Raw genomic sequence first — 51,260 nt, 5'->3', positions numbered from 1 at the left:
CGGCCAGCGCATCATCGATGGTGGCAATGTTGAAGGTCGCACTGCTCGCCGGACCGGTGATGGTCACATCGGCCACTTCAGTGATGTCCGTACCGGAGGCCGTGGTGTAGCTGTACGTCAGCGCCACGGTAACCGATTTACCCGCCGGCACCGCTTCGCTCAGGCTGACGGTGTAGTCAGTGGTGGTTTCACCTTCGACCACATCGCTCGGCCCGGTCAGGGAGACGATGACCTCATCCTTGGGATTATCAGGATTATTACCATCCTCATCCTGAAACTCACCGGATGCTGAAGCGCTACCCAAAGTAACATTATTACCGGCAACCAAACCGGCATTAAATACTTCAGCTCCCTCGAATAAACTATCGTCAGCCGGAATAAAAGTGACCGTAGCTGCGGCGTTTCCTCCTAACGTGAGAGTCTGTCCAGCACTCAAAAAGCTGGAAATTTCCTGCTGTGTACTTATTACAGTCGTGCCGGTTGCATCAGCAAATACGATCTGACTTATATCTTGAGAAGTAAAAGCATCTCCACCACTCACAGTAAAAATAACAGTGCTGTTTGCACCGTTATCAAAATCACGACTAACAGTGAAAATAACACTATCACCGACTTCACCTTCTATAGCAGAAGGATCTGTAGCAACAATATTTACAACTGGAGTAACTAATGGAACAACCAGTTCGGCAGGCGCTGGCTGCTGGTCATCGCCGCCATCCCGGCCATCATCGTCGGTACCTGTATCGTAACCAGCTTCAGCAATTACTGACTCGCCTGTACGCAATACTTCTCCGAGGCCGGTAAAACCATCATTCGCAGGGGCAGTACCGCCCCCCTCACCACCGGCAGCGGTTTCTTCCAACAACTCAGTAGGGTCGGCACCCGCCAGAATTAACTGTTCAATCTCCGACAGTTCAGATTCTTCATCCTGGCTCTGCTCTAACAGGGTTTGGATATTCAGATAGACTTCACCGGTTTCCGGATCAATCACAACCAGCGCAACGCTGTCCGATGGTAATTGCTCTACAGTCTCACCACCAAGGCTAACGACAGCTTCACTGTCCCCTGAAGTAATAAGCTTTTCACCTGGCTGTAGCTGATCATTAATCTGAACGGCCCGCATACTACCTGCCGTATCCAATACAACTACATCACCTTCAACACTAACAACATTTACAACTGCGTTATTGGTCTTATCCATAAGCCCCCCCCGGGCCAATCAGAGCAATCATAACTAGGTTTTTTGCCATTCATCCTTAAACGCAAACCAAGTCCATTGGCTTCACTACCCTGAAGCACAAAAAAATTATTTTTCAGTCATTACCGTTTAAACAAATCTAACCCGCATATAGCAGGCTACAACAAACATCTTTCTTACTTTCGGCTGCAAGAGAATGCGCCGCCGCGTTTAAAATCAAACAATTACTTGATCATACTGTTCATTCCAAAGAGCAAATTTGCTTGAATAAATCTAATAAGCTCTTGTTTTATTATGCGATATTAACAAAGTAAGCCGTTTAAAAAAACACCTGCACACACCGCAGTACCAATCATTCACAGTGGCCCAACGCATGAACATGTCAAAACTACGGTAAAAAGCCCGCCCATTAATTCTGGATTCAGCTCGAACTGCAGTTTTCAAACAAATTTCTAACAAAAAGATGACATTCTAATGCCAGAAAGATGATTTCAAGCTTAACTGAAAGCCTACCTAATCAATTAGTCGCAGATAATAATCAGCTACCCATTTTGCAGATAAAAAGGCCAATTAAGTCCCTCATACTTTGCTTACTATCGGCAGAACCAGAAAAGTATTTAACAGCTTATACACTGAAATTATTACGTTTTTTTATTGATGAGATACAACAAGCAGAGAAAAGACAGTTTGCAGAGATACGCAAACCGGGAAGGAAGTATACCGGCCACCAACATCCCGGAGCCGGTATACACGTCATGATTTAACTGAGGAAGTCAGCTTCGAAAGGAAAGTTAGTCAGGTTTTCATAGCCATCTTCAGTGATGATCACCTGATCTTCCAGCTTAACGCCTTCGCCACCACCAACAGCTCCAACATAAGCTTCTACACACAAAGCCATACCCGGTTCAAGAACACCGTCGTAGCCGTGCCCTTCTATATCTTCCGGATAGCGAATCGATGGATACTCATCACACAAGCCCACGCCATGCATCATCACGCCATAACGCAGATCCCGGTACTCAGGCGGCAAACGTAAACCCGCTTCGGTGACTTCGCGGAAACTCATTCCCGGTTTCAGTAACTGCATGTTGTACTGAATATGTTCGTAAGCAACCTGATAAAGATGTTTCTGCTGATCGGTAGGTTTTGCATCACCAATCATCCAGGTCCGTGACAGGTCCGCACAGATGCCATAGGGCCCGATAAGATCAGTATCAAAAGCCAGCAGCTCGCCATTTTGCACTACCCGGGGACCACACTCCTGAAACCATGGGTTGGTGCGTGGCCCGGAAGCAAGCAACCTGCATTCGATCCACTCACCACCACGGCGAATATTCTCCGCATGTAACACCGACCAGATATCATTTTCAGTTACACCCGGAACCGTCGCTTCCTTCATTAACTGCATTGAAATTTCAGTGGATGCAATCGAGCAGCGCATTGCATTGATTTCATCTTCGCCCTTAATAACACGGGCATGCTCCATCAATGCCTGACCATCACTGATTTCAATCCCGCACTTATCCAGCTCACGCAGCCCGGCAATTTCAATTTTATCAACGGCCAGCCGGCGATTTTCGCCACCATGCTCACGTAAGATGGAGTCAATTTCCTTTGCGAAGTGAGCCGCGTGCTCCCGAGTCCGGTCGCCGGTTTCAAAATAAAAGAACGAGGCGCCGCCACGGACTTCTTTCACCAACGGCAAGTACGAAGACAAATGTTCGCAATTATGGAAATCCCACAAAATCATATGCCCACTGGCCGCCACAAAGCATGCCCGTGCATGGTTATGCGTAATCCACAACTGCATATTAGTAGTATCGGTGGCGTAACGGATGTTGAGCGGGTCAAATAGCAGAACACCGGCCAGATCCTGTTTATTCAGCGCATCAACAATCCGCTGTAAACGAAATTCACGCATGCGGGTCAGATTAGGTGTTGTCAGCCCCAGCTCATCCCATTCATTAAATGCCAGGTCTGTTGGGCCAATTTCTACACGATCATTCTCATTTGGCGATCCATCCGGTTTAAATTGCCCGACTCTGCGCCGTGTCGGGTCTATCTTCCGGTTAGATGAACTGAATACAAAATCTGTCATTAGGCTTTCCTCACCTGTGCAATTACCCACGCAAACAGGGTCTGCGCGGGTAATCGATTTTATTGTTATTAAGACTAGATATCTTTCACCAGACGCAGCGCATCGTAGATCGCCGCGTGAGTATTTCTGGATGACACAGCATCACCAATTCTGAACAACTGGAATGCTCCGTCAGGATTATTAACTTTGGTTTGCGGTGTTCCGACGATCAGATCTTCATAAACCACTTCACCGGCGTTACTGGAAGTACCTTTCAGATCAAAGTAGATGTCATCCAGCGGTCGGGTACCATGGTTAATGACCACCTGATCCACATGCCGGTACTTTTCAACACCGCCATAATCACTGCCTACGCGCGCCACCAGCCCATCGCCTTCTTTCTGCACACTCTCCAACCGGAAAGTCACCGTAAATGTCACATCCTTCTGCTGCATTGCCCGCATATACGGCACCAGATTCATGGCCATCACTTCCGGCGCAAAGGCCCGGTCAGGTGTCATCACTTCAAGTTCTGCACCGCTGTCAGCGATCACTTCCGCCGCCTGCATAGCGGCGTGATCACCTGCATCATCAAATAACAGCACCTTTCCTTTTGGCTTCACATCGCCAGATAAAATATCCCAGGCAGATACTACCAGCTCATTTCCTGCCTCAAGAATTTCTGTATGTGGGTAGCCTCCGGTGGCAATAATCACAGCATCCGGTTTTAAAGTGGTCACATCAGCGGCTTCAGCCCAGGTATTGAAACGAAACTCAACCCCAAGCCTTTCACATTCAGCCATTCGCCAGTCAATGATCGATATCATTTCCTGCCGACGGGGGCTTTGTGACGTCAGTAGCAGCTGCCCTCCGGCCTGTGCTGCCGCTTCTAATACAATAACTTCATGGCCACGCTCACCTGCCACCCGGGCAGCCTCCATGCCAGCAGGCCCCGCACCTACAATCACCACTTTTTTCTTAACATCTGCCTTAGGAATATCGTGAGGCATTGTCAGTTCACGGCCTGTCGCCGCATTATGAATACAGAAGGCATCCCCGGCCTGATAGATACGGTCAAGGCAATAAGTCGCTCCAACACAGGGCCGGATCTGCTCTTCTCTTCCTTCAATGATCTTTCTGACAATGTGCGGATCAGCGAGATGTGCACGGGTCATTCCCACCATGTCCAGCTTGCCTTCCGCTATCGCATGACGAGCCGTCGCTACATCAGGAATCTTCGCAGCATGGAATACCGGCATATCCACTGATGAACGGAATTCGCCGGCAAAATCCAAATGCGGAGAATTACGCATACCCATCACCGGAATCACATCCGTCAGCCCGGGATCAGTATCGATATGCCCTCTGATAACATTCAGAAAATCAATATGGCCGGATGCCTTCAGTAACTTGGCTATTTCAACACCTTCTTCAAAACCAAAGCCACCTTTCTGAGCCTGATCTGCAGTGAAACGCACGCCGACAATAAACTCAGTACCTACCCTGGCACGGATGGCTTCAAGCACATCCAGCGTGAAGCGCACGCGATTCTGTAAACTGCCGCCATAAGGGCCTTCCAGCGTATTCGTCAGAGGCGACCAGAACTGATCATGTAAATGGCCATAAGCTTCGATCTCAATGCCATCCATCCCCGCGGCCTGCATTCTTTCTGCAGCATCGGCAAAGTCTTTGATGATGCGCTCGATATCCCAATCTTCCATCTGTTTAGGAAATGCACGGTGGGATGCCTCTCGTTCATGGGATGGTGACACCACCGGTAGCCAGTCACCTTTCGACCAGCCGGTCCGTCGCCCTAGGTGTGTGAGCTGAATCATGACTGCAGTGCCATGCTCATGACACTCATCTACCAGATCTTTCAGATAAGGAACCACCTCATCTTTATAGGCAAGAATGTTGTTAAACACTGGCGGACTGTCTTTAGATACCGTCGCAGAACCGGCGGTCATGGTCAGCGCTACACCTGCCTTTGCACGTTCAACATGATAAGCCCGGTAACGGTCTTTCGGCATGCCTGCTTCCGGGTAAGCAGGTTCATGAGCGGTAGTAATAATACGGTTACGTAATGTGAGGTGTTTCAGCTGAAACGGTTGGAGCAATGGATCTTTATGACTCATATCATCATGCCTGGTATATGTAACCCCGGTCAGACATCACCTCAATAACCGGCATTACTTATTGTTGTTATATTTGCTCGTAAGTCGCCCGTTCATTGTGGCAGCAGAACAAAGATTCCAGCCAATGATATTTTTTTCAAAACTGCATAAATTAATTTTATACCCTTTCTTATCTCCCAATCAGTATGGATTATCCCGGGGCTCACCCCGGTCACATTTTTTACAGGCCAGTAAATGCCCGATAAACTGGTCCCGCCCGGCAACGGTCAGCACCCACGGACGGTTAACCCATGGAGGATTGTGGCGTACATGCTGATTATGCCCACACGCCAGCTCAGCCACCCAGTGCAGCTCTTCATCTGTATGGAAAGCAATTATCGCCCGATGCATCATTCACATGTCTGCTATATAAAGCTGACTTATAACAGCTGTCAGCATTTACCCTTCGCTTAACAGGCCTTCCAGACGAACTAAAAGCTCACCGGCACCCGGCAATTCAGCATCAGGAAGTGCTTTAAGCGCCTGGCTGATTATCTGATCCCGACAAAACATCAGAATCCATTCCGGGCGGGTAATACCACCGGACTGCAGTGCTTCCAGACAACGCTGATGAAGCCCCTGATCAAATGACAGAACCTGATTGCGGGTAAGCTCATCCAACTTATAGTGCTCACCACATAAAATCCGGTAGATCATCAGATATTCCGGCTGCGTTGCGATGTTCAGATAAACCCTGATAACCGCTTCAGATGTATCAAGATCACTGGTCAATAGCTCTGAGCCGGTCATTTCCAGCTCGGCAGTTAACTGTTCCAGCAAAGCGATTAACAACGCCTGTTTAGTCGGAAAGTTGTTATACACAGTTGGCTTGGAAACCCCTGCCTCCTGAACAATCAGGTCAATCGATGTCCCCTGATAACCGTTTTCAGCAAACACCCTGCGGGCGGTATCCAGCAATTGCTGTTTTTTGGACGGACGACCTCGGGCCATAAACACTCCACATATCAGCCGGTCAACAAACGTCCACAGGCTATTGACGGGTGTAAAAATATTTATTATTTTTACCATACCGTTTAGTTAAATAATTAATTTCTGTATGCCGTAGCTTATCACCCTCCGGCACACCAGCCACAAAAGAGCGACAAAATGATGAATCAGGACGGGCAATTCGGTCAATACGGGGGAAGTTATATTCCCGAGATTCTTTTTAACAGCCAGCAGGAACTGCTGAAAGCCTACCAGGATGCAATGGCTGATCCGGCCTTCATTGCAGAAGTCAAAGATCAGCTCCAGCACTATTCAGGCAGGCCAACACCGCTGACACACTGCAGCCGCTTATCGGCAGCCATCGGCGGCGCCCAGATATACCTTAAGCGGGAAGATCTGAACCACAGTGGCGCTCACAAGATGAATAATGTTATTGGCCAGGGTCTATTGGCCAAACGCATGGGCAAGCGCAGGGTTATCGCAGAAACCGGTGCCGGACAACACGGCATCGCCAGTGCATTAGTTTCCGCACGCCTGGGGCTGGACTGCACAATCTATATGGGTGCCCATGACATCGAACGTCAGTATCCGAATGTATTCTGGATGAAGCAGCTGGGCGCCACCGTCGTACCTGTTAAAGAAGGCTCTGCCACTCTGAAGGATGCACTCGACGAAGCCCTGCGAGACTGGTCTTCAAATTACGCTGATACCTACTACCTGATCGGCACCAGCTGTGGCTGCACCCCTTACCCGGAAATGGTCAGCGGCTTTCAGTCAGTCATCGGTGAGGAAGTAAAAGAACAGGCCATAAACCAGTTCGGCACACTGCCGGATAAAATCTATGCCTGTGTCGGCGGTGGCAGCAATGCCTGTGGTATTTTCCTACCCTTCCTGAATGAAGACGTTGAGCTGGTCGGTGTTGAAGCCGGCGGGCGAAGCGATGCGCCGGGAGATCACGCCATGCGGTTTAATACCGATCAGGCCCGTTTTGGCATCGCCCAGGGATTCGCAACCAAGTTCCTGCAGGATGAACAGGGACAGCTACAACCAACGCACTCTATTTCTGCCGGGCTCGATTACGTTGGCGTATCACCGATTCTCGCCGATCTGGAAGAACAGGGAAAAGTCCGTATGACTCAGGCAAGAGACACTGAAGTAATGCAGGCCTTCCAGCAACTGGCCAGTAATGAAGGCATCATCGCCGCGCTGGAATCATCTCACGCTATCGCAGCTGGTTTGCGGGAAGCGGCTGAGATGGATCCGTCACAAAAAATCGTTATCAACGTTTCCGGCCGGGGTGACAAAGACATTTTTAACATCGCCAAAGCCCTGCAGGACGAACCTTTCAATGATTTTATCCAGTCTTATCTGACGCAGGAGAACAGCTGATGAGCGACCTGACCCAATACATTCGTCAGCAACGGACGGACAAACAGCTGCTACTGATGACCCACGTTATATATGGTTACCCAACCATTCCTGACAGCCTGGCAATGATGCGTCTGTTACTTGAAAACGGCGTTGAAATTCTCGAAGTACAGTTTCCGTTTTCAGACCCGGTAGCAGACGGCCCGGCAATTACCCATGCCTGCCATCAGGCACTTGGAGAAAAGCCACAACTGACGCAATGCATCCGGGATATCAGCCTGCTTGCCAGTGAATTCCCACAAAGCCGGGTATTACTGATGAGCTATCTGAACCCTGTGATGCAGTCAGGCCCATCACAACTGGCCACACTGATGGAGCAAAGCATCAGCGGCATCATCGTACCGGATATCGCCATTGAAAAGCAGCAACTGATTGCCCCGCTGACACAAACCGGCATTGATCCCGTATGGATAATTACCCCGGACACCCAGGAATCCCGTCTGCAGACAATCTGTAGTCAAGCCAGCGGTATGCTTTACTGTGTTAGCCGCGCCGGCGTTACCGGTGAGTCTGCGGATAAAAATCAGGCATTGGGGGAATATCTCCGCCGGATCAGCCAGCATACAGACTTACCGCTGGGTGTCGGCTTTGGCATTTCTGCTGCGGCAGATATTCAGGCACTGCGCGGTCACGCCGATATCGCCATCATTGGTTCCGCCTTTTTGAATGCTTACAACAGAAATGGGCTGGAAGGCGTAAAAGAAAAATTGACTGAACTTCAACAGGCTGCTGCATAACAGTCTGTTATATACATTCAGCTAAAATATGAAATGCGTGACGGAAACCCCGTCACGCGATACCCAATTCACATCTGGCTTGCTTTCAGATAAAGCATTTCAAGGGCCAGGGTCGCTGCCGCTAATGAAGTTATCTCAGCATGATCATAAGCCGGCGCCACCTCTACCACATCCATACCGACAATATTTACCCCGGATAAACCACGGATAATCTGCAAGGCACGGTCTGAGGTCAGGCCACCACTCACCGGCGTTCCTGTACCCGGTGCAAAAGCTGGATCAAGGCAGTCAATATCAAAACTCAGATACACCGGCCGGTCACCCAGTACCTGCCTGATCCTGGCAATACAGTCTTCAACACTGTGGTTATTGACCCAGCTGGCATCCAGTACAGTAAAGCCATGATTTTTCTGATTGAAATCCGTTCGGATCCCTACCTGAACACTGGCGACCGGATCAATCAGTCCTTCCAGCGGCGCATGGTAAAACATAGAGCCGTGGTTATAGGCCGCATCGCTCTCTTCGGTATCCGTATGAGCATCAAAATGCAGCAACGCCAACTTCCCATACTTCGCAGCATGCGCCCGCAATAACGGCAAAGTAACAAAATGATCACCGCCAATACTCAGTAAGGTCTTATCAGCTGCCAACACCCTGCCAGCGTGCAACTCAACGGTTTGCAGCATATCGTCGCCATTGCCGTCTTCATATACCAGATCCCCGTAATCCACCGCCTGCAAACGTTTACTCAGGGCAAACTGCCAGGGCCAGCGCCGCTCTTCCCAGCGTAACTGTGCAGATGCCTGACGCACCCCACTGGGCCCGAAACGGGTACCCGATCGTCCGGACGTTGCCAGATCGAACGGAATTCCCATCACGCACACATTAGTATCGTCATCCAGCGTTCTGGACAGCGGCAACCCCATAAAAGTAAAAATATTTGCATAGGTATTCGAATCAATACCCAAAAGCTCAGAATTGGTCATCGAGCAGCTCCCTATTAATAAAGAATATAAAAGCGCTCTCGCAAAAGAATCATAGATTGTCTTACGGACGTCAGGAGAACACCGTTGGCGGTCCCACGTTTAGAGTCGTGATGTTTGCGACTTTGGTACCTGAACAATCAGCACCAAACCGAATAATAATTCTGTTTATAATTAAAACTCAAGCCCTTTTCTGCACGCCGTTTTTTAACCTGCAACCAGCCGGGCAAAGCAGAGCATTCGTATAAACTTGTAAAACCTTGTAAATGAAATGTAAACAAGCCTTGCCTGAGCTAAGCTTCAGGCACTACTGTTGAAATAAAATAACAACAAATCCGGCCATTATTGCGCCGCATAAACGAAGTAACCTATGAACTCAGACGCCCGTATCCTGGTGGTCGACGATGAACCTGTCACCCGGGAATGCCTGACAAGCTATTTTGAAACCGAAGGCTTCCAGGTCTTTGAAGCCGAAACCGCTGAACAGGCGGAATCAGTCCTCAGCGAACACACGATTGATGTGGTATTGCTGGATATACGCCTGCCCGGAAAGGATGGCCTCACCCTGACCCGCGAACTTCGCGTTCATACAGAAGTAGGTATTATTCTGGTCACAGGCCGACAGGACGAAGTTGACCGTATAATTGGTCTGGAATGTGGCGCTGATGAATACGTCACCAAACCTTTTAACCCAAGGGAAATCCTCGCCCGAACCAAAAACCTGGTACGCAGGGTACGGCACTGTACAGAAGCCAAACCCACTGATGCACTGCCCAACAGCTTTAAAACCTTCGAGCGCTGGAAGCTGAATCTGGACCGCCGTCAACTGGTGGATGACCAGCAACAAACCACCCAGCTTACTGAAGGGGAATTCCAATTGCTTAGCACACTGATGAATCATGCCGGACAGATCATGAGCCGTGAACAGATTCTGGAGCAAATCCGTAACCGGGAATGGGTGCCCAGTGACCGTACTGTCGACGTACTGATCGGCCGCCTGCGACGCAAACTGGGAGATGACCCCGCGCAACCAAAAACCATTCTTACGGTGCATGGTGCCGGCTACCTGTTTACCCCAAAACCCGCCGAGTTATCGTGATCCGCTTTCTTACCGGGTTGTTCCTGACCTGCAGTCTACTGACTTCCATGTTACTGTCCACAGTGGCCAATGCAGACAGCCCACGGCCTGTGCTCACCGCCTGCGGACACCCCTTCTACCCACCGGTATCCTGGGTAAGTGAAGGACAGTTAAAAGGCCTGGCCCCGCAACTCACCCGGCAGCTTTTCGCGGAACTTGGCTATGATGTACAGCTCATCGCAGACACCAACTGGAAACGTTGCCTCTTAGAAGCACGACTGGGCAATATCGATATTGTTGTCGCCGCCTACCGTATCGCCAGCCGGGAAAGCTATCTGGCATTCAGTGAACAGTACATCATTGCCGATGAAGTCCGGATTTTCGTAAACAGTGATGCTGACTCCCCTATTACCGGCATGGATGACCTGCCGGGTAAAACAGTTGGCCTCTTACTGGGGGACAGTTTTGGTGACCGCTTTGATGCCTTTCTGCAAACCAACAGCCATATCGAATACGTTTCAAGAAATCAGCAAAACTTCAGCAAACTGGCTAACCAGCGTATTGATTACATGCCTATCGGCTGGCGCAGCGGCATGCTGCAAACACGCAAACTGGGCTTTGAGAACCACGTCATGCCCCTGCGGGAAAAAATCGCCAGTGAATATTATTACCTGGCCCTGAGTAAAGCAGGCAACCTCAGCCAGCATCTGCCGTATATTAATCAACGCCTGCAGGAGCTGCACAAAAGCAACCGGATCCGTAATATGATTCGCAGTAACAGCCTTGAATACCTCCACAACCCTCTCTGAGAGATAGCCTCATGCACGCCCTGCCTGACCTGATCCGCCAACTGCTTCGTTATCCAAAGGACCATCCTCTGGGTTACCGGATCATGCAGTATGTCAGCGCCTGCAGCTTTGTATTTATCCTGCTGTCCACTGCCGTTCAGCTGACACTGGACTACCAGCGGGAATTCCGGGCGCTGAACCAGCAGCTGGAAGTTATCCGCGACAGTTATCTGGCCAGTCTGGCAAAAAGCCTCTGGGACATCGATCAGGCACAAATAGAACTCCAGCTTCAGGGTATCGAAAACCTGCCGGATATCAGTGAACTTGAGCTGCGCCTCCCGACAACAGCAGCACAGGACCCTCTGCCCGAGCCCCATAAAAACATGCAACGGTTCGAACTTATCCACACCACCGCCAGTGGTCAGCAAAGAAACCTCGGGCAGTTAGATGTGCACATTGATATTCAGGGGATCTACAACCGAATCTATGCTAAGGGGTTCACCATCTTGCTGAACCAGACACTGCTGGTACTGCTTATCGTGCTGGTCATCCTGATAATATTCCACCGCCAGATCACCCGTCATCTGGAGGCCATGGCCACCTACAGCCGGGACATCGGTGCCGGACAACTGGAAGACAGCCTGCGTCTGAACCGGCACAAGCCCCAGCACCGGGACGAACTGGATCAGTTGGTCAGCGCCCTTAATGACATGCGCCAGGCCATTCAGCAGGACCGCCAGCGCCGGGACCAGGAACAACAGGAGCTGCGTTATAACCGCGATCAGCTACAAACCATGGTAGAACAGCGAACCGAAAGCCTGCGCCGCGCCAAAGAAGCCGCTGAAGAAGCTAACGATGCCAAAACCCGGTTTCTGGCCACCATCAGCCATGAAATTCGCACCCCGATGAACGGCATGCTGGGGATGATTCAGCTACTTGAAAACACGCCGCTAAGTAACAGCCAGCATAAACAGGTACAGGTTCTCCATGACGCAACAGACGCCCTTCTGGAAACCTTTAATCAGGTACTGGAATACGGCAGGCTGATAGAAGGTGCACATCAGGTGGAACAAAAACCCTTTGCCCTGCAAGCAATGCTGGAAAATCTGATCAGTCTGTTTGAACCCGGCGCAAGGGACAAAGGCCTGAAAATTGAACTGCATTATCCTCCCAGCCTGGCACCAGCTTATTTCGCTGCACACAGTAGCCTGCGACAAATACTGAATAACCTGTTGGCGAATGCCATCAAGTTTACCCATGAAGGTGAAATCACACTGACAGTATCGCAACTAACAGCTACAGCCGAAAGTCACACACTTCGCTTCAGTATCCGTGATACCGGCGTTGGCATTCCACAGCCCCTTCAGGAAAAAATATTTGAACGTTTTACTCAGGCTGACGAGAGCATTACACGGCGTTTCGGCGGTACCGGCCTTGGGCTCGCCATCTGTAAAGAACTGGCCTTGCAGCTTAACGCTGACATTGGCCTGCAAAGTGAAGCCGGCCAGGGCAGCTGCTTCTGGCTGGAAGTAAAGCTGCCTGTTTGTGACAGCCACCTCACGGCGTCAAACCCTGAGCTGACAAGTGACATATCAGCGCCACCTGGTAGTCAGCCTGAACTCAATATACTACTGGTAGAAGATGTACAGATTAATCAGGACGTCGTTCTGGGCCTGCTCGCACCATTTAATCACCGGATCAGCATTGCCAGTGACGGTGAGCAGGCACTGACACTTTGCAAACAACAAAGCTTCGACCTGATTCTGATGGATATGCACCTTCCCGGCCGCAGCGGACTGGAAATAAGCAAGTTAATCCGTAATAACCCGGAATTCCGGCATCAGAGCACACAAATCATTGCTCTGACAGCCAGCGTCCGCCAGGAAGATCTGCACACCTACCGGACGCTGGGCATCGACACGGTTATTGCCAAACCGGTCGACAGAAACCAACTGTTCAGTGCAATCTCTCACTCTGCAGACGACAGCGCCAACCTGTCTAACCCTGTTGAATCACCGGAATTTGCTGATCCCCTTCCTGTACTGGATAACAGCCTGATATCCATGCATGAAGAAATGCTCGGCCCTGAGAAAGTTCAAAAACTCATGGCAGGATTTGTTAACAGCTGCGATGAACTCTGGCCTGCTATCCGCCAAAGCCTGACTGAAAACGACCTGAGCAACGCCGAACAGCTTCTGCACAAACTGGCCGGTGCCTGCGACACCCTGGGCTTTCGTGCCGCCGGAACACTTTTACGGCATACCGAACAACAACTGGCAGATGCCAAAATCCCGGACCTACCAACACTGCTTCAACAGTTACATTCTGCCATTGAAGCAAGCCGGAAAATTGCTTCACACTGGCCAGAGCAGCAAAGAAACCAGGACTAACGCTATACCCAGCTGACCATTTCGGTCTACACTGAGCCGCTAATACCGGCAACAGGACCCTGCAATGGAAGAGCTTCTTGTCAGATATCTGCACTTCACCGGCCTGATCATTCTGGCCGCGGCACTGGTCAGTCAGCATCTGCTGCTACGTAAAACCATGACCCCGGCCGCCCTGCGGAAAATTGCCGTTATCGACGGCATTTACGGTGCAGGCGCTATGCTCATGCTGGTCAGCGGTTTACTGCTATGGTTTATTGTCGGCAAACCGGAAGCCTTTTACTCCGGTAACTTTATCTTTCACACCAAACTTCTGCTGTTCGCGGTAATTGCGACTCTGTCCACAATTCCAACCTGGTTTTACTTGCGAAATCGCCGTGCAAACACCAGCAGAATTCCTGTGCCCCGACGAATTATCCGGATTATCCGGGCTGAACTGTTATTATTGCTACTAATGCCTTTTCTGGCGGTCACAATGGCCCGAGGGATCGGCAGTACGGCCGGCTAAAGAACAACAACCATGACCGACATACCTCTGCAATGCCATTGCAGCGCGGTGAAAGGCATCGCTAAAAATGCCTCACCCACCAGCGGTAACCGCCTAGTTTGTTACTGCCGCAGCTGTCAGGCATTTGCACAATACCTTAAATCAAACCAGCAGGCCGAAGACCACCAGCCTGTTCTGGATGCCGACGGCGGTACTGAAGTGTTTCAGATGCCACCGGCCCATTTACAAATCACCGAAGGTCACGAACATATTGCATGCCTGAAACTCTCCCCCAAAGGCACGCTCCGCTGGTATACCCGCTGCTGTTTTACACCCATAGGCAATACGCTAACAGCCGGTGTCCCCTTTATTGGCCTGATCCACAGTTTTATCCGGCTGGATGCCAAGGAGCGCCAGCAGATTCTGGGAGATGTTAAGGGCTATATTCATGCCAAACATGCAACCGGCACCCGGATCAAAGCTGCCAGACACAGCGGCATGCCCCTAAGCATCACTATAAAGATCATTTTCCGGCTGCTGATCTGGAAAATTCGCGGCTTAAGCCACCCTACACCACTCTTTGATACCCGGGGCAACCCCATCGTAAAACCAGAAGTCATTCAGCACGATACCCATCCCCTACGCTGATACATAAAAAAAAACCCCGGTGCCGAAACAACCGGGGTTTTGAACCGTGATCTTTACACGGGCAGTTAACCCATTAATAACTCTGGCAAGAACAGAGACACCTGCGGTACATACGTCGTGATAATCAGCGTCGGTATCCAGGCGAATGCAATCATGATCAGCGTTGGTTTCAGCATGGCACTGACACGTACATTCGTTACCCGGGAACCAAGATACAGCAGTGGTGCCGTTGGCGGTGTAATATTCCCCATCCCCAGGTTTACACCCACAATTGCTGCAAACTGAATAGGATCAACCCCCAGTTCAACCACAATCGGGAATAACAGCGGAGAGGCCAGTAACACGCCACTGACATCGTCCATCAGCATGCCGATCAGAATCATCACAACGTTAATCATAATCAGCACAACAATTGGATTTTCAGAGACAGAGAAAATCAGCTCCTGAGCAAGGCCCGGGATGTCTTCAAAAATCAGCAGCCGGCTGACAATCATCACCATGAAGAACATCACCATGACCACACCGGTGGTGGTTGCAGACTGTACCAGCGCTTCTTTGAAGTTATCCTTATTCAGGCCTTTATAGATAAAGAACCCCACAGGAATGGCATACACCACAGCAATACCCGCCGCTTCAGTCGGCGTCATAATACCGCCGTAAATACCACCCAGAATCATGAATGGCATCAGCAGCGCCGGTAACGCAAAACGGCTCTTGCGGGTCACTTCGCCAACAAAATCATCACTTGGCGGCAGGGTTTTAATACCTTTATGCTTGCGAAGCATAAAGAAGTTAACGATACACAGCAGCGTAACCAGAATCAGGCCCGGTACAATCGTCGCCAGAAAGCACTTCAGCACCGACTGACGGGTCACCCAGGCATAGATAATCTGAATGGCACTAGGGGGAATCAGCAACCCCAGTGGGGCAGCATTGGTAATCAGGGCGGCAGACAATCCTTCAGGATAATTCGCCTTACGCAGCTGCGGCATCATAATACTGCCGATACAGGTCAGGGTTGCAGTAGCACTGCCGGCAATCGATCCGAATACCGCACTTGCTCCCACAGCTGTATATGCAATACCGCCTTTAAAGCGGCCAACAAATAACTCTGCCAGCTCAACCAGAGGCTGAGCAATCTTGCCCCGCTCCATAATCGTACCGGCAATAATGAACAGAGGAATCGCCAGCAGAACCAGCACATTCATGCGCCAGTGCCCTGAGGTTAAAAAGCCAGCCGGATCATGATCACCGGTCAGCGACATATAGATCAGTGCCAGGCCAAAGGCGAACGGTACCGGAATACCGATCAGCAGGGCGACACAGATCACTAATAGTGTCAGAAGAATTAACATAAAGCCTGCCTGTCAGATGTGTGGTGGAGTTTCGTTATCTTCCCAGACGTCGCTCGGCCCGGAACGCAATCCGCTATAGAGATGCAGAGCGGTATAAAAGGTCATGAAGACAAATCCGAGGAAAATACCCAGTTTCGGAATAAAGAAAGGCAATTCCAGCCCGGTGGTACGCTGCCAGTCAGGATAAGCAACCACTTCTTCCTCAACCATCAGCCAGCCCCAGTAACTCAGCACCAGCCCGATCAGCACTTCAAGAAAAATCGTAAAGTTAACCACCAGCCATTTTTTACGCGGGTCATCCATGACTGATAATAAAAAGTCGGCTTTGACATGGGTGTTTTCATAACTTCCCATTGCACCGCCCAGAAAATAAACCCAGAAAGCCAGCATCAATACCCATTCTTCATACGCAAAAAGGTCTGTTTGAAACCAATAACGCAGAATCACCACAAAGAAAAACACGAATGCCATAATCAGGCTGGCAGCCGCCAAAAAATACTGTTTTATTTGCAGCAAGAAATTAACCAGACTTCTGAGCGGGCGCGGTATATCTAAATACATAAAGCACCTTTTTTACTCAGAATTAAAAACAAAAGAAGGCTGCAGTTAATAACATTTTCACTACAGCCATCTTTTCAGACAAAGGAACCGTTACAGATCTGCAACGATTTTATCCAGGTTTTCCTTACCCAGACGCTCTTCCAGCTTAGGCCATGTCTTGGCACGGATCTCATCAGCAATCGCACCACGCTCAGCATCGGTAATTGGCAGAACCTTTACGCCGAACTCTTCCAGTTTTTTCAGATTGGCCGCATCATTCTCGCGGCTCCAGTCCACAAACTTGGCAGCAGCACGGGCGAAAACATCTTCGATAACCTTACGCTGTTCGTCGTTCAGCTTCTTTTCCCAGGTTTTCTTACTGGCGTAGTAAGCATAGTTTTCAACAAATGCGTTATACGGCACATAGTTGCTGATCGCTTCTTTAAAGGTGGTATAGGTCGCTTCTGGTGTTGCACCGATCATGCCATCAACCACACCCTGCTGGATCGCTGGGAATGCGTCACCCCAGTCAATTGTGGTCGTGTTATAGCCCATATCCTGAGTGGCCAGCTTCGCAGACTGTGCACTCCAGACACGGATGTTCTGGCCTTTTGCACCGGTGGTACGGTAGTTTTCAGGCTCTGTTGAAGCCATTACACCAATGAAACCTTCAGCGGTAATTCCCAACAGTTTAAGGTTCAGTTTATCCATACGCTGATCAAAAAGAGTGTAGAAGTTAGAACCCGGGCTGAAGACTTTTTCCATTTCGTCATAGTTCGAAACCAGATACGGCAGAGAGTTAATCTCCAGTACCGGATCTTTATGGCTGTAAACAAAGGAATGGACGATATCAATGGTACCGCGCGCAGCTTCACCTAAAAGCTGCTCACCTGAACCCAGCTGACCGGCCGGGTACAATTTAATTTTCAGATCGACACCTGCTCCCTCAAGCTCATCCTTAATCTGACGTAACACTTCAGATGCGTACTGATCAGGCGCATGCTGGCTGGCAATCCGCAATGTAGTCGCGGCCTCTGCAGAAGTGGTTAAAACCGCACCCAACATCATGCTGCTGGCAATCAGGGATTTGAAGCTGGACATTTTACTCATGAGGAACTCCGGAAATATTATTTTTATATATATGCAACTGATAAAAACTCACCTGCACAGCTAAAACTATTTACATCAACTACAACCTTGCAGCGTGTTTCGAATAAACAGTTAAAACGTTTATACACAGAGAAAAATAATATTTCTAACCTGCCAAAATCAGCCTCAAAAAACGTCTAACCAAAGAATTATTAACACTTTGTAAAAAACCTTAGCTAACCGCATGTTTTATCGTTTTTATATTTATATTTATCTAAATGATATAAATACCCTGTTACACCCAACAATTACTTCCACCAATACATTTACAAAAAATTACAGCCTGTTTACAAAATAAACATGCTGCACAAACATCCCCACCAGTAACTTACTGATCAAATGACAGTCAAACCAAAAACGTACTCTGGAAAATTACAACTTTTCAGAGAAAACTGTTATAAAAGCGCCTTAACCTGTGAGAACTCAGCAACCAATGAGCGCACCAAAAGATACCCGTCAGTTCAGTACCCCGCTTCGTGAAACCAACCGCCGTTTCCTCCCGGGTGAAACCACGTCAGAAAAACCGCTGCACGTCGCATTCGTTCTGCTGGAGCATTTTTCTATGATGGCCTTTACTGCAGCCGTTGATGCGCTGGTTACCGCCAACCTGGTACGCACCGCACCATTGTTCAGCTATCAGACCATCGGCCTGGACAGCACTCAGGTAAAAAGCGATTTGGGAATTGAGATTTCCACCGGCACCCATCTGTCGCAACTGCAAACAGATACAAAAGATAATTACGACATGCTGATCGTGTGTGGCGGCTACCGCTGCAGCATTGATGTTCATCCGGCACTGACGGAATACCTGAAATCACAGAACACCTCCCAAATTATTTACGGCGGCCTGTGGAATGGTGCCATTGCGCTGGCTCAGGCAGGCCTGATGGATGACACTCAGTGTGCAATACACCCTGAGAATCACGCCTTCATTAAGGAAAAGTATCCCAAGGTACACGTCAGCGATCAGATTTTTGTCACGGACAACAACCGTATCAGCTGTGCCGGCCCAAACAGCGCGCTTGAGATGATGCTGAAAATCATTGAACGCCTGCAGGGAAAAGACATTGTCCGGGCAATCCGGGAAATTCTCAGCTGCGATCAACTGGCAGAGAACAGCCAGAATCGTCTGACGCAATTATCAGACAAAGCAAACTTACCTGAAAGTCTCAGAGAACTGATCCAGCTGATGACCGCTAATATCGAAGAGCCTCTGAGTGTCGAAGAACTGTGTAATTTTGTCGGTGTGTCGCGGCGTCAGGCAGAACGTCTTTTCCAGAATCATCTGGAAACATCACCCAGTAAATACTACCTGGAATTACGGATTACTCAGGCGCGGCGACTGCTGTTACAAACCAGTCACAGCATTACTGATATTGCACTGGCCTGCGGCTTTGTCAGCTCCAGCCACTTCAGCAACTGTTATAAAGACTATTTTGGTACTGCCCCTACTTTTGCACGGGAACAGCACCGTCAGTAAAAAGGGTTTAATCAACCGCTTTCCAGACGTACATCCATCAGTAAACCGGCTACCGGTTCAACCCCGTTATCCGGTGCAGAAAACAGCGGCTGGACCATAACTTTTTCGGCACAGGTATCAATGACAACCACACCCTGAACCTGAGTTTTCAATAGATCAGTCAGGCCATTTGTTACTGCATTATCATAATGCTCCCAGCAAAGCAGATAACCCTCTTCAACCTGCAGAATTACGTTATCAGAGGTTTCATTACTTCCTTCAAGCCAGTCATTCGCAATGGCAGAAATTTGCGCATACTGATCCGACATCCCGTGTTCATCACGGCTTTTCATTACCAGACAACGCAGCACTCCTGAATGCCAGTCAATTGCTGCATCCTTCAGATAGACAGGTTTGGAATCTTCCAGATTGCCGGACCAGGCCACCGGAAAAAAAGACCGGCTCTTGGGAATGTCCCCTTCCCGGTTGAAATTAAACACAGTCCCATGCAATGTACCATAGGCCCGCCCCGCAACCGTTTCACGGGTTGCGGTTTTATAAACGTCCTGACTCGAGTAAATCACTAATGCCAACTCATCCGGTAAGGTAAATCCGGAATCGGGCAAAATCAGAGGAAAGTATGCCTGCAAGCCTAACGGCTGCATTTGCTGCACAGTTGCAGGTATAAAAATTTTCCCCAACTGCTCACTGAATCTCTGCCAGTCGGCCGCCATGGAGGCAATGCGAAATCCTTGCCAGACACGTATCCCTGCAGGATGTATCCGCCTGACAGGTGCTGTACCCTTATCCATCACCACCTCCTATCTAGCTGATTTATAAGCAACATTTCTTATAGCCGATACTAAAGACTAATGCCAGCCGGATTTCCCGGATTGGCAATCCTGAACTTACGGTTGGCCTTTACTAAAGGGAGCCGCTAAAGTTTGAAGCGTTAAATGAGCAACCGCAGTAAACCGAGACAAGATGCGCGTAAAGACGATATGTAACGACACAGAACATCCTATTCAGGTCACCCTGTATGTATCGGGCAGATCGAACAGTGATGTTACCCAGACTCCCTACGGAACCCGTAGCGTTGAGCTGGAACCGGGACAAATCAGCGACGTCAATTTTGGTGATATCCGGCATAACTATCTACACGGTGTAAAGCTCGAAGCAAACATTGAAGGAACAAAAGTGATCAACCAGGGCATGGTGGATTTGCTGGACTCGGTCTTCGACCGTGTCATTAACAACGAAGAACTGCTGGAAATTTCACGGCTCCGGCAGTTACTGGTCAGCCCGGTTTAAAGATTCTTCTAGGTCAGGACTTCAGGAAAGATAACGCCACAGGGATGCTGGCGGGTAAAAGGATTTAAAACACCAGGGACAGGCAGGGACAGATAACCCCATATGGAAATGGGAAGTGCGCTGAAAGGATGATACGCACAGTGGATGGGTTGTTGGGGAAGTGGACTTCCTCCCAGGGAAAAAAATTTATAAAGGTCTAAAAGGATTCAGACAGCAGGGACTGCACTGAAACAAAACGGAATTATCAGGGATAAATGCTTTACAAAGTGCGTAAACGGATATGACGTACCATGGAACGAATATTGCGGCCCGGATGCCCACAAGGATGATACTACGCACAGCGCCAAAACGGATTTGGCCTCTATAGAACAAAGCCATCACGGAACGGCAAACAGCGGAGCCTGTTTAGCCTGAAAGCCAGCGAAGGAACGCATGTTCTATAGACCACAGCTTCGACGGATCTCTCCACCCACATGGACGTGGACACTTAACTTTCAATAAGATAAGTACGCAAAGACAATTTTTTTGCATATAATTGCGAGTTCTTGGCATGGATCGCTCTTCATTGTTATATCGGAATATAACAATCAGCAAGGGATGTGACGAAGAAAACTGTTATCACGGATCCGACAGATGAATTTCGCCAGTCAGAAGTACCTCAAGCTAGACCCCAAACTCTTCAAAGCTTTTATGGCTGTGGCTGAATATGGCTCATATGCTACCGCCGCAAAGAAATCTGCCCAAAGCCCTTCTGTGGTTTCTGATCACATGATCAAAATCCGCGAAACACTGGGGCATGATGTCGTCATAAAAGTCAGTGACACCTATAAACTCACCAGTGCCGGCAAAATGCTGCAGCAATATATCCGCCGCATTATGGATGTCACCGCTGAATTCCATGACGGTCTCGATCAGGGACAGGAATCCATGGAAGGTATGGTGCGCTATGCAATGCCACCTTCATGCCTGCAAAGCCCGCACTTCCCAATGCTGTTACAGCGTCGCCTGGACTTTCCCGGTATCGCTCTTCAGGTTGAACTGTGCCCGACGGAAGCGGTAACCCAATCAGTCATCGATGACCGTTTTGATTTTGGCTTCGTTACTGAACGTATTGAGCACCCTTCACTGCGCTACATTCCTTTCTGTGAAGAAGAATACGTACTGGTCTCAAGTTCCCGTAACACCCTTGACGAACTCCAGCCGGAAACCGTCATGGACCACCGCTTCATTAACTATCCGGGAATGGACGTGTGCTTTGACCTGTGGGCCAGACACTTTATGCCAGAAGCCAAAACACTGACTGCCCGCTCGCTGTATCACACCGGCGATATCAACGACATTGTCGGTGCAATTAAGATGGTTATCGGCGGCTTAGGTATCAGCGTATTCCCCCGTCACTGTGTGGAAGCCTATCTGGAAACCGGTGAACTGGTTGAATACGACAAAGGCGACTTGCCACCGATGATGAATACTATTTACATCACTACCCGACGGGACATCAGCCAGCCACGGCGTGTGGAAACCGTCATCCAGTGGTTCCGGGATATGCATCCTGAATTCCAGGAAGAATAACCGCACCATTCAACAGCAGCACTTATCGTGGGGACCCATATGGATATTAAAAACATTACTCTGTTTGCCCACAACGGAGACTGCTGGGTAACACCTCCCAGCACCATGGAAAGCCTGTGGGCCGGACTGGGAGGTGGTGCGAACGGCCTTTGCCTGGATGTACTGCTAACCCGGGATAAGCAGATTATCTGCACCCCTAACGCCTCCCTGGAACATAGCTGCGGCGTACCTGCTCAGGTTGACAGCATGAACCTGGACGCTATCCGGAAACTGGATGCAGGCAAAACCTGGCGATCAAGTGAACTGGATAGCAACTATCAGCCCACCGGCGCACAGGGTGAAGATACTCCCTGGGACGCCAGCAGCCAGCGGCCAGTAGTGCTCAGTAAACTGGAAGACGTTCTTCGAATCTTTGGCCGCCGTACCCAGCTGCTGATTCGCCTGCATGATCTGACATATGAACACCAGTCCGAACTGGCCACTTTACTGACAGAGCTGCTAAACCGCTTTGGCCTGGCAAAACGGGCCTGCATCATTGCGCCAATTGCTACCTGCCAGCTCATGCGCCAACAGGGATATCACGGAGAACTGGCAGCAGACCTTACCCGGATGAACGGGCTGAGCCCAGCTACCCTTGATGCTGCCAGCTGCGTCGACACCGATTACCAGCTAGCCTGGGCAGAAGAATTCGTCAGCTATTTTTTAAACGGGAACCGCCCCGTTCAAAACGAAAACTGGTTACTGATCACCCAGCAGCCTTTTGCCCCGACTCCTGAAACAATCAGTGCCCTGAAATATGCCGCCCCTCATATTGCCGGACTGATCGCCAAAGGCGCCCTGCCAACCAGCGAGCAGTTACTGCCACCGGCACAGGTAATGCAGGATAATTTTGACGGCGACCGGATTGACCGTAACCTCTGGACGGCCGGTTACAGCCATACCAACCAGGACACCCGGATTTATCAGGAAGACGGGTTACACATCGATATAAAACAGGGCGGCGAATATTCAGGTGCTGCGGCCGTCACCTGTGACTGCTATCACGGTGATTTTGATGCCCAGGTGGACTTTCATGTCGCGTTCCCCCATCAGGGAACCACCTTTGAAATGGCCGCCATCGGCATCGATCCGGGCTACTTCAACATCAGCAACGACAACCTGAACGGTAAAAAAGTTAACCTGACATTTGATGTTCATGGTGCACCGCCTTACGCATCCAGCGAACGGGATGAAGATGACGGCTTCCGGACGGGGTGGAATAACAGCTTTAACCTCACCAAGATTGGCAGTGTCAGCCAGGAAAATGGTGAACTGAAAATTGACGACTGGGTTGCCAGTTCCGTCAACATGTACAACAAATACCGGCGCGATGTGGGCTACGGTGGTAATGATTCCCCCGCCGGCACACTGCGGCTGATCCGCCGCGGACCGGTATTCAGCTCATATTACAGAGATGCCCTGAATAAAGCCTGGGTTTGCTCCGGTACTGTGTTAGTCCATAACCTGCAAAGTGAAGCTTTCATCCGGCTGGCAGCCAAACACTGGAAAAAACGCAATCCGGAACCGCCAAAAAATAAAGTTACCTTTAAACAATTCAGACTCTTCCAGTATTAAACCTGACAACCGGGAAGGCTTAACTGAGCATTCCCGGCATCCGGTAACAATTCAGAACCGACAGGTCGCGCATGACTCTGTAATTCAGACACCACTTCGTGCTTCAGCGAAAACAGTGTCAGCGTCGCCCCCAGACTGTTCTGAACGGCCTTGCTCAGATCATCCCGGGAAACAACTGATAACCAGCGTACAGGACGAATGTTAGCGTAGCGGTCAACCCACTCATCCTCAGTAACATGACGGTACTCTCCCAGATCTTCACCCAATAAATACACCCTTCGGTCTGGCATATATGTAATAACCAGATCGCCGGCACTGATCTGCTGTGCAAACCGATGCAGCATGCTCACTGCGTTACTGACTTTCGCGGGCTTCTCATCACCGTAGGCTGATACGTAAGCCCCGTGCAGCTCTGCCATATCGGCATAACCGGCAAGATTACCCAGACAATTCCACCCCAGTGCCACACAGCTCCGGCTTGCAAAAAGCTCAGCTAAGCGGCCTCCTTTACTAGCCCTTACCATCCAGGCATTTTTATATTGCAAATGACTTTCCGTCCTTTCTGTTTATCCAATCGCATCAGACGCACCGTCTGTACAGCGCGAAAGGCGTCATTATATACAGCAGCCGCACGCTGAATAAAACAACCTCTGAACAGGTTACCTCCTGTAAATATCCTATTATTCAGATAAAAAAAACGCCCGGTTCAGAAAACTCTGAAAACCGGGCGCTAAAGTCCACAGAAAGCACAGCTGAACAACAGCCGTACCTCTACTACAGCATGAAGTATGCCAAGATGTTAAAACAGTGCTTCATTCAAAATTAATCACAGCGAATATCGCCTGTATGCCCCATCTTCCTGAATAATCTGATGCCATTAACAGACTGACACCTTACCTTTCATTGCCGAAATACTGCCCCCGAATAAAGCAACGCCCACCTGTTTGCACCAGTATGTTCCCAGACTGACAGCGCCAAACCGCCATCAACATGATGTACCCCACATCGGCAACGGAGTATAATGCGCGCAATTTTACTTAACCCGATTTTGTTAGCAGGATTCTGATGACTGTTCGCACCCGTATTGCACCTTCTCCTACCGGCGATCCGCACGTTGGTACCGCCTATATTGCTTTATTCAATCTGGCTTTTGCCCGTCAGCATGGCGGCGAGTTTATTCTTCGTATCGAAGATACCGACCAGACCCGCAGTACCCCTGAATCCGAACAGGCCATTCTTGATTCTCTGCGCTGGCTCGGAATGGACTGGGACGAAGGTCCTGACAAGCCTGGCCCGCACGGCCCGTACCGTCAGAGTGAGCGAAGCGAAATCTACCAGAAATACACTCAGCAACTGCTGGACGAAGGTAAAGCCTTCAAATGTTACCGCACTGCTGAAGAACTGGACGAACTGCGCAATCAGCGTCGCGAACAGGGTCTGCAAACTGCCCTGAAACAAAGTGATCTGGCCCTGCCCGCTGAAGAAGTTGCTGCCCGTGAAGCGGTAAATGCGCCTTATGTGGTTCGTATGCAGGTACCTGAAGAAGGCGTCTGTGTCTTCGACGACATGCTGCGCGGCACCATCGAAGTTGAATGGTCGCAGGTAGACTGTCAGATTCTGATGAAATCCGACGGCATGCCAACCTACCACCTGGCAAACGTTGTCGACGACCATCTGATGGAAATCACCCATGTATTACGGGGTGAAGAATGGATCAGCTCTGCACCTAAGCACCAGCTGCTATATAAATACTTTGGCTGGGATATGCCGGCACTTTGCCACATGCCACTGCTGCGTAACCCGGATAAGTCAAAGCTGTCCAAGCGTAAAAACCCGACCAGCATTATCTACTACCAGCGTATGGGTTACCTGGCAGACGCACTTCTGAACTATCTGGCCCGGATGGGCTGGTCTATGCCGGACGAGCGTGAAAAATTCAATCTGGAAGAAATGATCGCCAACTTTGATATCAGCCGGGTATCACTGGGCGGCCCGATCTTCGATCAGGAAAAACTCAGCTGGCTGAATGGCCTGTGGATCCGTGAAGACCTGAGCGACGAACAGTTCGCCCAGCAATTCCAGCAATGGGCACTCAATCCTGAATACCTGATGCAGATTATTCCACTGATTAAACCACGGGTGGAAAAGTTTACCGACGTAGCACCGGTTGCCGGCTTCCTGATGTCGGGCATGTTGCCAATCACTGAAGAAAGCTTCGCTCATAAGTCACTGGAACGTGACGATGTTCGCAAAATTCTCCAGTACGCTTCCTGGATGCTGGACGCCGAACAACAGTGGAACAAGGACCGCCTGTTCAGCCAGTGCAAAGCGCTGGGCGACGCGATGAGCTTCAAGGTTCGTGACTTCCTCTACCCGTTATTTATTGCGATCGCCGGTACCAGCGCCAGTGTTTCAGTCGTTGATTCTATGCAAATTCTGGGACCAGACATGAGCCGCGCCCGTATCCGTCACGCACTGAATACCGTCGGTGGCCCATCTAAGAAAGAAGCTAAACGTTGGGAAAAAGAATACCGCGAACTGGCTAAATCCCTTGGTTAATATCCAAAGGATCTGACACCAAGCCCGGGCAAACTGTCCGGGCTTTTTTATTTATAAATTAAACACTTGGCCTTTGCCGGAAAATTCTGAAGATTTGTACCCGGCAGTGCTTGACAGTCTGCAGAGTCGTCATTAATATAGCCGCCATCTTGTGAGGGGCCTTAGCTCAGCTGGGAGAGCGCAACACTGGCAGTGTTGAGGTCAGCGGTTCGATCCCGCTAGGCTCCACCAACTTCAAAGAAGTTAATCACCAGATCCCAAATTAACCAGCCATAAGCTGGTTTTTTTGTGCCTGAAGTTTGACGTACTCAAAGCCCCCCTGCCTGCAAGCCAAGCAACTAAGCACAGTTGCTCTTACGTGCAATCAGCCAAATACCCCGTTGTCGTAAAGCACACCGCCCCACACAACAACCGTAAGAATGATCATCAGAAAGACACCTGCTGACCCCATATCTTTGGCACGCCCTGCCAGCTCATGATATTCAGAACCCCAGCGATCAACGACTGCTTCTATTGCTGAATTCACAATTTCAAATGCCAGTACCAGAAGACAACTCCCCCACAACAATGCAAGCTGGACACCACTCTGTGCGATCCAGACCGCTGCCGGTACCAGTAACAACATCGCCGCCAGCTCATAGCGAAATGCCTGTTCTTCTTTATATGCAGCACGGAACCCCTGAATAGAGTATTTAGTTGCATAATAAAAACGTCGGATTCCACTGTTCTCGCTTGGTTTCATATGTGTATAGCTTGTATTAAATGGATGAAAGAATATCACTGATTATTAAGCAGCAATTATAGGCTTATCAGCCTGAGCTTACAGCCTAAATTTTAATCTGCAGTACCAAGGCAAAATAATTTATCAGCTCAAAAACTTAAACAGTCTGAGATTTGGTGCTAAAATTTGTTTTAGGTTGCTTAAAAAATTCTATGCAATGCAACCTTCTACACGGAAGGAGCATGACTTTGCCGTTTGAGTCCCAAGCCAGTAAGGAAATCTCACAGAAAATTTTCAGGTTTACTGCCTTTTCATGAACAAGAAAGACATTTTTGAAAGCCTCGCATCATTAAGCATCGAGCAATTGAATAAATTGCATCTAAAAATTGAGCAAAAAGTAGCTGAGAAAAAAGCCCGTGCTCAACGGCTCAGCTCTGTGCCGCCCCGTAACCAGTCAGACCTGGAACAACTTGCATCACATCAGGGACTGGATCTCAGCGGTTTAATGCGGGAAATATCCAAACGCTAACGCATCTCTCTTTTTAAACTTATAGCGAATAAATATATGCTAATAATGTGATTACCGTTAACCCGGAAAGTTAACGCTTTTCCGGGCCTAACAGCGTATTAAAGCACGGTAAACTAACTATCATTCCATTAATTATTCGACTTAAAAATAGTCTGCTTCTGAAAACCTGAAACTCGTATCTAACCATCAGTTTTTAATCTCGAAAAACAGCTTCTTACCTAACAGCCAGCTTAATAAGCATACCCGCTGAAACTAAAACCGGCAGACAATAAACCCCGCTATATAAGCCAGCGAAATCAAGAGATTAAAAAGACACTTGCTTGATTAATATTTGAGCAAACACGTATAATATGATGGCACGGAAGCTTTCGTGTTGGCTGATGATCCTAATAGAATTAGCCAGAAAGGCAGCTCACTGTCCCCCAAGAGCTGCCTTTCACCAATCCTCTGAGATTCTCCTGACTTGCGATCCTCCTGATAAGCGCCTTATAATTCAAACGCTTGTATTACTAAGTGTCAGGAATGTCCCCCAGGCGCTTAGGTAAGCAGAGCTGCAATCCTGTTGCGGCTCTTTTAACAGGCATCTTCATACGGGACCGCGCAACAAAACTTATATGCTAATCCCTGTATCACTGTGCAAATAAGCGACACATCCCGATACTGAACTTTTGAAATTCTAAGAACCGCCCAGTACTTTTTCACTCATCGCAATAAAGTCCCGGAATAGCAACTCACACAAAGCCTCTGCTGCCGCACAATTCATATGCGTATGAATTCTGATGCTGCCATCACTGTTAATAATCTCGCGTCTGACAGCTGCAGGATAAGCGGGATGATAAACGGGTGGAAATGACCAGATTGCCTTTTCATCAGCAGTATTAACTTTAACAATCACCCAGTCCTCAAAAATACCCAGACCGGACTTAGGATACCTCTGTAAAACATCGAACAGATGAATATATTCAACCGAAGAATCCACCTTCGCCACAGGCTCTTCTGCTGCAACATCATCAACCGGCACCGCCGTCGCCAGTTTTTCTTTTTCACCATCCACCGACGCACAACCCGATAAAATTGCGATTAAAAACAAACTGATAAATCTCACATCCTCTCCCCGCCTGACCAGCCCCACCTCACCAATCTGAATCAGGCTTTCTGACAGTTTTCTGTCAAAAAATGTCGTCATATAAAACATGACCGCTCTATCAATATGGCCGGTATTAACCGAAATACAAGCAGTGTCACTTCACACTTTACTGAGCGTGAAACCATCAGAGCAGGCTATTTTGTCGCTAATCTAATACACAGCATACCCAATAACGAATAAAGATTAAGCAAATTGAAACGCCTGTTTGCTTGATTACGCATTATCCTTTCGTATAATGCGCCTCGCACAGCAGTAACGTGCTGGCAGATGTTCTCTCCGCAGATTGCCAGAAAGGCGGCTCACCGTCCCCCGAGCCGCCTTTCAACCTGAAGATCAGCTGGATTTATTTTCCATTATCCGCGCACAGTAAGTCTCAAAAACTTACCTGCCACCCTGCGTGTCGCCAGTTTTTGGAAAATCTGTTTATTTAAAAATCCACATAATGAGTAAGATATTACCCAGGTTGGGTAGTACATGTACGAATGATTATTATCTTCCGGAAAATCCCGCGATAGACTGATCAGTCACTGAACAGTCCAACAAAGGATCTCTGTATGGACGACATCATGGAAACGATATACACGATAAACTTCTTTACAGAAGGTTATACATTCATTGGATCTGCCAAACGTATCGGACACCTTCCTAAGGTTGGCAAAATACTCCATCTGCCAAAACTCGCCAAAAGAGCAGAAGGGCTCACCCATTTTCGGCTGAGTGAATTCTGCTATCAGGAAGAACACGGCGAACTGCAGCCACACTTTATGGCTTATGCAATTACTTCTGAACAGGCAAAGAAAGAAGCTGCCCCCAATACCATTATCCAACCAAGGATCAGCACCACAAAAAAGCAAGATAAAACGCTGCTTACTCTAATTAAAAGCTAAAACTCTTCACACCAAAAGACACAATCAAACCTGCTTCGTAGCAAGCAACCAGAGCACCTGCAGCGTTCCGAATAAAGCCTTTCAACCATACATACTCATCATCAGCTTTTGGTGCTCAGTACCTTGCAACTCCCCATAATTAAGCAATGATTCAGTACAGTAAACAGATCATTGCCAACAAATTAATCATTCATCAGGGCTATATTTATGGGTATTTTAAGCTGGATAATTCTTGGATTAGTCGCCGGTGCACTGGCACGCTGGCTGATGCCAGGCGAAGATAAAATGGGTTGGATTATGACAATGGTCCTGGGCATTGCGGGCGCTTTCGCCGGCGGCTTTATCGGCTCATTCATTGGCCTGGGCTCTGTCAGCGGATTCAATATCGCCACGATTCTTACCGCAACAGCCGGCGCTGTAATCCTGCTCTTTGCCTATAACAAATTCATTAAATAAGCGGATCAAAATTACGCATGGCCTGCCGAAGCAACAAGGCAGGTCATTTATACAATGTTATCTGTCACTGGCAAGCAAAACACAAAATTGACAGTAAGCTGCGTCTGCACAATCTTCATTTCAGCACTGCCAACCACAACTTCCCAATCCTGCTAATGCTGCCTCAATAAGCAAGACAACAGAAACGACTAAGTAAACACCCTGATTTTTATATAAAAATCAATAAATTAAAACGATCGTTTGCTTGAACAACCCAAAAACATCCATATACTGATGTTGCACTGCGAAATCAGTGTAGGCAGCAGATCCTCTCTCCACGAGCGCTGCCTGAAAGGCGGCCCAGTTCCCCCCCGAGTCGGGCCGTCTTTCACCAAAATAGTGAATACCAAAGTAGCAACTGCTCACCGGCTGGACGTATAATCCGAACGCTTGTTCTGAAGGCTGCCCAGCCAGTAGCAAGTTAAAGCCGGCGGTACATCCCCGGCTTTATTTATTTCCTGTCTTTGCACTCTCCCAACACAGATATTTTTCCGCAAAAATGAACAGCATTGTCCACCCGGGCGATTAATCCTATAATGTGAGCGCACACTCGCAATGTGTTGGCTGCAGTTCTTCTCTCCGTTGATAGCCAGAAGGCGGTGGTGGTGTCCCCCACACCGTCTTCAAACACCCTTCTCTTTAAGGTAAGTTCAACTACCGCTTTTTATCGAAACTGCTTCTCTCACAGGTTATAATCGCCGTAATGAATGTATCCGGTTTTCAGAGCATAACTCTGGCATTAATAATCGCCGAAACCTCAGAAAAACCACCTGAGCGACTTGCTCAAACTCAACCACAGATCCCTGAGCAAAGTCTAAAAACCTGAAGCCCAAATACGAAGTTCTGATGCCTAAAGATATAGTAGAACCAACAGTGAACAACGCCCTGAACTCAAGCCCCAGCCCAGCAACCATCACAGATACCGTCAACCGCCGCTTTACCGTGGCACCGATGATGGACTGGATACGCAAAGCCAATAAGCACATATAAATCAATAAGTTACGACAATCCATTTGTAACCCGTAGCACTAACGTAGCACCACTAAACCAAATCATCATATAAATAAACCATCAAAGCACTTAGATCAGGGAAAGCATCTATGAAGAAAGTAGCTAAACTCAAAGACTTTGTTTTTGATCACGCTATCTGGCTGATTAACATTCCCGTAATCGCTGTTGTAATCCTTACGTGGAATGCTGATAAGATAGACACACTTGACCAAGCAGCCAAAGGTGTTATTTCATTTTTTGGTAATTTAGTTGCGGCAGCCTATGGCGTTTTCTTAGCTATTCATCTGTCCAAAGGCAGAGATAAAAGAGACGATCAAGCAATTGCCAAAGCAGTGATGAAAGCTTGTAATGTTGAAAATGAAAACAACTTGTCAATTCTTGGCAAAAAAATTAGTGCCGCTCACGGCCAATACAATCCGACCAAACTTCACTCTGCGGTATTAACTGAAGCAATAAGAAATCATAGGGTCATAGAGAATGTAGGTGATTCCATGATACGAGCCATGCTAGCTCTGAAAAGTCGCTTAGCCGGGTTAGAAGCCACTGAAACGCACCTAATACAAAAACTGCCACATTCACAGTTCGAGCTTCGAGCTCTATGTAAACAAACTGAATTCATGGCTAACCTAGTAAGAAACCTTACTCGCTTATGGTTTACAGGCCTCAGCAACGACCAGATTGAGTACTGCTTCCGCAACTTTTTAGAACAAGAGCAATTAATGCTGAATTCCTTACCACCTTCAGATGTACACGCAATGCTAAACGGCTACGAAATCCTCCACACCAAACTAGAAACCGATAACACTCCTTCTAAGAACTAACTACAGACGGCAACAATCAATAACTTTTTGCTGCCCGTGAACTTTTTATATAAATTGACAGCTCCCAAACAAGAATTCCAATACAGCCGAGCCTAATGCACAATGCGCATAGCTACGATAATTCTATTAGGAATGACAACGGATGTTTTTCAAATACCTTCCACCCGAAAGAACAGACTGCATCACTAACTTAGCTATTCGATTCACCCCATTTACTTCTCTAAATGACCCATATGAATTTTCTTCAATAATTGATATCCAGGAATTGAAAGAAGATCTTTGTCGTCGATTCGATGACAAATTCTTGACTCCCCTTCCCACAGACCACCCCGCTAAAAGCAATCCATCTGAATATGAAAGGCTCAGATCAGAAGCAATTGAACCTATCTTAGAGAACTTTGATCCATCTATTGCTTCAGAAACAGTCAGGGAGCTACTTAGCGATAACTACGGAGTGTTATCTCTAAGTAGAACTAATCTAAACCTGTTAATGTGGGCTCATTATGCCAAAGACTACACTGGCTATATCATTGGCTTCGAAGACAACCACGACTTTTTCTACGCCTCTAGCCAAGCAGGGGGGAAAACATCCCCTATGTCAGTCATCTACTCAGAATTAATCCCAACCCTTAATCCTAAAAACCCAAGTACAACGACCTACGCGCACAAAAACCTTATGAACAACAAGCCTTTAGATTGGGCTTATGAACAAGAAATCCGAATAGTAAGAGCGCGGATGGAGGACCACCTAATCAATACAGGAGTAACAGATACATTTGGGAACAGAGTATTTCTTTCACCAATACCAAAAGACGCCATCCAAAAAATATACTTTGGCCCCAGAGCAACTGAAGAGACCAAATCAAGAATATTAAAAGCAATTGCAAAAAACGATATGCAATGTAAGGTCTATCAAGGCAGTCTTTCAAGTACTGAGTACAAAATTGAATTCAGTGAAATTCCTCTTGTTTAAATCTATCTACAACTCAAGATCTCCGCAGACAATCTAACAATCAGCACTTTGCTATAGCTCTACGACACAGTGTAAAATTACGCCCTCTCTTTCTATGTATCGACGATCAGAAATAAGATGCTTTTTTGGTATCCATGCCCTCTAATAAGGCCGTCTTCAACACTTAAAGAGAAGTGCTGCTACAAAGATTTCTTGTAGCATTTTCGTAGCCCTAATAGTGCAAAAAGGGGCAAAACAGGGCCTAAATAGAGCAATTTTACGTGTCAGAAAATCGAGCCAAATCTTCCCCGAAGCCCCACACCCCGCGGGATACAGTCAATCGAGCCTTCACCGTGGCCCCCATGATGGACTGGACTGACCGGCATTGCCGGTATTTTCACCGACTGATCTCTTCTCAGGCAGTGCTGTATACAGAAATGGTGACCACCGGCGCACTGATTCATGGTGATACTGAACGCTTCTTAAAATTCAGCCCGCAGGAACATCCGGTCGCGTTACAGCTGGGCGGCAGCAATCCTCAGGATCTGGCTCAGTGCAGCAAAATGGCCGAAGACTTTGGTTATGATGAAGTCAACCTGAATGTCGGCTGCCCGAGTGACCGGGTACAGAACAATATGATCGGTGCCTGCCTGATGGCACATCCGGAATTGGTTGCTGAGTGCCTGCATACCATGCAAAGCGCAGTTTCAATTCCTGTCACGGTAAAACACCGCTTAGGCATTGATGATATGGACAGTTATGAAGAGCTGCACCACTTCATTTCTACCGTTAAAGCGTCAGGCTGCAATACCTTCATCATCCATGCCCGTAAAGCTATATTGCAGGGCCTGAGCCCAAAGGAAAACCGAGATATCCCGCCACTGAAATACGAATGGGTGTACCGGATCAAACAAGCATTTCCGGAACTGGAGATTCTGATTAACGGCGGTATAAAAACTCTGGAGGCCAGCCAGGAGCATCTTCAGCACGTTGACGGTGTCATGCTGGGTAGGGAGGCCTATCAGAACCCTTATATGATGGCTGAAGTAGATCAAGTCTGTTATGGTCAGGACTCGTCTGTACCAAGCCGCACCGAGGTTCTTGAGCAGCTTTACCCATACATTGAAGAACAGTTATCTCAGGGTGCTTATCTGGGTCATATGACCCGCCATATTCTTGGTTTATTTCATGGTCAGCGAGGCGGCCGCCAGTTCCGTCGCCATATCAGTGAAAACGCCCACCGCAGTGGTGCCGGCATAGAAGTACTTAAACAGGCAGCGGAATTTGTTAAGTAAACGCGCCTTAGCACAATAAGAATGACAGGTAGTTATTAATATGCAAAACCAGCTGGATCAGTTGAAACAGTTCACCACCATTGTCGCAGACACCGGTGATATCAAAGCGATTGAACAATTACAGCCGCAGGACGCAACCACAAACCCTTCCCTGCTACTTAAAGCCAGCCAGGATGAAAGTTATCGTCCGTTTATTCAGCAGGCAGGTCAGTGGGCCTTAAGCCAGGGTGGAAGCTCTGCTGAACTACTGGCAAACACCAGCGATAAGCTGGCAGTATTGGCTGGCTGCGAAATTCTGAAATACATTCCGGGCCGCATCTCAACCGAAGTAGACGCCCGCCTGTCTTTTGATACTCAGGCAACCGTGGAAAAAGCCCGTAAACTGATGGGGCTTTATAACGAAGCAGGCATCGCTAACGACCGGGTACTGATCAAAATCGCATCCACCTGGGAAGGTATTGAAGCAGCACGCCAACTGGAAAAGGAAGGCATCAACTGTAACCTGACATTGCTGTTTGGCTTTGCCCAGGCCGTTGCCTGTGCCGATGCCGGCGCGTACCTTATTTCGCCTTTCGTTGGCCGTATTCTTGACTGGTACAAAGCGAACAGCCCTGAAGGTACCGACTTATCCGGTGCAAATGATCCGGGCGTCGTATCTGTCAGCCGCATCTTTAATTATTACAAGCAGAACAACTTCAATACGGTCGTCATGGGTGCCAGTTTCCGTAACGCTGAAGAAATCCGTCAGCTGGCCGGCTGTGACCGCCTGACAATCAGCCCTACCCTGATCACTGAACTGGCCAATACCCAGTTACCGCTTGACCGTAAACTGTTCGCAGAGAACCCTGTCAGCGCCGACGATCTGGCTGAAAACAGTGAAGCAGCATTTCGCTGGAATATGAATGAAGATGCGATGGCCACTGAGAAGCTTGCTGAGGGCATCCGCAACTTCACTAAAGATCAGCTGACCCTTGAAGCACAATTAAGCGTACTGCTTAAATAAACGCGTCTGAAGCCTCACCATGAGGGCCCGTTCCGGGCCCTCATCTCTCCCTCATACTCTGCGTCACCCCACGACTGCCACACTTTCCCTTCGACGGTGTTAACAAAAAGTTATAAGGCACCGTAAAACTGTCATAGCGAAGTCATAAATAGCGTCTATGCTGTATCAGAGCTTTAGCTGTATTAAGTTTTTGTGACAACCGACGATGAGACAGATAAGGGGAGCATCAGCATGTATCACAAGCAGCCATCCCAACCGTTACAGCAGCATAAGATTACCGTGATTCCTTCGCGGAAGAATACCCGCAGCCTCCTGCTGAACAGCAGAGACACACACTGCCCGCTGAATCAGAGCGACACTGAATTTGCCCGCGTCAGGCACGATGCGTATTTACTGAAAAATGAAATCTATCCGGGATAGATAAACGAAGAGCTCCCCATTGTTTGCCTGAATACTACTGGGGAGCTGTCTGAAGTGATCAGGCCGTTAACAAACGCGCCTGATTAAGATCGATTTTTTGCACCGCAATCACTAACTGAGTCCGGTTCTCGATTTCCAGCTTGCGAAGAATATTCGACATATGTGATTTAATCGTGTGCTCGGTGAGCGACATCTGATGGGCAATCTGCTTATTACGCAAACCGCAGCGCACCAGGCTCAGCACGTTGTTTTCCTGTTCAGACAAACGGCGCAATGCATAACCGATTCGGGTCTGCTGTCCACTCAGCTGATCAGGATCCGCTGTTTCATCATAACGCCAGATCTGGCCTTCCAGCACATTGCGGATAGCATTACCAAACTCTTCCATACCCGATGTCTTGGCAATCACTCCGTGAAAGCCATTCAGCACCGCCCAGCGGGACACAACAATGTCCAGATTATTGGTCATAATCAGGAAACGCGCATCCGCATTACCGGCTGCAACCTTAAGCTGATTAAGGCTTTGCAATCCCGGCAACTGCGCATCAACGATAACCACGACAGTACCACTGGTTTTGTTCAGGCGGCTGGCCATCGTTTCAATACTGTTTACTTCAAACGTATCAACGATGATCCCGGCCTGCTCTAACGCAAGACCTAAACCAAGACGAAACAGCGGCGAGCGATCAGCAAGTATGATCTTCATATGGGCACCTATGATGATTGCGCCCGGATTCGGTAGTCGAGTTGAAGCACTGGCAGTCAGAATAATGCCTGGTAAAAAACCCCGTTATTAATTCAGTAGGCTGCCAGCCCTCTATGCTTCAACTGTTAACCGTGCCCGGACTCTGACTTAACTCAGCTCGCGCGTTAAGCGTTCGCGTTCTTCTGTGGTGTACTGAACGTAACCCACAGGAATTCTGTCTTCGAGCGCATCACGGATCTGCTGTGCTTCCTCACCGGAAAACGCACCACACAGCTCTATCAGCTGAACACCTTTAGTAAGCATCTCTTGTGCTACAAAGCAGGCCTGCCCGGCGTCCTGTACGCCAGCGATCGACATATTAAAGTTATCACTCGCCATGTGCCCCTGATGCTTGAACATGTCCAAGTCAGCACTTTTAACGATGAAACCATATTTCTGTAAAGCCATTGCGACCCCCTTTGTTATTGTTTTCGACCAGTCATGTCTGAAGCTTTCAACTTGAAGTCAAATCAACAATTGCCAAACTACGACTCAGGATGACGCTATTAGAAACGTGTTTCAGACTTTAAGTTAGGGCCAAAAATTTTTAAAATTTAGAACCAGTAACAAGACCAAATAAATCCTTTTAAAACATTAAGTTATAACTTACATAACAAAATATTAAGAACAAACAGACAAAAAATTTTCATTCGAAGGTCAAAGACCGAAAACCACTTTTTCAGAACCGCAAACAAAAACGCCGTTGCAGGTTCACCCTCGCAACGACGTTTTCAGACAAGTTTTCAGCTGCCTTCAATTATAGGTTTTGCGCCTGCAACACAGTAATTGCAATCACGTTTACCACATCTTTAGCGCTGCAACCGCGGGAAAGATCATTGGCAGGCTTCTTCAGGCCCTGCAGGACCGGTCCAATCGCCTCAGCCTTACCAATACGCTCAGCAATCTTATAACCGATATTGCCCGCCTCCAGGCTTGGGAAGACCAGCACGTTGGCCTGGCCGTTTACCTGAGAATCTTTTACTTTACGTTCCGCAATCGCCGGCACAATGGCCGCATCAAACTGCACTTCACCGTCCAGTTTAAGATCAGGCATCTGTTCACGAACCAGACGGGTCGCTTCAGCCACTTTATCTACCGCCGGGTGGTTTGCACTGCCATGGGTGGAAAACGATAACATCGCCACCCGCGGCTCTTCACCGAGCATAGTCTGCGCACTGGCGGCAGCAGACATTGCAATCTGGGATAACTGCTGCGCATCCGGATCAATTACCAAACCACAATCAGAGAACACAATCCCGCCCTGCATATCATGGTGCGGCTGAGACATCATCATCAGAAAGAAGCTGGAAACCATAGAACTGCTTTCAGACATACCGATGATCTGAATCGCACCGCGCACAACATCACCAGTTGTATACACGGCACCGGCAACCGAACCGTCCGCATCACCCAGGTGCACCATCATCTGCGCGTAATACAGCGGATCACGGATCAGCTCGGCAGCTTTTTCTTCGGTCATCCCCTTCGCTTTACGCTTCTCAAACAACGCCTGCGCATAACGATCAGCGGCATCAGACGTTTTAGGGTCCAGCACGGCAATGGATGTCAGATCCAGCTCGTTGGCAACCGCCAGCGCTTTCACCTCATCAACGTTACCCAGCACAGTAATATCGGCAATCCCCTGTGCAGTGGCACTGACAGCCGCTTCAAGAATACGCGGGTCATTACCCTCAGCCAGTACGATCGAACGTGGATCAGCACTCGCCCGTTGAAAAATTTTCTCTAATGCGGTCATAAAAAAGACTCCTTCTCGCCGACGCCCGCTAACCGCGGTATCTGCGCATATTCTTAATAAAAAACTGCTGTGAATATATCACCTGAAGATGGGCTATTCACAAAAGTCTTAAACAGGATGTAAACACTTGAAACCCAGCAACCCGGAAAAAAAAACCGAAGGCCAGAGGCCTTCGGTTTGCTGTCGATAAAACTAAGACTTATACGAAGTCTTTGTACTTATCCAGGTAACGAGTTGGCTTAGCCAGCGCGTCACGGCGGAACGGGTCACCCAGTTCACGAGTACACATAATTTCGATTACGGTAGTAACACGCTCTTCCATCTGCTTACGGATAGCTTCTTTCAGAGCAGGACCTACGTCTTCCAGCTTGTCTACAACAACGCCTTCAGAACCCATAGCCTTAGCGATGCCTGCGAAGCTCTGGTTTTCCAGTTCGCCAGCAACGAAACGACGGTTGTAGAACTCAACCTGGTTCTTCTTCTCAGCACCCCACTGACGGTTGTGGAATACAACAGCAGTAACAGGGATATCTTCACGTACACAAGTCATGATTTCCATCATGGACATGCCCCATGCACCGTCACCAGCGTAAGATACAGCCGGACGCTCTGGCGCAGCAACTTTAGCACCCATGATAGTAGGCAGTGCGTAACCACAGTTACCGAAAGACATTGGTGCGAAGAAAGAACGTGGACGTTCGAAACGCAGGTAGCTGTTAGCAACAGAGTTGATGTTACCGATATCAGTAGACACCATTACGTCTGCAGGCATAGCTTCTTCCAGAGCACGCAGAACCTGACGTGGGTGCAGGTAGTTACCTTCTTCCTCAGCCTGTTCAGCGATCATGTCCAGAGAGTAATCATCTTTCTCGTGGATCCACTCAGTCAGCTCAGTTTCCCAAGATTCTTTCTCAGCAGCAACCAGCTTCAGACGCTCTTCTTTGTTTTCCAGACACTTAGGAGACTTGTCTTTCAGCAGGTCCATCAGAGCGTTAGCAGTTGCTTTCGCGTCGCCGTGGATACCAACAGAGATCTTCTTAACCAGACCCAGCATCTTAGCGTTGCAGTCAACCTGGATGATCTTAGCGTCTTTCGGCCAGTAGTCCATGCCGTGCTGTGGCAGAGTACCGAATGGTCCCAGACGGGTACCCAGAGCCAGTACAACGTCAGCTTTAGAGATAACGCGCATCGCTGCTTTAGAACCCTGGTAACCCAGAGAACCAGTACCCAGACGGTGAGAAGCAGGGAAAGAGTCATTGTGCAGGTAGCTGCTTACAACTGGCATTTCCAGCTGTTCAGCAATCGCAATAGCCTGCTCGTAAGCATCGCCCATTACAACACCGCCACCAGCAACCATTACTGGGAATTCAGCGTTAGCCAGCAGTTCAGCGGCTTCTTTCAGGGACTCAGGGCCACCAGCAGAACGTTCGATACGGATAGGCTGTGGAATTTCACAGTCGATGTCGCCGTAGAAGTTATCACGTGGGATGTTCAGCTGAGTAGGACCGTTTTCCAGCATCGCGCGGTCGAAGCAGCGAGCAGTCAGTTCAGCCATACGGGTGTTGTTTACAACACTTACCTGGTACTTAGTGATAGTTTCGAAGAATGGCAGCTGTTCAGCTTCCTGGAAACCACCCAGACCCTGAGAGTTAGTACCGGTTTCAGGAGTGATACATACAACTGGAGAGTGAGCCCAGTATGCAGCAGCGATCGCAGTAACGAAGTTAGTAATACCAGGACCGTTCTGAGCGATACAAACACCGTGACGACCAGATACACGAGCGTAACCGTCAGCCATATGGCCAGCACCTTGCTCATGCACTACAGGGATCAAACGGATACCTGCCGGGGTGAAAATATCCATCGCATCCATAAATGCAGAACCCATGATACCAAAACAGTCAGTAACACCGTTGGCAACAAGGGTTTCTACAAATGCTTCACTAGGAGTCATACGAGCCATAATTAGAATTCCTTATTATATTAAAAGGCGTTAACCGGAATTAACGCCACATCAGTTAACAATTAAGCGCTGAAAGGCGAATATTCACGCCCTAACGCCACTGCGACTTCTTCACTGGTGATCTTACCAGCATGAACGTTGAGGCCGTTTGCCAGGTGCTTGTCCCGGCGAATGGCTTCCTGCCAGCCCAGATCCGCCAGTGCCACAATATATGGCAAAGTGGCGTTGTTCAGAGCCAGAGTCGATGTACGGGCAACAGCGCCTGGCATATTTGCCACACAGTAATGCACCACATCATCGACAATATATGTTGGGTCCTGATGGGTTGTTGCACGGGATGTTTCAAAACAGCCACCCTGATCAATCGCAACATCCACAACCGCAGAACCCGGCTTCATGCGGGACACCATATCAGCTGTTACCAGCTTAGGCGCCGCCGCGCCCGGAATCAGCACACCGCCGATTACCAGATCAGCAGACAACACATGCTCTTCAAGTGCTGCCTTGCTGGAATACACAGTCTGCACCGTTGTACCAAATTCAGACACAATCCGGCGCAATACATCAACAGAACGGTCAAGTACCACAACCTGGGCACCCATACCGACTGCCATACGGGCCGCGTTAGAACCTACAACGCCACCACCAATAATAGTCACTTTTGCAGGTTCTACACCCGGAACACCGCCGAGCAGAACACCACGCCCCTGCTTGGACTTCTCCAGGCAGGCAGCACCGGCCTGGATAGACATCCGTCCGGCCACTTCAGACATTGGTGCAAGTAACGGAAGACCGCCGCGATCAGAGGTAACCGTCTCATATGCAATGCAGGTCGCCCCGCTGGCTTGCAAATCGTCGGTCTGCTCCGGATCCGGGGCAAGATGAAGATAAGTAAAAAGTAACTGATCCGGACGCAGCATTTTCCGTTCAACGGCTTGCGGCTCCTTCACTTTCACGATCATATCAGCGCTGGCGAAGATCTCTTCAGGGCTGTTCGCGATGGTTGCACCGGCTGCACGATAATCATCGTCGCTAAAACCGATACCCGCACCGCCCTGAGTTTCCACCACAACCTGATGTCCGCGGCTGGTCAGCTCCTGCACACTGGCAGGTACCATACCGATGCGGTATTCGTGATTTTTAATCTCTTTCGGGACACCTATCAACATCGTACCACTCCTTCCGTTAGCTCTTTTTATTCATTACAAGGTAGTAGACTTTGCTCGTTCTGACTGAGCAGAAGTCTTTCTACCAGTACAGCTAAGATGCAATACAGATTAGGATCGACGGGCAAAACACAGTAGAACCAGATTTAAGCTACAAGTTGCGCCAGCATGGTGCCAGCAGCCAAAACCAGACAAAAACCCGCCAAATCAACACGTTATAATGGAGCCAAAAAACAAAAAACCGCTCGTCCAGAGCGGTTTTTTTTGAATTTACTCAACCATCGAATGGATCAGTTCAGCCAGTTTTTTAATTCCCGGCTCAATCTTATCTGTCGAAATTGACGAGTAAGCCAGACGGAAATAATTCTTTGGCATCGGCTCCCGGAGGAAATGTATCGCGCCGGACTCAATCAGAATCCCTTCTTCCATGGCCCGCTTCTGCAACTCAAGGGTATCCAGACCTTCCGGCCCCCTTACCCAGTAACAGGAGCCACCAAAGGTAGGCTGATCATGGGATTCCGGCAAATATTCTGTCAGCGCCTCATCCATTGCCCGCCAGCGGGTCTGATAATTACGCATGATATTCATGATCAGTGAATCGTGGTAACCCCGTTCAAGGAATAGCGCAACTGAACGCTGATTATTGGCTGCCGGATGGCGAACCATTAAACGGCGTAATGCCCTGGCCTCTTCAATAAACTCAGCAGGCCCCACCATGTAACCAACCCGCAGCCCCGGTGCCAGCGTCTTCGACAAACTGCCGATGTAGAGCACCCGGTCATTTTTATCCAGGCTTTTCAGAGCCGGAATCGGATTCGACTTAAAGTTGGTTTCGCTTTCATAATCATCCTCAATGATGAGGAAATTATCTTCTTCAGCCCGCCTCAGTAACTCATAGCGGCGTTCAATCGGCATCGTAACCGTTGTTGGGCACTGGTGGCTCGGCGTCGTATACACCAGATCACAGCCAGTCAGATGCTCATCGACCTGCATACCGTCTTTATCAACCGGAATCGGCCGTACCTGAGACGGATTCAGACTGGCGATATTGCGGATATCCACATAACCCGGGTCTTCAAGGCCAATGACACTCTTCTCATCCAGTAACAGCTTGGCCAGCATATACAGCGCCTGCTGAGCACCTACCGTTACCAGAATCTGATCCGCCGATGCCCAGACACCTCTGCGGGGCAATAACCGGGTGCGGATCTGCTCAACCAGCAAAGGATCATCATTATCAAACCGGTCTGCAGCCCAGTCACCGATCGCCGGTCCGCTAACCGCATCCCGGCAACACTCACGCCAGTTAACTGTCGGAAACAGCGAGGTATCAAACTGCCCGTAAATAAAAGGATAATCGTAACTCTGCCAGTCACGGGGTTTAACAATATTACTCTGCTCACTGGGACGAAGCTTAAAGCGGTTCGCCCAGTCAATCTGGGTCGCCGGAATGTCGACTTCCTGACGACTCGGAACATCAAGCTTAACCTGACCATTCAGGATGTCTGGGTTCACATAATACCCGCTACGCTCACGCGCCAGCAGATAACCGTCATCCAGCAAATGTTCGTAAGCCAGAACCACGGTATTACGTGCGACATTCAGCTGCTGTGCCAGTTTACGACTGGACGGCAACGGTGAATCCACCGGGATATTACCGTTAAGTATCGCCGTCGCAATCTGCTCCCGTAACTGCTGCTGTAAACTGCCGCCTTTACCTGGAGTCAAATGAAAAAGCTGAAACATTCATCTTGCCTTATATTCGCCAATTACATGCACTTCTTTTGCTATCCGCCAGAAAGTTATCCCCGACGGACCTGCACCGGAACGCCTGAGCAATATCTTCCTGCCGCCCAGACAACACGGAGCACTTCTTGGTTGCTCTCCGGTCTGGCCGCTAAGATATTCTTTAATTTATATTTTTTGTAAAAACAGCGTATATGAGAAGCATAACACGCCTGACTCAGTTCGCTAAGACAGAGGCGGGGTTCTCAAGACAAAATACCAGTCCTGCTTAATCATCAAACACTTAGCAAACTACGACTAAGGAATGAAAGACCAAACCGGACTGGTATTTTCGGGATATGACCGCAAGGCCCGGAAAGGCCCTGCGGATAAGCTGAATTAAGCGTTAGGAGCTACTTCAGCCAGTGCGTTATCCAGTGCTTCAACAATTACATCAATATCAGCCTGAGTAGCGATCAGCGCAGGGCTCATGCAGATAGTGTTGTTGAATTCACGGAAAGAACGGTTAGTACGGCCCATGATTACGCCATTTGCCATGCAGTGTGCACCGATAGCAGTAGATACGCTTTCATCAACAGGCTCTTTGGTTTCACGGTCTTTAACCAGCTCAAAACCACAGAACAGACCTTTACCGCGAACATCACCGATAACGTCGTACTTATCTTTCAGCTCATTCAGGCGGCCCAGCAGGTATTCGCCCTGAATCTTAACGTTATCCAGCAGGTTCTCATCTTCAATGATCTGCATGTTAACCAGTGCTGCAGCAGGACCCGCAGTACAGCCACCGAAAGTAGAGATGTCACGGAAGTAATCCATACGTGGATCTTCAGGATCTTTGAACATCTCAAATACTTCTTCAGTAGTAACAGTACAAGAGATCGCCGCGTAACCGGAAGCAACACCTTTCGCCATGGTAACCATGTCTGGCTTGATGCCGTAGTGCTGGTAACCGAACCATGTACCGGTACGGCCCAGGCCACATACTACTTCATCAATGTGCAGCAGGATGTCGTACTTCTTGCAGATTTCCTGAACGCGATCCCAGTAGCCTGCAGGCGGCTCAATCACACCACCACCGGCAGTGATTGGCTCCAGACACAGAGCACCAACAGTTTCAGGACCTTCTTCCAGGATAACTTTTTCAATCTGGTTAGCAGCCCAAACGCCGTAGTTTTCCAGATCAGCACCTTCCTGCGCGCGGTATTCGCAGCAGTGTGGTACTTCAACGAAACCAGGAGTGAAAGGACCATACTGGTTCTTACGCTCGAACTGACCAGTCGCACTCAGTGCAGTAATAGTAGTACCGTGGTAATCACGCTCACGGAACAGAATCTTGTGTTTCTTGCCGCCGTACTTCTTCTCAGCGATCTGGCGAACCATCTTGAAGCACTTCTCGTTCGCTTCAGAACCGGAGTTAGAATAATAAACACGGCTCATGCCAGGCATTTTTTCCAGCAGCTTCTCAGCAAACTGAGCTGCAGGTACGTTACCGGCAGTCTGTGCGAAGTAGTTCATAGTAACCAGCTGGTCACGAACAGCATCAGCAATTTCAGTACGGCCATAGCCAACGTTTACAGTCCATACTGCACCGGAAACTGCATCCAGGTATTCATTACCTTTCGCATCCCAGACGCGCATACCTTCGCCTTTAACGATCATCAGCGGATCGCTTTCTTCATAAGGCTTATGCTGTGACAAGTGGTGCCATACATTGTTACGGTCTTTGCTTACTACTTCTTTGGCGTCAAATTCATTAGCATTAAAGGTCATGCTCACCTCCTCTGAGGAAACTCATTATTATTGTTTGTTTGCTGCAGTGCCGGATCAGACGGACTGTAAAGTTATACTCAGGCCCGCCACGCAATCTGTAAAACTACCGCGTACAACGTGTCAAAGCACTCAAAACGACATCGCACAGTGCTTCTCTATACCCCATAAATTAATGGCACCACGGTAAAATCAGTTAGAACCAGATGCTGGAGCAATATGATGCCAGCAGTATTTATCAGGCTTTAACCTGCTGCTAACTGCCTTAAACAGCTGAAAACATGCCAGTAAAAGCGAGTCGCAAATAAGCAAAAATACTGGCCAATTCTGCCCTGGCTACCCACAAGCATACAAAAGATCACGGCCACTGGCTGTCACATTTTGTATCTCGCCATGGTGAATAACGACGTGTCTGCTGTGAAAACCCCTACCAATCACATAACAGCCCTGACAATTCAGCATCACAGTCATAACTCACTGTAAAATCAGCACATCCTGAAACCTCTCCAAAAAAACAACCCGAAACATTATTCAACTTATTGTTTTAGCGGATATTTTCCGGCAATAAATCCCTCAGAAAAAGTTTGACACCGGGCTGATTACGGAGAAAATGCCAGCTTGAACAACAGGGTGATTCCCTTCCGTTCAATACCTCGTTTATGTGCCACACTTCAGGTATTTGCAGATTAATTATGGCGACACCTTCTACCTATTCCCCGACACCTGACTCCACACCGGCCGATGCTGAAAACCGCTGGAGTACCGATAACAGTGCGGACCTCTATGGCGTGCGCAACTGGGGTGCCGGCTATTTTGACATTGCCGCTAACGGTGAAGCAGTCGTCACTGTCACTAACGGCAAGCGTACCGAAGTTTCCCTGCTGGACATTGTAGAAGGCATGAAAGAACGCGGTCTGGAAATGCCGGCAGTACTGCGTATAGAAAACGTGCTGGACCAGCGGATAAAAGAACTCAATGAAGCCTTTGCCCGGGCGATCAGTGATGCCGGTTACAACAACGAATACCGCGGCGTGTTTCCCATCAAGGTCAACCAGCAGTGCCACGTGATTGAAGAAATTGCCGACTTTGGCAGCCATTATCACCACGGACTGGAAGCTGGCAGTAAAGCAGAACTGATCATTGCTCTGTCACAGCTCAAAGATCACCGCAGCCTGATTATCTGTAACGGCTATAAAGATGCCGAGTTTATTGAGCTGGGCCTCTATGCCCGACAAATGGGCATTCCGTGCTTCTTTGTACTGGAAACCCCAACCGAGCTGCCCATTATTCTGGAACGCAGCAAAGCCCTGAATATTGATCCGCTGATCGGTGTGCGCATCAAATCCTCTGTAGTGGTAGAAGGCCACTGGAACGAAGACAGCGGCGACCGATCTATTTTCGGTTTATCCACCGGCGGCCTGCTGGATGTTATCGATGAACTGAAAGCTGCTGACATGCTCCACTGCCTGCAGTTACTGCACTGTCATCTGGGTTCTCAGATTCCTAACATCCGTAATATCCGCAGCGGCGTACTGGAAGCCTGCCGTTTCTATTCCGGGCTGATCGCTGAAGGCGCGCCAATGGGCTATCTGGATCTGGGTGGCGGCCTGGCAGTAGATTACGAAGGCGCCCGCACTAACAGCACCCACAGCATGAACTATCAGCTGGATGAATACTGCGTCAACATCGTGGAAACCATTCGCGAAAGCCTCGACCCACTGAATATCAACCATCCGGTCATCGTCTCTGAATCCGGCCGGGCCACTGTTGCTTATTCATCCATGCTGCTGTTCAACATCCTGGATGTACGTAACCACGAACCGTCGCCGTTGCCTGTACAACTGCCCGAAGATGCCCACGAACTGCTGCATAACCTGTTTGCGGTTCTGCAAGCGGTAGACGTACAAAAATTTCAGGAGTGCTACAACGATGCACTCTACTACCGGGATGAAGTCCGCGAACTGTTCCGCCGCGGCCAGACCGACCTGCGCGCCCGGGCGATGGCTGAAAACATCACCCTGGCCGTACTGGAAAAAATTGCAAAACTGCTCAGCCAGGTAGACCGGGTACCGCCGGAACTGGAAAAACTGCCCGAACTGCTATCTGACATTTACTACGGTAACTTCAGCCTGTTCCAGTCCCTGCCGGATATCTGGGCCATTGATCAGGTATTCCCGATCATGCCAATTCACCGGCTGGACGAAAAGCCAACCCGGGAAGCGATTCTGGCAGACATCACCTGCGACTGTGACGGCAAGATTGATAACTTCACTACCCCCGACGGCATTCGCAATACCCTGCCGCTACACCCGCTGCGGGATGGCGAAGAATACTACCTGAGCATATTCCTGGTGGGCGCCTATCAGGAAACCCTCGGGGATTTGCATAACCTGTTTGGCGATACTAACGTTGTCAGCGTGAAGATAAACAGCGACGGCAGTTTCGACTTTGCCCGTGAATTCCAGGGCGACAGCATTGCTGACGTGCTCAGCTATGTTGAATACGACCCCAAACATATGCTCGAACAGTTTCGCCGGACCGCCGAGCAGGCGGTGCGGGATAAACGCATTAACGTTGCCCAGCGGCAGCAAATGCTAAAAGCGTTCCGGGAAAGCCTGCAGGGCTACACCTACTTCGAACGCGAACAACATTAAAATCAGCCGGCCGACAAAGCTTGCTGAACATTCATTGACAGTGCCGGACAGATCCCGGCGCAGAACGTCCGACAGGACTCACAATAAAGGATCATAAATATGTCAAAAGTCATGATCATTGGTGCCGGCGGTGTCGGCGGTGTTGTTGCTCAGAAATGTGCTCAGGTAGCAGAAATCTTTGACGACATCATCCTGGCCAGCCGTACCGAATCCAAGTGCGTCACCATTGCTGAACAGGTTAAAGAAAAAACCGGCCAGACCATCCGCACTGCACAGGTTGATGCGGACAACGTACCGGAACTGGCAGCCCTGCTGAAAGCTGAAAAACCGGAACTGGTGATCAACGTTGCTTTGCCATATCAGGATCTGACCATCATGGACGCCTGTCTGGAAGCCGGCGTGCACTACATGGACACCGCTAACTACGAGCCACTGGACACTGCCAAGTTTGAATACAAGTGGCAGTGGGCCTATCAGGAACGATTTGAAAAAGCCGGCCTGACTGCACTGCTGGGCAGCGGCTTTGATCCGGGTGCAACCAACGTATTCACCGCTTACGTTGCCAAACATTACTTTGATGAAATCCACGAACTGGACATCATCGACGTCAACGGCGGCGACCACGGCTACCCGTTCGCCACCAACTTCAACCCGGAAATCAACATCCGTGAAGTCACCGCTGACTGCCGCCACTGGGAAAACGGCGAGTTCGTCACCACACCGGCAATGTCTAAGAAAGCCAGCTTCACCTGCCCGGAAGAAGTGGGTACTTACAACATCTACCGTCTGTACCACGAAGAGCTGGAATCTTTGACCAAGCACTACCCTACTCTGAAGCGTGCGCAGTTCTGGATGAGCTTCGGCGACAGCTACCTGAAGCACCTTGAAGTGCTGGGCAACGTCGGCATGACCGGTATCGAGGCAATCGAATTCAACGGTCAGGAAATTGTACCGATCCAGCTGCTGGCTCACCTGTTGCCGGATCCATCCACCCTGGGCCCGCGCACAGTTGGCAGAACCTGCATCGGCGTAGTGGTTCGCGGTATTAAAGACGGCAAAGAAAAGATCGTTTACTGCTACAACACCTGCGACCACCAGAAGTGCTACCAGGAAGTAAACTCTCAGGCGGTGTCTTACACCACCGGTGTACCGGCCATGATCGGTGCGAAGCAAATGCTGGAAGGCAACTGGCTGAAACCGGGTGTATGGAACATCGAACAGTTCGATCCGGACGGATTCATGGACGACATGAACAAGTACGGCCTGCCGTGGAAGGTTATTGAACTGGACGAATTCAGCCTGGAACAGTAATCCACACAGCAATATACGCGCTGAAAAAAACCGTCGCAGTTAACGCTGCGGCGGTTTTTTCGCAGCAGCCCCGGACATAATTACGGCTGGTAACACTATGCAATTTACCGATTTCAGCAAACTGGATCTGAACCGCCTGCCCTCACCGGCGTTTGTGGTTGACCAGATCGCCATTGAACGGAATCTGAAAATCCTCCGCGAAGTCGCCGACGCCAGCGGGGCAAAAATTCTGGCGGCTCTGAAAGCCTTCTCCATGTGGGAACTGGGCCCGCTGACCGCCCGCTATCTGGACGGCACCTGCGCAAGCGGCCTGCACGAAGCACGGCTGGGCCATGAAGAATATCAGGCAGACGGCCGCCCTAACGAAGTCCATGTTTACAGCGCCGCCTATAGCGAAGCCGATGTAAAAGAACTGCTCACCTTTGTAGACCACATGGTGTTTAACAGCACCGGACAGTGGCAACGGTTTCAGCCCCTGACTCAGGCAGCACTGGCAGAACGTCCGGACATTCAGTTCGGCCTGCGTATCAACCCACAACACTCCGAAGGCAGCGTTCCTCTTTACGATCCCTGCGCCCCCGGCTCCCGGCTGGGCATCGTTGGCGACGAACTGGACGCCGCTATCGAGGCCAATCCAGACCTGCTGAACAACATCAGCGGCCTGCACTTTCATACCCTGTGTGAACAGGGCTTTGAACCGCTGGCACGCACCCTGGACGCGGTAGAAGCCCGCTTTGGTGAACTGCTACATACAATGCAGTGGATTAACTTTGGTGGCGGTCATCACATTACTGCGCCAGGTTACAACACCGAAGCGCTGATCAGCCGCATCAAAGCATTCGCCACCAAGTACGACGTACAGGTCTACCTGGAGCCCGGTGAAGCGGTTGCCATTGGCACCGGCGTACTCAGCTGTGAAGTACTGGACATCATTCATAACCAGGTCGACCAGGCCCTGTTGGACACTTCCGCCACCTGCCACATGCCCGACACCCTGGAAATGCCTTACCGGCCAGACATTATGCATGCCGGTGAAAGTGGCGAAAAAGCCCATACCTATCGCCTGGGTGGCCTGACCTGCCTGGCCGGCGACATCATCAACGACTACAGCTTCGACGCGCCCCTGGAAGTGGGCCAGCGACTGCTGTTTGAAGATATGTCACACTACACCATGGTCAAAACCAGCACCTTTAACGGCACCAAACTGCCGGCACTGGTCCTGTGGAATTCTGAGACAGACGAACTGAAAACCGTGAAGACATTTGGCTATCAGGACTTCAAGCAACGCTTATCCTGATCCTGCTGACGTATAAGAGATAACTGACATGAACTACAACCCGGACGACTACCCGATATTCCTCGGATCAGAAATCGAGCAACCTGACCCTCAGCAGGCTGCCTTCCACGTATTGCCGGTCCCCTATGAAAAAACCGTCTCCTATGGCGGCGGCACCAACGAAGGCCCTTCCTCAATCCTGAAAGCCTCCTGGCAGCTGGAAGAATGGGATGGGAAAAGTAAACCCTGCAGCGAAGGCATCTACACCTGTGAACCGGTAGACTGCACAGTGACACCTGAACAGGTGATCGACAACATTGCAGCGGCCACAAAGAAGATCGTCGAAAACGGCGCCATGCCAGTGGTCTTCGGCGGCGAACACACGGTAACCTACGGCGTAGTTAAAGGCCTCCGCGAAGCAGGTTACGATAACTTCGGCATCGTCCAGATCGACGCCCACGCTGACCTGCGTGAAGCTTACGAAGGCGATCCGCTGAGCCATGCCTCCGTCATGAAACGGGCTGTGGACATGGGCATTCCTCTGTATCAGTTAGGCATCCGCGCTTACTGCGAAGAAGAAATGCAGATCCGCGAACAGCACGGTGTCTACTTCCAGGACGGCGATGAACTGGTACCTCAAAACATCCAGAGCATCGAACTGCCGGAAGACTTCCCTGAACAGGTTTTCTTCACGCTGGACATCGACGGCATGGACCCGTCCGTATTCCCGTCCACCGGCACCCCGGTACCCGGCGGGCTGGGCTGGTATCAGACCCTGAACCTGTTCGAGTCTGTCGCCAAACAGCGCAAAATCATCGGCTTCGACATCATGGAATTCGCCCCGATCGAAGGCTTCCATGCATACGACTTTGCCGCCTCCCTGCTGACCTACAAGATGATGGGCATTGTTCAACGAAACAAATAGTGCAGCGGAATAAATAACCCGAACTGGCAGGAACGCCCTGCCACTGCATTCCAGTGTCTAGTCCTGATATAGGTTGACACTTATTTCATACAAACGCCCGATGCACCTCATCGGGCGTTTTATATTCCAGTGACAAGTGAGGGCGCCGCTGGTTATACATCCTGACCGACTCATCAAC

Annotated in this window: 46 protein-coding genes and 1 tRNA gene; 26 read left to right on the top strand and 21 right to left on the bottom strand. The window is 49.3% G+C overall.

Annotated elements, in window-relative coordinates; translation table 11 throughout:
• The 5 genes from JYB63_RS22055 to JYB63_RS22035 form a co-directional block, all read right to left on the bottom strand.
• Positions 1-1,201: retention module-containing protein (locus JYB63_RS22055; protein WP_205660100.1), on the bottom strand; the 1,201-nt coding region annotated here is incomplete at its 3' end.
• A 757-nt stretch (positions 1,202-1,958) separates the two neighbouring features.
• Entirely contained in the window at positions 1,959-3,296 is a 1,338-nt protein-coding gene (gene dddP / locus JYB63_RS22050) for a dimethylsulfonioproprionate lyase DddP (protein WP_243432123.1), read from the bottom strand.
• Between the two features lie 74 nt (positions 3,297-3,370).
• Positions 3,371-5,410, bottom strand: coding sequence for an NADH:flavin oxidoreductase (locus JYB63_RS22045; RefSeq protein ID WP_205660099.1), 2,040 nt, complete (start codon positions 5,408-5,410; stop codon positions 3,371-3,373).
• 180 nt (positions 5,411-5,590) lie between these two features.
• Positions 5,591-5,803, bottom strand: coding sequence for a DUF3565 domain-containing protein (locus JYB63_RS22040; RefSeq protein ID WP_374730444.1), 213 nt, complete (start codon positions 5,801-5,803; stop codon positions 5,591-5,593).
• A 45-nt stretch (positions 5,804-5,848) separates the two neighbouring features.
• A complete protein-coding gene (locus tag JYB63_RS22035) occupies positions 5,849-6,400 on the bottom strand; it encodes a TetR/AcrR family transcriptional regulator (RefSeq protein ID WP_205660097.1) in 552 nt (183 codons plus the stop codon).
• Positions 6,401-6,556: 156 nt separating this feature from the next.
• Between JYB63_RS22035 and trpB the strand changes: the two genes are divergently transcribed.
• Positions 6,557-7,786: a tryptophan synthase subunit beta gene (gene trpB, locus JYB63_RS22030; RefSeq protein ID WP_205660096.1), complete on the top strand. Its 1,230-nt coding sequence runs from the start codon at positions 6,557-6,559 to the stop codon at positions 7,784-7,786.
• On the top strand, positions 7,786-8,562 hold the full coding sequence (gene trpA / locus JYB63_RS22025; protein ID WP_205660095.1) for a tryptophan synthase subunit alpha: 777 nt from the start codon (positions 7,786-7,788) through the stop codon (positions 8,560-8,562). The genes trpB and trpA overlap by 1 nt, the downstream gene beginning before the upstream one ends.
• 68 nt (positions 8,563-8,630) lie before the next feature.
• Here the strand turns inward: trpA and speB (JYB63_RS22020) are convergent, their stop codons facing one another.
• On the bottom strand, positions 8,631-9,548 hold the full coding sequence (gene speB, locus JYB63_RS22020) for an agmatinase (protein ID WP_205660094.1): 918 nt from the start codon (positions 9,546-9,548) through the stop codon (positions 8,631-8,633).
• Between the two features lie 367 nt (positions 9,549-9,915).
• On the opposite strand from speB (JYB63_RS22020), the gene JYB63_RS22015 reads away from it, so the two are divergent.
• The 5 genes from JYB63_RS22015 to JYB63_RS21995 all read left to right on the top strand — a co-directional run bounded on the left by JYB63_RS22015 (position 9,916) and on the right by JYB63_RS21995 (position 14,933).
• A complete protein-coding gene (locus tag JYB63_RS22015) occupies positions 9,916-10,644 on the top strand; it encodes a response regulator (RefSeq protein WP_205660093.1) in 729 nt (242 codons plus the stop codon).
• A gap of 47 nt (positions 10,645-10,691) precedes the next feature.
• Positions 10,692-11,432 (top strand): substrate-binding periplasmic protein, encoded by a 741-nt coding sequence (locus JYB63_RS22010; protein ID WP_205660092.1) that lies wholly within the window; start codon positions 10,692-10,694, stop codon positions 11,430-11,432.
• Positions 11,433-11,443: 11 nt separating this feature from the next.
• The gene (locus tag JYB63_RS22005) at positions 11,444-13,801 is read left to right on the top strand and encodes an ATP-binding protein (RefSeq protein WP_205660091.1); all 2,358 of its coding nucleotides are present in this window, start codon (positions 11,444-11,446) and stop codon (positions 13,799-13,801) included.
• Positions 13,802-13,865: 64 nt separating this feature from the next.
• On the top strand, positions 13,866-14,306 hold the full coding sequence (locus JYB63_RS22000) for a DUF2214 family protein (RefSeq protein ID WP_205660090.1): 441 nt from the start codon (positions 13,866-13,868) through the stop codon (positions 14,304-14,306).
• Positions 14,307-14,318: 12 nt separating this feature from the next.
• Entirely contained in the window at positions 14,319-14,933 is a 615-nt protein-coding gene (locus tag JYB63_RS21995) for a DUF6151 family protein (protein WP_205660089.1), read from the top strand.
• Positions 14,934-14,998: 65 nt separating this feature from the next.
• On the opposite strand, the gene JYB63_RS21990 is transcribed toward JYB63_RS21995, so the two are convergent.
• From JYB63_RS21990 to dctP, 3 genes are all read right to left on the bottom strand, one after another.
• A complete protein-coding gene (locus JYB63_RS21990; RefSeq protein WP_205660088.1) occupies positions 14,999-16,288 on the bottom strand; it encodes a TRAP transporter large permease in 1,290 nt (429 codons plus the stop codon).
• Between the two features lie 12 nt (positions 16,289-16,300).
• Positions 16,301-16,849 carry a TRAP transporter small permease gene (locus JYB63_RS21985; protein WP_205660087.1) on the bottom strand — a complete coding sequence of 183 codons (549 nt, stop codon included), beginning with the start codon at positions 16,847-16,849 and terminating at the stop codon, positions 16,301-16,303.
• Between the two features lie 90 nt (positions 16,850-16,939).
• Entirely contained in the window at positions 16,940-17,938 is a 999-nt protein-coding gene (gene dctP, locus JYB63_RS21980) for a TRAP transporter substrate-binding protein DctP (protein WP_205660086.1), read from the bottom strand.
• Between the two features lie 472 nt (positions 17,939-18,410).
• Between dctP and JYB63_RS21975 the strand changes: the two genes are divergently transcribed.
• The gene (locus JYB63_RS21975; protein WP_205660085.1) at positions 18,411-19,457 is read left to right on the top strand and encodes a GlxA family transcriptional regulator; all 1,047 of its coding nucleotides are present in this window, start codon (positions 18,411-18,413) and stop codon (positions 19,455-19,457) included.
• Between the two features lie 11 nt (positions 19,458-19,468).
• On the opposite strand, the gene JYB63_RS21970 is transcribed toward JYB63_RS21975, so the two are convergent.
• Positions 19,469-20,248, bottom strand: a complete 780-nt coding sequence (locus JYB63_RS21970; protein ID WP_205660084.1) for a hypothetical protein — start codon at positions 20,246-20,248, stop codon at positions 19,469-19,471.
• A 172-nt stretch (positions 20,249-20,420) separates the two neighbouring features.
• On the opposite strand from JYB63_RS21970, the gene JYB63_RS21965 reads away from it, so the two are divergent.
• The 3 genes from JYB63_RS21965 to JYB63_RS21955 all read left to right on the top strand — a co-directional run bounded on the left by JYB63_RS21965 (position 20,421) and on the right by JYB63_RS21955 (position 23,933).
• Positions 20,421-20,747 carry a hypothetical protein gene (locus JYB63_RS21965; RefSeq protein WP_205660083.1) on the top strand — a complete coding sequence of 109 codons (327 nt, stop codon included), beginning with the start codon at positions 20,421-20,423 and terminating at the stop codon, positions 20,745-20,747.
• 633 nt (positions 20,748-21,380) lie between these two features.
• Positions 21,381-22,319: a LysR family transcriptional regulator gene (locus JYB63_RS21960; RefSeq protein ID WP_205660082.1), complete on the top strand. Its 939-nt coding sequence runs from the start codon at positions 21,381-21,383 to the stop codon at positions 22,317-22,319.
• A gap of 39 nt (positions 22,320-22,358) precedes the next feature.
• Positions 22,359-23,933 carry a hypothetical protein gene (locus JYB63_RS21955; protein ID WP_205660081.1) on the top strand — a complete coding sequence of 525 codons (1,575 nt, stop codon included), beginning with the start codon at positions 22,359-22,361 and terminating at the stop codon, positions 23,931-23,933.
• Here the strand turns inward: JYB63_RS21955 and JYB63_RS21950 are convergent.
• Positions 23,930-24,457, bottom strand: coding sequence for a restriction endonuclease (locus tag JYB63_RS21950; RefSeq protein ID WP_509149418.1), 528 nt, complete (start codon positions 24,455-24,457; stop codon positions 23,930-23,932). The two genes, JYB63_RS21955 and JYB63_RS21950, sit on opposite strands and share 4 nt — an antisense overlap.
• Positions 24,458-24,998: 541 nt before the next feature.
• Here JYB63_RS21950 and gltX point away from each other — a divergent pair.
• Complete coding sequence (gene gltX / locus JYB63_RS21945; RefSeq protein ID WP_205660079.1) at positions 24,999-26,492, top strand: glutamate--tRNA ligase; 1,494 nt, start codon at positions 24,999-25,001, stop codon at positions 26,490-26,492.
• Between the two features lie 155 nt (positions 26,493-26,647).
• Positions 26,648-26,723 (top strand) — tRNA-Ala (locus JYB63_RS21940).
• Between the two features lie 133 nt (positions 26,724-26,856).
• Here the strand turns inward: JYB63_RS21940 and JYB63_RS21935 are convergent.
• Positions 26,857-27,234: a diacylglycerol kinase gene (locus JYB63_RS21935; RefSeq protein WP_205660078.1), complete on the bottom strand. Its 378-nt coding sequence runs from the start codon at positions 27,232-27,234 to the stop codon at positions 26,857-26,859.
• 292 nt (positions 27,235-27,526) lie between these two features.
• Between JYB63_RS21935 and JYB63_RS21930 the strand changes: the two genes are divergently transcribed.
• A complete protein-coding gene (locus JYB63_RS21930; RefSeq protein ID WP_205660077.1) occupies positions 27,527-27,742 on the top strand; it encodes a hypothetical protein in 216 nt (71 codons plus the stop codon).
• A gap of 676 nt (positions 27,743-28,418) precedes the next feature.
• Here JYB63_RS21930 and JYB63_RS21925 read toward each other — a convergent pair.
• Positions 28,419-28,928, bottom strand: a complete 510-nt coding sequence (locus JYB63_RS21925) for a hypothetical protein (RefSeq protein WP_205660076.1) — start codon at positions 28,926-28,928, stop codon at positions 28,419-28,421.
• A 515-nt stretch (positions 28,929-29,443) separates the two neighbouring features.
• Here JYB63_RS21925 and JYB63_RS21920 point away from each other — a divergent pair.
• The 8 genes from JYB63_RS21920 (at position 29,444) to JYB63_RS21885 (ending at position 35,773) form a co-directional block, all read left to right on the top strand.
• On the top strand, positions 29,444-29,776 hold the full coding sequence (locus JYB63_RS21920; protein WP_205660075.1) for a hypothetical protein: 333 nt from the start codon (positions 29,444-29,446) through the stop codon (positions 29,774-29,776).
• Between the two features lie 207 nt (positions 29,777-29,983).
• The gene (locus tag JYB63_RS21915) at positions 29,984-30,232 is read left to right on the top strand and encodes a GlsB/YeaQ/YmgE family stress response membrane protein (protein ID WP_205660074.1); all 249 of its coding nucleotides are present in this window, start codon (positions 29,984-29,986) and stop codon (positions 30,230-30,232) included.
• An 885-nt stretch (positions 30,233-31,117) separates the two neighbouring features.
• Positions 31,118-31,261: a hypothetical protein gene (locus JYB63_RS21910; RefSeq protein WP_205660073.1), complete on the top strand. Its 144-nt coding sequence runs from the start codon at positions 31,118-31,120 to the stop codon at positions 31,259-31,261.
• Between the two features lie 110 nt (positions 31,262-31,371).
• Positions 31,372-32,103, top strand: coding sequence for a hypothetical protein (locus JYB63_RS21905; RefSeq protein ID WP_205660072.1), 732 nt, complete (start codon positions 31,372-31,374; stop codon positions 32,101-32,103).
• Between the two features lie 142 nt (positions 32,104-32,245).
• On the top strand, positions 32,246-33,076 hold the full coding sequence (locus tag JYB63_RS21900; RefSeq protein ID WP_205660071.1) for a DUF2971 domain-containing protein: 831 nt from the start codon (positions 32,246-32,248) through the stop codon (positions 33,074-33,076).
• A 260-nt stretch (positions 33,077-33,336) separates the two neighbouring features.
• Positions 33,337-34,350 carry a tRNA dihydrouridine(20/20a) synthase DusA gene (gene dusA, locus JYB63_RS21895; protein WP_205660070.1) on the top strand — a complete coding sequence of 338 codons (1,014 nt, stop codon included), beginning with the start codon at positions 33,337-33,339 and terminating at the stop codon, positions 34,348-34,350.
• Positions 34,351-34,390: 40 nt separating this feature from the next.
• Positions 34,391-35,353, top strand: coding sequence for a transaldolase (gene tal, locus JYB63_RS21890; protein WP_205660069.1), 963 nt, complete (start codon positions 34,391-34,393; stop codon positions 35,351-35,353).
• A 231-nt stretch (positions 35,354-35,584) separates the two neighbouring features.
• Complete coding sequence (locus JYB63_RS21885; RefSeq protein WP_205660068.1) at positions 35,585-35,773, top strand: hypothetical protein; 189 nt, start codon at positions 35,585-35,587, stop codon at positions 35,771-35,773.
• 58 nt (positions 35,774-35,831) lie between these two features.
• Here JYB63_RS21885 and JYB63_RS21880 read toward each other — a convergent pair whose 3' ends face one another.
• The 7 genes from JYB63_RS21880 to JYB63_RS21850 all read right to left on the bottom strand — a co-directional run bounded on the left by JYB63_RS21880 (position 35,832) and on the right by JYB63_RS21850 (position 44,919).
• The gene (locus JYB63_RS21880; RefSeq protein ID WP_205660067.1) at positions 35,832-36,479 is read right to left on the bottom strand and encodes a LuxR family transcriptional regulator; all 648 of its coding nucleotides are present in this window, start codon (positions 36,477-36,479) and stop codon (positions 35,832-35,834) included.
• Positions 36,480-36,626: 147 nt separating this feature from the next.
• Positions 36,627-36,926, bottom strand: a complete 300-nt coding sequence (locus JYB63_RS21875; RefSeq protein WP_205660066.1) for a DUF6506 family protein — start codon at positions 36,924-36,926, stop codon at positions 36,627-36,629.
• A 349-nt stretch (positions 36,927-37,275) separates the two neighbouring features.
• Entirely contained in the window at positions 37,276-38,274 is a 999-nt protein-coding gene (gene pta, locus JYB63_RS21870) for a phosphate acetyltransferase (protein ID WP_205660065.1), read from the bottom strand.
• A gap of 199 nt (positions 38,275-38,473) precedes the next feature.
• Positions 38,474-40,237, bottom strand: a complete 1,764-nt coding sequence (gene xsc, locus JYB63_RS21865) for a sulfoacetaldehyde acetyltransferase (protein ID WP_205660064.1) — start codon at positions 40,235-40,237, stop codon at positions 38,474-38,476.
• A gap of 62 nt (positions 40,238-40,299) precedes the next feature.
• A complete protein-coding gene (gene ald / locus JYB63_RS21860; protein ID WP_205660063.1) occupies positions 40,300-41,406 on the bottom strand; it encodes an alanine dehydrogenase in 1,107 nt (368 codons plus the stop codon).
• A gap of 267 nt (positions 41,407-41,673) precedes the next feature.
• Positions 41,674-43,149, bottom strand: a complete 1,476-nt coding sequence (gene pdxR, locus JYB63_RS21855) for a MocR-like pyridoxine biosynthesis transcription factor PdxR (RefSeq protein ID WP_205660062.1) — start codon at positions 43,147-43,149, stop codon at positions 41,674-41,676.
• A gap of 378 nt (positions 43,150-43,527) precedes the next feature.
• Positions 43,528-44,919: an aminotransferase family protein gene (locus JYB63_RS21850; RefSeq protein ID WP_205660061.1), complete on the bottom strand. Its 1,392-nt coding sequence runs from the start codon at positions 44,917-44,919 to the stop codon at positions 43,528-43,530.
• A gap of 689 nt (positions 44,920-45,608) precedes the next feature.
• Between JYB63_RS21850 and speA the strand changes: the two genes are divergently transcribed.
• From speA to speB (JYB63_RS21830), 4 genes are all read left to right on the top strand, one after another.
• Complete coding sequence (gene speA, locus JYB63_RS21845; protein ID WP_205660060.1) at positions 45,609-47,570, top strand: biosynthetic arginine decarboxylase; 1,962 nt, start codon at positions 45,609-45,611, stop codon at positions 47,568-47,570.
• A 99-nt stretch (positions 47,571-47,669) separates the two neighbouring features.
• The gene (locus tag JYB63_RS21840) at positions 47,670-48,881 is read left to right on the top strand and encodes a saccharopine dehydrogenase family protein (protein ID WP_205660059.1); all 1,212 of its coding nucleotides are present in this window, start codon (positions 47,670-47,672) and stop codon (positions 48,879-48,881) included.
• Between the two features lie 97 nt (positions 48,882-48,978).
• On the top strand, positions 48,979-50,178 hold the full coding sequence (gene nspC / locus JYB63_RS21835) for a carboxynorspermidine decarboxylase (RefSeq protein WP_205660058.1): 1,200 nt from the start codon (positions 48,979-48,981) through the stop codon (positions 50,176-50,178).
• 28 nt (positions 50,179-50,206) lie between these two features.
• Positions 50,207-51,082: an agmatinase gene (gene speB, locus JYB63_RS21830; protein WP_205660057.1), complete on the top strand. Its 876-nt coding sequence runs from the start codon at positions 50,207-50,209 to the stop codon at positions 51,080-51,082.
• 85 nt (positions 51,083-51,167) lie between these two features.
• Here speB (JYB63_RS21830) and JYB63_RS21825 read toward each other — a convergent pair.
• Positions 51,168-51,260: integrase core domain-containing protein (locus tag JYB63_RS21825; protein ID WP_205658405.1), on the bottom strand; the 93-nt coding region annotated here is incomplete at its 5' end.

The organism is Aliamphritea spongicola (genome assembly GCF_017051665.1).
GTDB classification, from domain to species: Bacteria; Pseudomonadota; Gammaproteobacteria; order Pseudomonadales; family Balneatricaceae; genus Amphritea; species Amphritea spongicola.
The sequence above is the reverse complement of the archived record's forward strand: the minus strand, read 5'-3'. Positions and strand labels throughout refer to the sequence as shown.

Bases quoted from the DNA above. Each gene is read 5' to 3' on its own strand.
- JYB63_RS22040 (WP_374730444.1), bottom strand. From the start codon at position 5,803: ATGATGCATCGGGCGATAATTGCTTTCCATACAGATGAAGAGCTGCAC.
- JYB63_RS21880 (WP_205660067.1), bottom strand. From the start codon at position 36,479: ATGAAGATCATACTTGCTGATCGCTCGCCGCTGTTTCGTCTTGGTTTA.
- JYB63_RS21965 (WP_205660083.1), top strand. From the start codon at position 20,421: ATGCGCGTAAAGACGATATGTAACGACACAGAACATCCTATTCAGGTC.
- JYB63_RS22045 (WP_205660099.1), bottom strand. From the start codon at position 5,410: ATGAGTCATAAAGATCCATTGCTCCAACCGTTTCAGCTGAAACACCTC.
- xsc (WP_205660064.1), bottom strand. From the start codon at position 40,237: ATGGCTCGTATGACTCCTAGTGAAGCATTTGTAGAAACCCTTGTTGCC.
- JYB63_RS21970 (WP_205660084.1), bottom strand. From the start codon at position 20,248: ATGGATAAGGGTACAGCACCTGTCAGGCGGATACATCCTGCAGGGATA.
- ald (WP_205660063.1), bottom strand. From the start codon at position 41,406: ATGTTGATAGGTGTCCCGAAAGAGATTAAAAATCACGAATACCGCATC.
- JYB63_RS21950 (WP_509149418.1), bottom strand. From the start codon at position 24,457: ATGGTAAGGGCTAGTAAAGGAGGCCGCTTAGCTGAGCTTTTTGCAAGC.
- JYB63_RS21850 (WP_205660061.1), bottom strand. From the start codon at position 44,919: ATGACCTTTAATGCTAATGAATTTGACGCCAAAGAAGTAGTAAGCAAA.
- dctP (WP_205660086.1), bottom strand. From the start codon at position 17,938: ATGAGTAAAATGTCCAGCTTCAAATCCCTGATTGCCAGCAGCATGATG.
- JYB63_RS21915 (WP_205660074.1), top strand. From the start codon at position 29,984: ATGGGTATTTTAAGCTGGATAATTCTTGGATTAGTCGCCGGTGCACTG.
- tal (WP_205660069.1), top strand. From the start codon at position 34,391: ATGCAAAACCAGCTGGATCAGTTGAAACAGTTCACCACCATTGTCGCA.
- JYB63_RS21930 (WP_205660077.1), top strand. From the start codon at position 27,527: ATGAACAAGAAAGACATTTTTGAAAGCCTCGCATCATTAAGCATCGAG.
- dddP (WP_243432123.1), bottom strand. From the start codon at position 3,296: ATGACAGATTTTGTATTCAGTTCATCTAACCGGAAGATAGACCCGACA.
- JYB63_RS21925 (WP_205660076.1), bottom strand. From the start codon at position 28,928: ATGACGACATTTTTTGACAGAAAACTGTCAGAAAGCCTGATTCAGATT.
- JYB63_RS21955 (WP_205660081.1), top strand. From the start codon at position 22,359: ATGGATATTAAAAACATTACTCTGTTTGCCCACAACGGAGACTGCTGG.
- JYB63_RS21900 (WP_205660071.1), top strand. From the start codon at position 32,246: ATGTTTTTCAAATACCTTCCACCCGAAAGAACAGACTGCATCACTAAC.
- JYB63_RS21875 (WP_205660066.1), bottom strand. From the start codon at position 36,926: ATGGCTTTACAGAAATATGGTTTCATCGTTAAAAGTGCTGACTTGGAC.
- JYB63_RS21920 (WP_205660075.1), top strand. From the start codon at position 29,444: ATGGACGACATCATGGAAACGATATACACGATAAACTTCTTTACAGAA.
- JYB63_RS21840 (WP_205660059.1), top strand. From the start codon at position 47,670: ATGTCAAAAGTCATGATCATTGGTGCCGGCGGTGTCGGCGGTGTTGTT.
- JYB63_RS21995 (WP_205660089.1), top strand. From the start codon at position 14,319: ATGACCGACATACCTCTGCAATGCCATTGCAGCGCGGTGAAAGGCATC.
- trpA (WP_205660095.1), top strand. From the start codon at position 7,786: ATGAGCGACCTGACCCAATACATTCGTCAGCAACGGACGGACAAACAG.
- pdxR (WP_205660062.1), bottom strand. From the start codon at position 43,149: ATGTTTCAGCTTTTTCATTTGACTCCAGGTAAAGGCGGCAGTTTACAG.
- JYB63_RS22010 (WP_205660092.1), top strand. From the start codon at position 10,692: ATGTTACTGTCCACAGTGGCCAATGCAGACAGCCCACGGCCTGTGCTC.
- JYB63_RS22005 (WP_205660091.1), top strand. From the start codon at position 11,444: ATGCACGCCCTGCCTGACCTGATCCGCCAACTGCTTCGTTATCCAAAG.
- speB (WP_205660094.1), bottom strand. From the start codon at position 9,548: ATGACCAATTCTGAGCTTTTGGGTATTGATTCGAATACCTATGCAAAT.
- speA (WP_205660060.1), top strand. From the start codon at position 45,609: ATGGCGACACCTTCTACCTATTCCCCGACACCTGACTCCACACCGGCC.
- JYB63_RS21960 (WP_205660082.1), top strand. From the start codon at position 21,381: ATGAATTTCGCCAGTCAGAAGTACCTCAAGCTAGACCCCAAACTCTTC.
- JYB63_RS21905 (WP_205660072.1), top strand. From the start codon at position 31,372: ATGAAGAAAGTAGCTAAACTCAAAGACTTTGTTTTTGATCACGCTATC.
- pta (WP_205660065.1), bottom strand. From the start codon at position 38,274: ATGACCGCATTAGAGAAAATTTTTCAACGGGCGAGTGCTGATCCACGT.
- JYB63_RS22035 (WP_205660097.1), bottom strand. From the start codon at position 6,400: ATGGCCCGAGGTCGTCCGTCCAAAAAACAGCAATTGCTGGATACCGCC.
- JYB63_RS21935 (WP_205660078.1), bottom strand. From the start codon at position 27,234: ATGAAACCAAGCGAGAACAGTGGAATCCGACGTTTTTATTATGCAACT.
- JYB63_RS22000 (WP_205660090.1), top strand. From the start codon at position 13,866: ATGGAAGAGCTTCTTGTCAGATATCTGCACTTCACCGGCCTGATCATT.
- JYB63_RS21975 (WP_205660085.1), top strand. From the start codon at position 18,411: ATGAGCGCACCAAAAGATACCCGTCAGTTCAGTACCCCGCTTCGTGAA.
- JYB63_RS21885 (WP_205660068.1), top strand. From the start codon at position 35,585: ATGTATCACAAGCAGCCATCCCAACCGTTACAGCAGCATAAGATTACC.
- JYB63_RS21985 (WP_205660087.1), bottom strand. From the start codon at position 16,849: ATGTATTTAGATATACCGCGCCCGCTCAGAAGTCTGGTTAATTTCTTG.
- JYB63_RS21990 (WP_205660088.1), bottom strand. From the start codon at position 16,288: ATGTTAATTCTTCTGACACTATTAGTGATCTGTGTCGCCCTGCTGATC.
- nspC (WP_205660058.1), top strand. From the start codon at position 48,979: ATGCAATTTACCGATTTCAGCAAACTGGATCTGAACCGCCTGCCCTCA.
- JYB63_RS22015 (WP_205660093.1), top strand. From the start codon at position 9,916: ATGAACTCAGACGCCCGTATCCTGGTGGTCGACGATGAACCTGTCACC.
- JYB63_RS21910 (WP_205660073.1), top strand. From the start codon at position 31,118: ATGCCTAAAGATATAGTAGAACCAACAGTGAACAACGCCCTGAACTCA.
- speB (WP_205660057.1), top strand. From the start codon at position 50,207: ATGAACTACAACCCGGACGACTACCCGATATTCCTCGGATCAGAAATC.
- gltX (WP_205660079.1), top strand. From the start codon at position 24,999: ATGACTGTTCGCACCCGTATTGCACCTTCTCCTACCGGCGATCCGCAC.
- trpB (WP_205660096.1), top strand. From the start codon at position 6,557: ATGATGAATCAGGACGGGCAATTCGGTCAATACGGGGGAAGTTATATT.